The sequence below is a fragment of the Streptomyces sp. NPDC058240 genome, assembly GCF_042882135.1.
Lineage (GTDB): Bacteria > Actinomycetota > Actinomycetes > Streptomycetales > Streptomycetaceae > Streptomyces.
This window is the reverse complement of the sequence record NZ_JBHVWT010000001.1, coordinates 166,594-219,656: the sequence shown is the minus strand read 5'-3', so window position 1 is coordinate 219,656 and position 53,063 is coordinate 166,594. Positions and strand designations below refer to the sequence as shown.

46 protein-coding genes and 1 riboswitch (1 of these 47 running past the window's edge) are annotated in these 53,063 nt (G+C 70.4%); of the genes, 23 read left to right on the top strand and 23 right to left on the bottom strand.

What is annotated here, in order from left to right; all coding sequences use genetic code 11:
- Positions 1 to 125: 125 nt before the first annotated feature.
- The 3 genes from sucB to ACFVX4_RS00975 all read right to left on the bottom strand — a co-directional run bounded on the left by sucB (position 126) and on the right by ACFVX4_RS00975 (position 4,865).
- Positions 126 to 1,529, bottom strand: a complete 1,404-nt coding sequence (gene sucB / locus ACFVX4_RS00985) for a 2-oxoglutarate dehydrogenase, E2 component, dihydrolipoamide succinyltransferase (RefSeq protein WP_389970506.1) — start codon at positions 1,527 to 1,529, stop codon at positions 126 to 128.
- A gap of 62 nt (positions 1,530 to 1,591) precedes the next feature.
- The gene (lpdA, locus tag ACFVX4_RS00980) at positions 1,592 to 2,980 is read right to left on the bottom strand and encodes a dihydrolipoyl dehydrogenase (protein ID WP_266420213.1); all 1,389 of its coding nucleotides are present in this window, start codon (positions 2,978 to 2,980) and stop codon (positions 1,592 to 1,594) included.
- Positions 2,981 to 3,308: 328 nt separating this feature from the next.
- Positions 3,309 to 4,865, bottom strand: coding sequence for a leucyl aminopeptidase (locus ACFVX4_RS00975; RefSeq protein ID WP_389970503.1), 1,557 nt, complete (start codon positions 4,863 to 4,865; stop codon positions 3,309 to 3,311).
- Positions 4,866 to 5,124: 259 nt separating this feature from the next.
- Between ACFVX4_RS00975 and ACFVX4_RS00970 the strand changes: the two genes are divergently transcribed.
- A complete protein-coding gene (locus tag ACFVX4_RS00970; RefSeq protein ID WP_389970500.1) occupies positions 5,125 to 5,955 on the top strand; it encodes an endo alpha-1,4 polygalactosaminidase in 831 nt (276 codons plus the stop codon).
- Here ACFVX4_RS00970 and ACFVX4_RS00965 read toward each other — a convergent pair.
- Positions 5,952 to 6,746, bottom strand: coding sequence for an adenosylcobinamide-GDP ribazoletransferase (locus tag ACFVX4_RS00965; protein WP_389970498.1), 795 nt, complete (start codon positions 6,744 to 6,746; stop codon positions 5,952 to 5,954). The genes ACFVX4_RS00970 and ACFVX4_RS00965 overlap by 4 nt on opposite strands.
- Positions 6,747 to 6,834: 88 nt before the next feature.
- On the opposite strand from ACFVX4_RS00965, the gene ACFVX4_RS00960 reads away from it, so the two are divergent.
- Complete coding sequence (locus ACFVX4_RS00960; protein WP_389970495.1) at positions 6,835 to 7,596, top strand: hypothetical protein; 762 nt, start codon at positions 6,835 to 6,837, stop codon at positions 7,594 to 7,596.
- On the opposite strand, the gene ACFVX4_RS00955 is transcribed toward ACFVX4_RS00960, so the two are convergent.
- The 5 genes from ACFVX4_RS00955 to ACFVX4_RS00935 form a co-directional block, all read right to left on the bottom strand.
- Positions 7,539 to 8,258 (bottom strand): hypothetical protein, encoded by a 720-nt coding sequence (locus ACFVX4_RS00955; protein WP_389970492.1) that lies wholly within the window; start codon positions 8,256 to 8,258, stop codon positions 7,539 to 7,541. The genes ACFVX4_RS00960 and ACFVX4_RS00955 overlap by 58 nt on opposite strands.
- The gene (locus ACFVX4_RS00950; protein WP_389970489.1) at positions 8,255 to 10,060 is read right to left on the bottom strand and encodes a phosphatidylglycerol lysyltransferase domain-containing protein; all 1,806 of its coding nucleotides are present in this window, start codon (positions 10,058 to 10,060) and stop codon (positions 8,255 to 8,257) included. Before ACFVX4_RS00950 ends, ACFVX4_RS00955 begins: the two co-directional genes overlap by 4 nt.
- An 88-nt stretch (positions 10,061 to 10,148) precedes the next feature.
- Complete coding sequence (cobT, locus tag ACFVX4_RS00945; RefSeq protein ID WP_385550941.1) at positions 10,149 to 11,255, bottom strand: nicotinate-nucleotide--dimethylbenzimidazole phosphoribosyltransferase; 1,107 nt, start codon at positions 11,253 to 11,255, stop codon at positions 10,149 to 10,151.
- 95 nt (positions 11,256 to 11,350) lie between these two features.
- Positions 11,351 to 12,190, bottom strand: a complete 840-nt coding sequence (locus ACFVX4_RS00940; protein ID WP_389970486.1) for a class I SAM-dependent methyltransferase — start codon at positions 12,188 to 12,190, stop codon at positions 11,351 to 11,353.
- Between the two features lie 53 nt (positions 12,191 to 12,243).
- The gene (locus ACFVX4_RS00935; protein WP_389970483.1) at positions 12,244 to 13,446 is read right to left on the bottom strand and encodes a bifunctional adenosylcobinamide kinase/adenosylcobinamide-phosphate guanylyltransferase; all 1,203 of its coding nucleotides are present in this window, start codon (positions 13,444 to 13,446) and stop codon (positions 12,244 to 12,246) included.
- A 127-nt stretch (positions 13,447 to 13,573) separates the two neighbouring features.
- On the opposite strand from ACFVX4_RS00935, the gene ACFVX4_RS00930 reads away from it, so the two are divergent.
- Positions 13,574 to 13,783, top strand: a complete 210-nt coding sequence (locus tag ACFVX4_RS00930; RefSeq protein WP_072483289.1) for a hypothetical protein — start codon at positions 13,574 to 13,576, stop codon at positions 13,781 to 13,783.
- A 131-nt stretch (positions 13,784 to 13,914) separates the two neighbouring features.
- On the opposite strand, the gene ACFVX4_RS00925 is transcribed toward ACFVX4_RS00930, so the two are convergent.
- The 3 genes from ACFVX4_RS00925 to ACFVX4_RS00915 all read right to left on the bottom strand — a co-directional run bounded on the left by ACFVX4_RS00925 (position 13,915) and on the right by ACFVX4_RS00915 (position 16,533).
- Positions 13,915 to 14,988, bottom strand: a complete 1,074-nt coding sequence (locus ACFVX4_RS00925; RefSeq protein WP_389970480.1) for a S1C family serine protease — start codon at positions 14,986 to 14,988, stop codon at positions 13,915 to 13,917.
- Between the two features lie 97 nt (positions 14,989 to 15,085).
- A complete protein-coding gene (locus tag ACFVX4_RS00920) occupies positions 15,086 to 15,820 on the bottom strand; it encodes a methyltransferase domain-containing protein (protein WP_329920431.1) in 735 nt (244 codons plus the stop codon).
- Positions 15,821 to 15,933: 113 nt separating this feature from the next.
- Positions 15,934 to 16,533, bottom strand: a complete 600-nt coding sequence (locus tag ACFVX4_RS00915; RefSeq protein ID WP_389970477.1) for a DUF3043 domain-containing protein — start codon at positions 16,531 to 16,533, stop codon at positions 15,934 to 15,936.
- A 297-nt stretch (positions 16,534 to 16,830) separates the two neighbouring features.
- Between ACFVX4_RS00915 and ACFVX4_RS00910 the strand changes: the two genes are divergently transcribed.
- The 5 genes from ACFVX4_RS00910 to ACFVX4_RS00890 all read left to right on the top strand — a co-directional run bounded on the left by ACFVX4_RS00910 (position 16,831) and on the right by ACFVX4_RS00890 (position 23,359).
- On the top strand, positions 16,831 to 17,613 hold the full coding sequence (locus ACFVX4_RS00910) for a PspA/IM30 family protein (protein WP_189540668.1): 783 nt from the start codon (positions 16,831 to 16,833) through the stop codon (positions 17,611 to 17,613).
- Positions 17,614 to 17,622: 9 nt separating this feature from the next.
- Positions 17,623 to 17,901 carry a hypothetical protein gene (locus tag ACFVX4_RS00905; protein ID WP_124718101.1) on the top strand — a complete coding sequence of 93 codons (279 nt, stop codon included), beginning with the start codon at positions 17,623 to 17,625 and terminating at the stop codon, positions 17,899 to 17,901.
- 189 nt (positions 17,902 to 18,090) lie between these two features.
- Positions 18,091 to 19,347 carry a sensor histidine kinase gene (locus ACFVX4_RS00900; RefSeq protein ID WP_389970474.1) on the top strand — a complete coding sequence of 419 codons (1,257 nt, stop codon included), beginning with the start codon at positions 18,091 to 18,093 and terminating at the stop codon, positions 19,345 to 19,347.
- On the top strand, positions 19,344 to 20,039 hold the full coding sequence (locus ACFVX4_RS00895) for a response regulator (protein WP_389970471.1): 696 nt from the start codon (positions 19,344 to 19,346) through the stop codon (positions 20,037 to 20,039). The genes ACFVX4_RS00900 and ACFVX4_RS00895 overlap by 4 nt, the downstream gene beginning before the upstream one ends.
- Before the next feature lie 164 nt (positions 20,040 to 20,203).
- Positions 20,204 to 23,359, top strand: coding sequence for an efflux RND transporter permease subunit (locus ACFVX4_RS00890; protein WP_389970468.1), 3,156 nt, complete (start codon positions 20,204 to 20,206; stop codon positions 23,357 to 23,359).
- Positions 23,360 to 23,459: 100 nt separating this feature from the next.
- On the opposite strand, the gene ACFVX4_RS00885 is transcribed toward ACFVX4_RS00890, so the two are convergent.
- Together ACFVX4_RS00885 and ACFVX4_RS00880 are read right to left on the bottom strand one after the other, a co-directional pair.
- Positions 23,460 to 23,654: a DUF397 domain-containing protein gene (locus tag ACFVX4_RS00885; protein ID WP_385327097.1), complete on the bottom strand. Its 195-nt coding sequence runs from the start codon at positions 23,652 to 23,654 to the stop codon at positions 23,460 to 23,462.
- Entirely contained in the window at positions 23,651 to 24,478 is an 828-nt protein-coding gene (locus ACFVX4_RS00880; RefSeq protein ID WP_389970464.1) for a Scr1 family TA system antitoxin-like transcriptional regulator, read from the bottom strand. Before ACFVX4_RS00880 ends, ACFVX4_RS00885 begins: the two co-directional genes overlap by 4 nt.
- Before the next feature lie 149 nt (positions 24,479 to 24,627).
- On the opposite strand from ACFVX4_RS00880, the gene ACFVX4_RS00875 reads away from it, so the two are divergent.
- Entirely contained in the window at positions 24,628 to 24,936 is a 309-nt protein-coding gene (locus tag ACFVX4_RS00875; RefSeq protein WP_389970461.1) for a hypothetical protein, read from the top strand.
- Positions 24,937 to 24,953: 17 nt separating this feature from the next.
- Here ACFVX4_RS00875 and ACFVX4_RS00870 read toward each other — a convergent pair whose 3' ends face one another.
- The 3 genes from ACFVX4_RS00870 to nadA form a co-directional block, all read right to left on the bottom strand.
- Positions 24,954 to 30,005, bottom strand: coding sequence for a tetratricopeptide repeat protein (locus tag ACFVX4_RS00870; protein ID WP_389970458.1), 5,052 nt, complete (start codon positions 30,003 to 30,005; stop codon positions 24,954 to 24,956).
- Positions 29,995 to 31,404, bottom strand: a complete 1,410-nt coding sequence (locus ACFVX4_RS00865) for a hypothetical protein (RefSeq protein ID WP_389970455.1) — start codon at positions 31,402 to 31,404, stop codon at positions 29,995 to 29,997. The genes ACFVX4_RS00870 and ACFVX4_RS00865 overlap by 11 nt, the downstream gene beginning before the upstream one ends.
- Positions 31,405 to 31,580: 176 nt before the next feature.
- Positions 31,581 to 32,777: a quinolinate synthase NadA gene (gene nadA / locus ACFVX4_RS00860; protein WP_389970452.1), complete on the bottom strand. Its 1,197-nt coding sequence runs from the start codon at positions 32,775 to 32,777 to the stop codon at positions 31,581 to 31,583.
- Positions 32,778 to 33,011: 234 nt separating this feature from the next.
- Between nadA and ACFVX4_RS00855 the strand changes: the two genes are divergently transcribed.
- Positions 33,012 to 33,368 carry an iron-sulfur cluster assembly accessory protein gene (locus ACFVX4_RS00855; RefSeq protein WP_072483280.1) on the top strand — a complete coding sequence of 119 codons (357 nt, stop codon included), beginning with the start codon at positions 33,012 to 33,014 and terminating at the stop codon, positions 33,366 to 33,368.
- A gap of 106 nt (positions 33,369 to 33,474) precedes the next feature.
- Here the strand turns inward: ACFVX4_RS00855 and ACFVX4_RS00850 are convergent, their stop codons facing one another.
- Both ACFVX4_RS00850 and ACFVX4_RS00845 read right to left on the bottom strand, forming a co-directional pair.
- On the bottom strand, positions 33,475 to 34,965 hold the full coding sequence (locus ACFVX4_RS00850) for a hypothetical protein (RefSeq protein ID WP_389970449.1): 1,491 nt from the start codon (positions 34,963 to 34,965) through the stop codon (positions 33,475 to 33,477).
- A gap of 161 nt (positions 34,966 to 35,126) precedes the next feature.
- Positions 35,127 to 35,324, bottom strand: a complete 198-nt coding sequence (locus tag ACFVX4_RS00845) for a hypothetical protein (RefSeq protein ID WP_389970446.1) — start codon at positions 35,322 to 35,324, stop codon at positions 35,127 to 35,129.
- A gap of 160 nt (positions 35,325 to 35,484) precedes the next feature.
- Here ACFVX4_RS00845 and ACFVX4_RS00840 point away from each other — a divergent pair, with 160 nt between their 5' ends.
- Positions 35,485 to 36,459, top strand: coding sequence for a carbohydrate kinase family protein (locus ACFVX4_RS00840; RefSeq protein ID WP_266420288.1), 975 nt, complete (start codon positions 35,485 to 35,487; stop codon positions 36,457 to 36,459).
- Positions 36,460 to 36,473: 14 nt separating this feature from the next.
- On the opposite strand, the gene ACFVX4_RS00835 is transcribed toward ACFVX4_RS00840, so the two are convergent.
- Positions 36,474 to 37,856, bottom strand: a complete 1,383-nt coding sequence (locus ACFVX4_RS00835; RefSeq protein ID WP_389970443.1) for a cysteine desulfurase/sulfurtransferase TusA family protein — start codon at positions 37,854 to 37,856, stop codon at positions 36,474 to 36,476.
- A 272-nt stretch (positions 37,857 to 38,128) separates the two neighbouring features.
- Between ACFVX4_RS00835 and coxB the strand changes: the two genes are divergently transcribed.
- From coxB to ACFVX4_RS00815, 4 genes are all read left to right on the top strand, one after another.
- Positions 38,129 to 39,091, top strand: coding sequence for a cytochrome c oxidase subunit II (coxB, locus tag ACFVX4_RS00830; protein ID WP_389970440.1), 963 nt, complete (start codon positions 38,129 to 38,131; stop codon positions 39,089 to 39,091).
- Positions 39,088 to 40,824 (top strand): cytochrome c oxidase subunit I, encoded by a 1,737-nt coding sequence (gene ctaD / locus ACFVX4_RS00825; protein WP_389970437.1) that lies wholly within the window; start codon positions 39,088 to 39,090, stop codon positions 40,822 to 40,824. Before coxB ends, ctaD begins: the two co-directional genes overlap by 4 nt.
- Positions 40,821 to 41,219, top strand: coding sequence for a cytochrome c oxidase subunit 4 (locus ACFVX4_RS00820; RefSeq protein ID WP_266420299.1), 399 nt, complete (start codon positions 40,821 to 40,823; stop codon positions 41,217 to 41,219). The genes ctaD and ACFVX4_RS00820 overlap by 4 nt, the downstream gene beginning before the upstream one ends.
- Before the next feature lie 118 nt (positions 41,220 to 41,337).
- Positions 41,338 to 42,594, top strand: coding sequence for an Ig-like domain-containing protein (locus ACFVX4_RS00815; protein ID WP_389970434.1), 1,257 nt, complete (start codon positions 41,338 to 41,340; stop codon positions 42,592 to 42,594).
- Between the two features lie 57 nt (positions 42,595 to 42,651).
- On the opposite strand, the gene ACFVX4_RS00810 is transcribed toward ACFVX4_RS00815, so the two are convergent.
- On the bottom strand, positions 42,652 to 43,053 hold the full coding sequence (locus ACFVX4_RS00810; RefSeq protein WP_389970431.1) for a hypothetical protein: 402 nt from the start codon (positions 43,051 to 43,053) through the stop codon (positions 42,652 to 42,654).
- Positions 43,054 to 43,240: 187 nt separating this feature from the next.
- Here ACFVX4_RS00810 and ACFVX4_RS00805 point away from each other — a divergent pair, with 187 nt between their 5' ends.
- The 6 genes from ACFVX4_RS00805 (at position 43,241) to ACFVX4_RS00780 (ending at position 50,344) form a co-directional block, all read left to right on the top strand.
- Entirely contained in the window at positions 43,241 to 43,861 is a 621-nt protein-coding gene (locus ACFVX4_RS00805; protein WP_030933584.1) for a heme-copper oxidase subunit III, read from the top strand.
- Between the two features lie 62 nt (positions 43,862 to 43,923).
- Complete coding sequence (locus ACFVX4_RS00800; RefSeq protein ID WP_389970428.1) at positions 43,924 to 44,733, top strand: c-type cytochrome; 810 nt, start codon at positions 43,924 to 43,926, stop codon at positions 44,731 to 44,733.
- The gene (locus tag ACFVX4_RS00795; protein WP_389970425.1) at positions 44,730 to 45,782 is read left to right on the top strand and encodes a Rieske 2Fe-2S domain-containing protein; all 1,053 of its coding nucleotides are present in this window, start codon (positions 44,730 to 44,732) and stop codon (positions 45,780 to 45,782) included. Before ACFVX4_RS00800 ends, ACFVX4_RS00795 begins: the two co-directional genes overlap by 4 nt.
- Positions 45,779 to 47,404, top strand: a complete 1,626-nt coding sequence (locus tag ACFVX4_RS00790) for a cytochrome bc complex cytochrome b subunit (protein WP_389970422.1) — start codon at positions 45,779 to 45,781, stop codon at positions 47,402 to 47,404. Before ACFVX4_RS00795 ends, ACFVX4_RS00790 begins: the two co-directional genes overlap by 4 nt.
- A 123-nt stretch (positions 47,405 to 47,527) precedes the next feature.
- Entirely contained in the window at positions 47,528 to 48,592 is a 1,065-nt protein-coding gene (trpD, locus tag ACFVX4_RS00785) for an anthranilate phosphoribosyltransferase (RefSeq protein WP_389970419.1), read from the top strand.
- 85 nt (positions 48,593 to 48,677) lie between these two features.
- A riboswitch (SAM riboswitch) is annotated at positions 48,678 to 48,795 on the top strand.
- 172 nt (positions 48,796 to 48,967) lie between these two features.
- Entirely contained in the window at positions 48,968 to 50,344 is a 1,377-nt protein-coding gene (locus ACFVX4_RS00780) for an aminotransferase class V-fold PLP-dependent enzyme (protein ID WP_389970416.1), read from the top strand.
- A gap of 76 nt (positions 50,345 to 50,420) precedes the next feature.
- On the opposite strand, the gene ACFVX4_RS00775 is transcribed toward ACFVX4_RS00780, so the two are convergent.
- Positions 50,421 to 50,702 (bottom strand): Lrp/AsnC family transcriptional regulator, encoded by a 282-nt coding sequence (locus ACFVX4_RS00775; RefSeq protein WP_093543818.1) that lies wholly within the window; start codon positions 50,700 to 50,702, stop codon positions 50,421 to 50,423.
- Complete coding sequence (locus ACFVX4_RS00770) at positions 50,699 to 51,448, bottom strand: rhomboid family intramembrane serine protease (RefSeq protein ID WP_389970413.1); 750 nt, start codon at positions 51,446 to 51,448, stop codon at positions 50,699 to 50,701. The genes ACFVX4_RS00775 and ACFVX4_RS00770 overlap by 4 nt, the downstream gene beginning before the upstream one ends.
- 163 nt (positions 51,449 to 51,611) lie before the next feature.
- Here ACFVX4_RS00770 and ACFVX4_RS00765 point away from each other — a divergent pair, with 163 nt between their 5' ends.
- The gene (locus ACFVX4_RS00765; RefSeq protein WP_014156692.1) at positions 51,612 to 51,854 is read left to right on the top strand and encodes a hypothetical protein; all 243 of its coding nucleotides are present in this window, start codon (positions 51,612 to 51,614) and stop codon (positions 51,852 to 51,854) included.
- Between the two features lie 36 nt (positions 51,855 to 51,890).
- Positions 51,891 to 53,063, top strand: the 5' portion of a protein-coding gene (locus ACFVX4_RS00760) for an NYN domain-containing protein (protein ID WP_389970410.1). 189 nt of this gene lie beyond the right edge of the window; only the first 1,173 of its 1,362 coding nucleotides appear in the window; it begins with the start codon at positions 51,891 to 51,893; the stop codon falls past the right edge of the window.

The following is a 53,063-nucleotide window of genomic DNA, read 5'->3' as shown; positions in this document are numbered from 1 at the left end:
TTGGTTTTTCCGCCCACTCGGGCTCCCGGGGTAAACGGTGGGTGCCGAAAAACCCCAGCACCCCCCTCTCCCGGAATTTTCCCGGAGGGCCCCGCCGCTGGTGAGGCTGGTTACAGCCGCGGTGCTCAGAGGCCGAGCTCGACCTCGAACTCACCGGCCTCCAGGATCGCCTTGACCGAGGTCAGGTAACGGGCGGCGTCCGCGCCGTCCACCAGACGGTGGTCGTAGGAGAGCGAGAGGTACGTCATGTCGCGCACCGCGATCGTCTCGCCGAGGTCCGGGTGGTCGATGACCACCGGGCGGCGGACCGTGGCACCGATGCCCAGGATGGCTGCCTGGTTCGGGGGCACGATGACGGTGTCGAACAGCGCACCGCGCGAGCCGGTGTTGCTGATGGTGAAGGTGGCACCGGACATGTCGTCCGGCGTCAGGCCGCCGCCGCGGGCCTTGCCGGCCAGCTCGGCGGTCTTCTTCGAGATACCGGCGATGTTCAGGTCGCCCGCACCCTTGATGACCGGGGTCATCAGACCCTTCTCGGCGTCCACGGCGATGCCGATGTTCTCCGAGTCGAAGTACGTGATGGTGCCCTCGTCCTCGTTGATCCGGGCGTTGATGACCGGGTGGGCCTTCAGCGCCTGGGCCGCCGCCTTCACGAAGAACGGCATCGGGGACAGCTTGACGCCCTCACGGGCGGCGAACGCGGCCTTCGCCTGGTTGCGCAGCTTCATCAGCTTGGTGATGTCGACCTCGACGACCGAGGTCAGCTGGGCCTGCGAGTGCAGCGCCTTCATCATGTTGTCGCCGATGACCTTGCGCATGCGGGTCATCTTGACCGTCTGACCGCGCAGCGGGGAGGTCTCCAGCTTCGGCGCCTTGGAGGCGGTCGGAGCAGCGGCGGCGGCGGGGGCCGGGGCGGCAGCGGCGGCCTTGGCGGCCTCCGCGGCGGCGACGACGTCCTGCTTGCGGATACGGCCACCGACGCCGGTGCCCTTGACCGCGCCCAGGTCGACGCCGTTCTCGGCGGCGAGCTTGCGGACCAGCGGCGTGACGTACGCGCCGTCGTCACCGGAGGGTGCGGCCGGGGCGACCGGGGCGACCGGGGTGACCGGAGCCGGTGCGGCGACCGGCGCCGGAGCGGCCGGGGCCACCGGGGCCGGAGCGGCGACCGGGGCGGCGGGCGCCACCGGAGCCGGAGCGGCCGGGGCGACCGGGGCCGGGGCGGGAGCGGCCGGGGCCGGGGCAGCGGCAGGCGCCGGAGCGGCCGGAGCCGGGGCAGCGGCCGGAGCGGCACCGGCGGCACCGATGACGGCGAGCTTGGCGCCTACCTCGGCGGTCTCGTCCTCGGCGACGACGATCTCCAGCAGCACACCGGAAACCGGGGCCGGGATCTCGGTGTCGACCTTGTCGGTCGAAACCTCGAGCAACGGCTCGTCGGCCTCGACGCGCTCGCCCTCGGCCTTCAGCCAGCGGGTGACAGTTCCCTCGGTGACGCTCTCGCCGAGCGCCGGAAGGGTTACGGAAACCGACATGGTTTCAGTTGCTCCTTACGAAAGTGCGGAAGTAGGTCGGTCGTCGCGCCCGGTCGACTGGATCAGTCGTGGGAGTGCAGGGGCTTGCCGGCCAGGGCCAGGTGGGCCTCGCCGAGCGCCTCGCTCTGGGTCGGGTGGGCGTGGATGAGCTGCGCGACCTCGGCGGGCAGCGCCTCCCAGTTGTAGATCAGCTGGGCTTCGCCGACCTGCTCGCCCATACGGTCACCGACCATGTGGACGCCGACCACGGCACCGTCCTTGACCTGGACGAGCTTGATCTCGCCCGCGGTCTTGAGGATCTTGCTCTTGCCGTTGCCCGCGAGGTTGTACTTCAGAGCGACGACCTTGTCCGCGCCGTAGAGCTCCTTGGCCTTGGCCTCGGTGATGCCCACGGAGGCGACCTCGGGGTGGCAGTACGTCACCCGCGGGACACCGTCGTAGTCGATCGGAACGGTCTTCAGACCGGCCAGCCGCTCCGCCACCAGGATGCCCTCGGCGAAGCCGACGTGCGCGAGCTGGAGCGTCGGGGCCAGGTCACCCACGGCCGAGATGGTGGGCACGTTGGTCTGCATGTACTCGTCGACGAGGACGTAACCGCGGTCCATCGCGACGCCGGCCTCCTCGTAGCCCAGGCCCTGCGAGACCGGGCCGCGGCCGATGGCGACCAGCAGCACCTCGGCCTCGAAGGTCTTGCCGTCGGCGAGGGTCACGCGGACGCCGTCCTGCGTGTACTCGGCGCTCTGGAAGAACGTACCGAGGTTGAACTTGATGCCGCGCTTGCGGAAGGCGCGCTCAAGAAGCTTCGAGCTGTTCTCGTCCTCGACCGGGACGAGGTGCTTCAGGCCCTCGATGATCGTCACGTCGGTGCCGAAGGACGTCCACGCCGAGGCGAACTCGACGCCGATGACGCCGCCGCCCAGCACGATCGCGGACTTCGGGACGCGGTCCAGCTTCAGCGCGTGGTCCGACGAGATGATGCGGTTGCCGTCGATCTCCAGGCCCGGCAGCGACTTCGGCACGGAGCCGGTCGCGAGCAGTACGTGGCGGCCCTGGACGCGCTGGCCGTTCACATCCACCGAGGTGGGGGAGGAGAGCCGTCCCTCACCCTCGATGTAGGTGACCTTGCGCGAGGCGATGAGACCCTGCAGACCCTTGTACAGGCCCGAGATCACGTCGTCCTTGTACTTGTGGACGGCGTCGATGTCGATGCCCTCGAAGGTGGCCTTGACGCCGAACTGGCCGGCCTCGCGCGCCTGGTCGGCGATCTCACCCGCGTGCAGCAGGGCCTTCGTGGGGATACAGCCGTTGTGCAGGCAGGTGCCGCCGACCTTGCCCTTCTCGATCAGAGCGACGTCCAGGCCCAGCTGCGCTCCGCGCAGGGCCGCGGCGTAACCGCCGCTACCACCGCCGAGGATCACTAGGTCGAAAACGGTGCTGGCGTCGTTCGCCACGTCACGTCCTCCATGCATGTGCGCCGTACGCCGGGCCCCGTCGCTGGGGGATGACCGGCCGGTCGGCTGGTGTTCGGCCGCTTTTGTTATTCGGCCCTGTGGTGGGGGCCCTGTCCTGCCGAGAACCCATCTTCGCACTTGTTGACGGTGAGCGGGACGCGGGGCCCGGGTCTGAGACGGACGATCATCCGTCTCAGGCGGTTACCGCCGCGTAGACCCCTACTGATTTCGTCGAGAGCGAAACCGGCCGGATCCGTGCGGCGATGTCATCGGAGCAACACGTACGGCCCCGGGCCCATGCCCGGGGCCGTACGTCACGGTCGAGGCCTCAGCCGAGGTCTCCGGCGGCGGTGCGCTCGGCCAGCTTCACCAGCGTGCGGACCGCGGAACCGGTGCCGCCCTTCGGTGTGTAGCCGTACGGTGCGCCCTCGTGGAAGGCCGGGCCGGCGATGTCCAGGTGCGCCCAGGCGATGCCCTCGCCCACGAACTCCTGCAGGAACAGACCGGCCACCAGGCCGCCGCCCATCCGCTCGCCCATGTTGGCGATGTCGGCGGTCGGGGAGTCCATGCCCTTGCGCAGGTCGGCGGGGAGCGGCATCGGCCAGGAGGCCTCGCCGACCTCCTCGGCGATCTCGTGGATGGAGGTACGGAAGGCGTCGTCGTTCGCCATGATGCCGAAGGTGCGGTTGCCCAGCGCCAGTACCATCGCGCCGGTCAGGGTCGCCACGTCGACGATCGCGTCCGGGTTCTCCTCGGAGGCGCGGGTCAGCGCGTCGGCGAGGACGAGCCGGCCCTCGGCGTCCGTGTTGAGGACCTCGACGGTCTTGCCGCTGTACATGCGCAGCACGTCACCGGGGCGGGTGGCGTTGCCCGACGGCATGTTCTCGGCGAGTGCCAGCCAGCCGGTGACGTTGACCTGGAGACCGAGGCGGGCGGCCGCGACGACGGTCGCGAACACGGCGGCGGCGCCGCTCATGTCGCACTTCATCGTCTCGTTGTGGCCGGCCGGCTTCAGCGAGATGCCGCCCGAGTCGTAGGTGATGCCCTTGCCGACCAGGGCCAGGGTCTTCTCCGCCTTCGGGTGCGTGTAGGCGAGCTTCACCAGACGCGGGCCGTGGGTCGAGCCCTGGCCGACGCCCAGCAGACCGCCGAAGCCGCCCTTGACGAGCGCCTTCTCGTCCAGGACCTGCACCTTGATGCCGTGCTCCTTGCCCGCGGTGGTGGCCACGGCGGCGAAGGACTCGGGGTACAGGTCGTTCGGCGGGGTGTTGATCAGGTCGCGGGCGCGGTTGATCTCCTCGGCCACCGCGACGGCGCGCTCGGCGGCCGCCTTGAACGCCTTGTCGCGCGGCTTGGTGCCGAGCAGGGCGACCTCGCCGAGCGGGAGCTTCGCGCCGTTGCCGTTCTTCTTGCCCTTGGGGGCGAGCTTGTTCTCGCCGCCCTGGTACGCGGTGAAGGCGTACGCGCCCAGGAGCGCGCCCTCGGCGACCGCCTCGGCGTCCTCGGCGGACGCGAGGGGCAGCGCGAAGCCGGCCTTCTTCGAGCCGGTCAGGGCACGGGCGGCCGAGCCCGCGGCCCGGCGCAGCGCCTCGGTGTCGTACGCCTCGTCCTTCTCCGGGACGGAGCCGAGCCCGACCGCGATGACGACCGGGACCTTGAGGCCGTCGGGCGCGGGGAGCTTGGTCACCTCGCCCTCGGCACCCGCGGCGCCCAGGGCCTTCAGGACGGTGGCGAGCTTTCCGTCGAACGCCTTGTCCACGGCCTCGGCGCCCGGTGCGAGGACCAGGTCCCCAGACTTGGATCCAGCGCCCTTGGCGACGCCGACGACGAGTGCGTCGGCGCGCAGCGTCGCCGCACCGGCAGTGCTGAGAGTGAGAGCAGTCACGGTGGTGAAATCTCGCTTCCGTTGAGTTCGTTGTCGGTCGAGGGGTGGGCCGACCGTGCCCGGCGCATCGTAGACGCCGCCGCAATGCGCCGGGAATGAGCCTACGCGCGCCATTGCTGCGGGATCACGGCGGCGGGCCGTCGGTGGCCCGATGTGGAGCCCCGGCCCCGGTCCCGGGCGTCCGGTCCGGGGCCCGTGAAGCGGGAACCGGTCGTGGACGTAGGGTCGTTGGCGGTGCCGGACCGACAGGGGGAGAACCATGCACGCCCGTGGGGCCGCGCGCGGGACGGGAAGCGGCCGGTCGCTGCCCGTCGCCGTACTGATTCTGCTGACCCTGCTGGCCGGCTGCACGTCGGCGCCGGAACCCTCCGGGAAGGGCCGCTGGCGGCCGGAGCCGGGCATCGGCTGGCAGTGGCAGCTCTCGGGCCGGCTGGACCCGACGGTGGACGTCCCGGTGTACGACATCGACGGCTTCGACCACAAGGCCTCGGCGGTCGACGATCTGCACCGCCGGGGCCGCAAGGTGATCTGCTACCTCTCCACCGGTGCCTGGGAGGACTTCCGCCCGGACGCCGGGAAGTTCCCCGCGTCGGTACGGGGCAAGGGCAACGGCTGGGAGGGGGAGTACTGGCTCGACATCCGCCGCACGGACGTCCTCGAACCGCTGATGGAGCGGCGGATCGAGATGTGCGCGGAGAAGGGCTTCGACGCGGTGGAGCCCGACAACATGGACGGCTACCGCAACCGCACCGGTTTCCCGCTGACCGCCGCCGACCAGGTGCGCTACAACCGGCTCATCGCCCGGATCGCCCACCGCCACGGGCTCGCCGTCGGCCTGAAGAACGACCTCGGGCAGATCCCGGAGCTGGAGCCGGACTTCGACTTCGCGGTCAACGAGCAGTGCGCGCAGTACGAGGAGTGCGGGAAGCTCACCCCGTTCGTGAAGGCGGGCAAGGCCGTCTTCCATGTCGAGTACGAGCTGCCCGTCAGCCGGTTCTGCGCCGGGTCGCGGCGGCTGGGGCTCAGCTCGCTGCTGAAGAAGTACGAACTGGGCGTGTGGCGACAGGAGTGCCCGAAGGCCCGCGCCTAAATGACCGGCGCCTGACCGAACGTCAGGACCACCAGGGCCGTCGTCGCCGCGGTCTCCGCCAGCGCGCCGAAGACATCGCCGGTCACCCCGCCGAAGCGCCGCACGCAGTGCCGCAGCAGGAGCTGGGCGACACCGAGCGCGGCCAGCGCGGCCAGCGCGTGGCGCAGCGCCCCGTAGCCGCCGAGGAGCGCACCGGCCCCCGCGCAGCCCGCGACCACCACGACCCCGACCGCCACCGCGCCCCGGACCGTGACCGTGCCCGCCACCGCCGCGCCCAGCCCCTCCGGGCGGGCCGGCGGCACGCCCCGGCGGGAAGCCAGGGTGAGCGCGAGCCGGGCGGTGACCGCGGCGACGGCCGCCGCCACCGCGCCGTCCGCCCAGCTCCGCCCGTACAGCTGGTGGAGCGCCGCGACCTGGGCCAGCAGCACGAACAGCAGGGTGATCACACCGAATGGCCCAATGTCCGACTGCTTCATGATCCGCAGGGCGTCGTCGGCGGGCTTGCCGCTGCCCAGGCCGTCGGCGGTGTCCGCGAGACCGTCCAGATGCAGACCCCGGGTCAGCACGGCGGGAACGGCGGCCGAGGCGACCGCGGCGAGCAGCGGCCCCGAGCCGAGCAGCAGCAACAGGCCGCCGGGCACCGCCGCGAGCAGGCCCACGACGAGGCCGGCGAGCGGTGCGCACAGCATCCCGGCGCGGGCGGTCTCGCGGTCCCAGCGGGTGACGCGGACGGGGAGCACGGTCAGGGTGCCGAAGGCGAAACGGATGCCGTGGCTGTTCAGGGAGGTCACGGCGCGCAGGCTAATCGGTACGCCCGGCGGATAGATTGCTCGGAACGCAACAGACCATGACAGAAGCGGCTTATCGGGAGTGGGTGGCATGGGTCACTGGTTCGATCAGAACATCGTCGAGCCGGGAAAGCTGCCGCTGCTCCTCGCCCTGGCCGCCTTCGTGCTCACCTTCGCGATCACCCGGGTCATCACCCGGATGATCCGGGCGGGGAAGGGGCCGTTCCGCAACATCACACCCGGCGGAATGCACATCCACCACGTGGTCCCCGGCGTCGTGCTGAGCGTCGTCGGCGGCTTCGGCGCGGTCGCCAGCGGACGGCAGGGCGTCACCGCGGGGATCTGTGCCGTGGTCTTCGGCACGGGCGCGGGGCTGGTACTGGACGAATTCGCCCTGATCCTCCATCTCGACGACGTGTACTGGACCGAGGAGGGCCGCCAGAGCGTGGAGGTGGTGGTCCTCACCGCGGCGCTGGTGCTGCTGGTGCTGGCCGGATTCTCACCGCTCGGCGTGAACGAGCTGAGCAGCGACGAGCAGCAGGGCAGACTCGGCGTGATCCTGACCCTGGTCGTCAACTTCTGTTTCGTGCTGATCGCCCTCTTCAAGGGCAAGGCGCGGCTCGCGGTCGTCGGCACGTTCGTCCCGTTCGTCGCGCTGATCGGGGCGATCCGGCTGGCCCGGCCGACGTCGATGTGGGCGAAGCGCTTCTATCGCAACCGTTACCGGGCCCGCGCCCGGTCGGTGCTGCGCGCCTACCACCACGACGTGCGCTGGGTGGGCCCGCGGCGCAGATTTCAGGATCTGATCGGCGGCGCACCGGACCGGATGCCGCTCCCCGGACGCAAGTCCTGATCCTGGCGCCGGTGCCGGCGGGTCGTGCGGACGCACATCACGAGGATCGCGCCGATCGCCACCAGGTGCTCCTTGCCCGCCAGATTGTTCTTCAGGACCACCTCGACCACCATCGCCGCGATCACCAGCGCCCCGGTGAAGCGGGCCCGGTAGACGTAGCAGACATAGACGGCGAGGCCGACCACCGCCGCGGACGGGCCGGTGTCGACGACCCGGGCGTCCGATACCGGCAGTCCGAACAGCGCGTCCGGGCCGAGCGCGACACCGATCCGCGCGTACAGCGTCCCGGCCAGCGTCGCCACGTACGCGATCAGCAGCGTGCGCCACCGGCCCAGGCAGATCTCGGCGGTCCCGAACACCATCAGGATCTGCACCAGCGCCCCCCAGACCGGCAGATCCAGCGCCGGCACGAACAGCGACAACGGCGTACGCAGCAGGGCCGCCCACAACGGGTCCTCGGCCCGCACCGCCCCGAGGCCGTGCACCACCCCGAAGCCCCACGACCGGTTCTGCGCCACCTGGAGCAGCGCCGTCAGGCAGACCGCGGCGACCGTCATCGGAATCGCCCGCAGCCGTGCGACGGCGAGCATTTCGCGTACGGTCCTCAGTAGCGGACCCCACTCGTGGCGAGCTGCCCCGCACAGCGCGCGCACGGGTCTCATCCATCGGTCCCGAGGTGCGAGCGGTGCAGCCACTTGGGCAGACCGGGCGCCTCCAGGAACCCTTCGGCGCGCCCCGCCGCGACGCCGATGCGCAGCAGGTCCGAGCTCTTCTCGAACAGCATGAAACGTGGCTCCCAGATCGGTCGGTACTTCGCGTTGGCGCGGTACAGCGATTCGATCTGCCACCAGCGCGAGAAGAAACTGAGCATCGAACGCCACAGCCTCAGCACCGGTCCGGCACCGAGTCGCGAACCCCGCTCGAAGACGGACCTGAACATCGCGAAGTTCAGTGAGACCTGGGTGATCCCGATCTCCTCGGCGCGCTGGAGGAGCTCGATGACCATGAACTCCATCAGCCCGTTCTCGGCGTCCCGGTCACGGCGCATCAGGTCCAGCGAGAGGCCGTTCGGCCCCCACGGGACGAAGCTCAGCACGGCGCGCAACTCGCCCCGCGCGCCGCCCTCCCCGGTCGGGGCGTCACGGCATTCGAGCATCACGCACTGCCTGTCGGCCGGATCGCCGAGCCGGCCGAGCGCCATCGAGAAGCCGCGTTCGGTCGCCCCGTCGCGCCAGTCGTCGGCGCGCCGCACCAGTTCGGCCATCTCCTCCTCGGGGATGTCCGCATGGCGGCGGACGGTCACGTCGTACCCGGCGCGCCCGACCCGGTTGTACGCCTGGCGGACGGTCCGCATCGCCCGCCCCTCCAGGGTGAACTCGGCGGTCTCCACGATCGCTTCGTCGCCCAGCTCCAGGGCGTCCAGGCCGTGCCGCGCGTAGACGGTGCCGCCCTCCTCGCTCACCCCCATCACCGCCGGGATCCAGCCGTGCTCGCGGGCCTCGACCAGCCACGGATCGATCGCCCCGGGCCAAGCCTCCGGGTCGCCGATGGGGTCACCGGACGCGAGCGAGACCCCGCCCACCACCCGGTAGGTGACGGCGGCCTTCCCGGTGGGGGACCAGATGACGCTCTTCTCCCGGCGCAGCGAGAAGTAGCCGAGCGAGTCGCGTTCGCCGTGCTTTTCGAGCAGTGCCCGGAGCCGGGCCTCGTCCTCGGGGGTGATCGGGTCGACGGCCCGGCGGGCCCGGAACGCCGCGTACACGACGGCGATCAGCAGCAGCGTGGAGAGCACGTTGATGGTGACGTTGACCCAGCCCGGGGTGGTGATCCCGGGGAAGGCGGCGTCGTTGTCGGCGACCGAGACCAGCCTCAGCGCCCCGTAGCGCCAGCGGTCCAGGAAGGGTGCGCGGTAGCCGTGGGGTGCGGTGTTGGTGAGGGTGACCAGGCCCGCGGCGATCAGCGAGGTGACCAGCAGCCCGCCGACCGCGACGACGGCGGCCAGCTTCGGGTTGGACCGGTCGCCCTTCGCGTAGAACTCGCGCCGCCCGAGGATCAGCGCCAGGACGAAGGCGGCGGTCAGCGCCAGCGAGATCCAGTTCTGCGGATACCGCCGGACCTCCGGGAACCCGATCACCAGGGCGAAGAGCAGCAGCAGCAAGCCGCTCACCACCATGTTCACGATCCAGGCGGCCCGCTTGCGGCGGCGCATGGTGACCGCCAGGAAGAGTGCGACCACCCCGGAGGAGAAGCCCGCGGTGAGCAGATAGGGAGTGAAGTAGTTCTCGGTGTTGTGGCGGCGCAGATCATTGCCGAGAGTGACCCAGACAGCGCTCAGGAAATTGATGAACGACACGACGCGCAGGTACCAGATGGCGAATGCCGCGCTGCGCCGTGACCGGACGGTGCTCGGTGACCGGACGCTGTCCCGCCCGGATTCCTCGGTGGACAATCGGACCTCTCCCATGAAAAGCGATCATATGGTGCATCGCACTGCATGAGGGACTGCGCTGCGGCCGGTGTTCAACGGCCGCAGCGCCGCCGGTCCGTGAGCCTCAGGTCGCGTCGCCGTAGGCGGCGCCTGCCTCGGCTCCCTCGTCGGCGCCGTCCTTCTCCTCGGCGACGGGGTCGCGTTCGGGCAGCTCGGCCGCCAGTGCGGCAGCGGCCCGGACAAGCGGGAGTGCGAGCAATGCCCCGCTTCCTTCCCCCACGATGACGCCGTGGTCCAGCAACGGGTTGAGCGCCATCCGGTCCAGCGCCTTGGCCTGCGCCGGCTCACCGCTCGCCTGACCCGCCAGCCACCAGTCCGGCGCCCGGAAGGCCGCCCGCTGACCCACCAGCGCACAGGCCGCGGAGACCACGCCGTCCAGGATCACCGGCAGCCTGCGCACCGCGCACTGGAGCAGGAACCCGGTCGTCGCCGCCAGATCCGCACCGCCCACCGTGGCCAGCAGCTCCAGCTGATCACCGAGGACCGGCCGGGCCCGCCGCAGCGCGTCCCGGATCGCCGCACACTTGCGCATCCACGCCAGATCGTCGATCCCCGCGCCGCCGCGCCCGGTGACCACCGAGGCGTCGGTACCGCACAGCGCCGCGATCAGCGTGGCCGCGGCTGTCGTCCCGCCCACGCTCAGATCGCCGAGCACCACCAGATCGGTGCCCGAATCGGCCTCCTCGTCGGCGATGGCCATGCCGAGCCGTACCGCCTGCTCGGCCTCCTCGGCCGTCAGCGCGTCCTCGATGTCGATCCGGCCGCTGCCGCGCCGCACCCGATGGCGTACCACCGACTCGGGCAGCAGTTCCGGATCGCAGTCCAGGCCGGCATCGACGATCCGGACCGGTACGGAGAACTGCCGGGCCAGCACCGCGAGCGGCGTCGCGCCGTCCAGCGTGGCCCGCACCAGTTCGTGGGCGGTCCCGGCCGCGCGCCCGGAGACACCCAGCTCGGCCACCCCGTGATCACCGGCGAAGAGCACCACGCGCGGCTGCTCGATCGTCTTGACCGGTACGGACTGCTGCGCGGCCGAGAGCCATTCGCCCAGCTCGTCCAGGCGGCCGAGGGAGCCGACGGGAACGATCATGCGCTCCCGGCGTTCCTCGGCGTCGCGCCGTACGCCGCCGTCGGGGCGTTCGATCAGGTCGGAGAAGTCGTCCAGATTCACGGGGGTCTGCCTCGCGGGTCGATGCGTCGAGTGGGCCGGTGAGCCCGGCGGCGGGCTCACTGCGGAACAGTACCCGCCGCATTTCTGACGCCCGGTCAGTGCGAGGTTCTTCCACCGAACCGCAGCTGCGTCATCGCGGGCGTCAGGGTCCGCAGCCCCGGGAGCAGCGACTGGATCCGGATCAGCTCGCCCATCGCGCCCCGACCCCGCGGCAGCCGCAGCGCGCGCACCTCGGTGATCGCCGGATGCGCACCGCGCAGCTTGGGCCGCTCGCCGGGATTCATGGCCCAGCGCATCGGCGGAATGGTCATCGTGCCCACCTTCGACGTGCCGGCCACCGTGCCCCTGGCGAGCCGACGCGCCATCGTGTCCAGGACCAGGACACCGCCGGACAGCCGTTCTGCGCAGGCCGCCAGGATCTCCCGGACCTCCGCGGGGCGCAGATACATCAGCAGCCCCTGGGCCGTGACGACCACGCCGCGGCCCTGCGGGTCGTCGATCTCGTCCAGCCAGGAGAGATCGGTCGCCGACCGCGACAGCGTGCGCAGCCGGTCCGAGCCGGGCAGCAGCGTCCGGCGCAGCTCGGCGACCTCCGGCAGATCCACGCTCAGCCAGTTCAGCAGGCCGTTGTCGACCCGCCAGAAGCCGGTCTCCAGACCGTCGCCGAGCGCGACCACGGTGGCCCGCGGCCGGTCGGCGAGATACTCCTGTACGGCCAGGTCGAAGCAGCGCGAGCGCAGTCCCTGGGCCTGCGAGTGGAACGGATTCAGCTGCCCGAACCGCTCCTCGAAGGGGTAGTCCAGATCCTTCAGCAGCCGCAGCGCCACCGGATCGTCCAGCACCGGATAGGGCCGGCCCGCCTCGTACGCCCGGTTGTAGAGCGTCCACAGCAGGGTCTCCGGAACCCCGCTCAGCATCGGTTGCACACGTGCCATGCCTGCTCCTCCTGTTCCTTTTCCTTCCGTGCCCATTCCTGCCCTGCCTCCGGTCAGCCGCGCAGGACCAGCGCCTGCCCGGCCACCACCAGCAGCACCTGTTCGCACTCGTCGGCGAACGCTGCGTTCAGCCGGCCCAGCTCGTCCCGGAAGCGCCGCCCGGCAGCGGTCGCGGGCACCACGCCCGAGCCGGTCTCGTTGGTGACGGCGACGACCGTACGACGCGTTCCGCGCACCGCCGCGACCAGCTCGGCGGTCCGCTCCCGCAGGGCGCCCTCGCCGCCGCCCGCCCATGCCGCGTCGTCCCAGGCCGCCACCCGGTCCATCGCGTCGGTCAGCCACAGCGACAGGCAGTCGATCAGCAGCGGAGGACCGTCCGACTCCAGCAGCTCCACCAGCTCACAGGTCTCCTCGGTGCGCCAGGCGGCCGGTCTGCGCTCCCGGTGCAGGCCGATCCGGGCCGCCCACTCGGCGTCCCCCTCCCTGCCGCCACCGGTCGCCACGTACACCACCTCGGGGAACGTCTCCAGGCGCCGCTCGGCCTCCACCGACTTGCCCGACCTGGCCCCGCCCGTCACCAGCGTGCGCCGCGGCACCTCCGGGGCCGTGCGGTACTCGCCCACCACCAGCGTCGTCCCGTCCGGCACGGCCCGCGCGCCGGCCGCCGCGAGCCGCCGGTCCAGCTCGGCGCCGGGCGGCGCGTCATGGTCCAGATGGACGGCCACGACCTCGGTGGCCGGGCCGATCGCCGCCACGGCCCGCAGCCGTGCCACCGCGTCCGGCCGCCCCACCACATCGCCGACCACCATGTCGTACGGCTCCGCGATCCGGTCCGCGAGACCGGCGGGGGCGGCCCCCGGCGGCATGTACAGCAGCCGCGAGCCCTCCGGTCCCGTGACCTCGTACCCCGTCCCCGGAGCGTCCATCGGCACCGCCCGCACCCGGTGCCCGCTGATCAGCGTCAGCACCCGCCCGTCCGGCACCCGTCCCGCCGGGGGCAGCCCCGCGGGCAGTTCCACGGCGGGCCCGTCGTGCGGATGGGTGAGCAGCACCTGCCGTACCCCGGTGAGCGAGTGCCCCGCACGGGCCGCGGCGAACACGGCCCCCGGAGTGAGATCGAGCAGCAGCGCGTCGTCGACCAGCAGCGCGGTCGACGCCCGCGAGCGCGCCCCGCGGGCGGCGGCGCAGGCGGCGCAGGGACATTCGGGCCGCGGCAGCCCGTCGGGGGCTCCGGTGCCGAGCAGAGTCAGTTCCACGCTTCCGATCCTCCCGCGTCCGTGCAATCGGTGCGCGACTTGGGGGCGTCCGGACGGGTGCGGACCCGGTCCCCGCACCGGACTCAGGCACTAGGCTGCGGGCAGCAAAGTGACCCAGGAGGCGGACATGGCGTGGACGTGGCGGTTCGAGAAGTCCGACGGTACGGAGACGGAGCCGGCCCTGCAGCCGGAGGAATTCACCACCCAGGGCGACGCGGAGTCCTGGATCGGTGAGTACTGGAAGGAACTCCTCGACGGCGGGGCGGACCAGGTGACGCTCTTCGACGACTCGACGAAGATCTACGGTCCCATGAGCCTCCAGGCGGACCAGGGCTGATCCCGCGCCCCCTCGCGCGGGGCCCCGCCGCCGTACGGGCATGGAGACAGGCCCGTACGGCGGCGCCTCGCGCGACGCGGGGAGCGTGCGTGTCAGACCCCGCGAGACAGACGGGACTTCTGAAACACGCCCTAGATCTCGCCCAGGGTGACCTTCGCCTTCTTCTCCGCACCGTTGCGCAGATAGGTCACCTCGACCTTCTGGCCCGGTTTGTCCGAGGCCAGCGCCTCCGACAGGGCGGTGATCGTCGGGACCGGCTGACCGTCGATCCCGGTGATGATGTCGCCGGCCCGCAGCCCCGCCTTCTCCGCGGCGCCGTCCTTGGTCACGCTGACCAGTGCCACCCCGACCGGCTGGTAGTTGTCGTCGACGACCGTGCGTCCGGTGATGTTCAGGGCCGCCCGGCCCGAGTCGGTGACCTTGCCGCTCTTAATGATCTGATCGGCGACCGTCTTCACCATCGACACCGGGATCGCGAATCCGATCCCCGGCGCCGCGCTGCCGCCCAGCTCCGGGTCCGTCGCCGCCAGGGTCGGGATGCCGATCACCTCGCTGTCCAGATTGACCAACGCGCCCCCGCTGTTGCCCGGGTTGATCGCGGCCGAGGTCTGCACCATGTTCGCGATCGTCGCGCCGGTGCCGCCGCCCGCGCGGCTCTCGCTGACGGTCCGGCCGAGCGCCGAGACGATGCCCTGGGTGACGCTGGAGGACAGGCCGAGCGGCGAGCCCATCGCCAGGACGATCTGCCCCACCTCGACCTTCTCCGAGTTGCCGAACTTCGCGGGCTTCAGACCGGTCGGCACGCTGTCGAGCCTGATGACGGCCAGATCCTGTTCCGGATAGGTGGCCACCAGCTTGGCGCCCTTCACCTTCTCGCCGGTGGCGACGGTGACCTTGAACGTCTTGTCGTTGCCGACCACATGGGCATTGGTGACGATATGGCCCTTGGTGTCGTAGACGATGCCGGAGCCCAGGCCCTCGGAGGTCTCGATCTGCACCACCGACGGCAGCACGTTCTTGATCACGGTCTGGTAGTCGCTCTGCAGGTCACCGGCGGTCCGGGTGGCGGAGGCCGATCTGCTGGGTTCGGTCGTCGGCGCCTCGGAGGCCGCGTCCGAGCAGCCGCTCACCAGGGCGAGCGCACAGACACCTGCGATCAGGGGCAGCAGCCGGCGGGCACGGCCGCGGGAGTGGGAAGCATCCATGTCCGGATTATCACTTTTGGAGCCGCCCTCGGCCTGTCGGGTTCGGCCGGGCGGGGCGCGCCGCCGGACTGTCCCGGCGACCCGCTCCCGCGTCCGCTCAGCCCCGTACTCCGCACAGATGCAGCAGCGCGGCCACCCGGCGGTAGGGATCCGTCCGCCCGGCACGGTCCTCCGCGGCCAGCACCTGCTCCAGTTCGGCGGCGGCCGGCAGCTCCACGTCGTTGCTCACGTTGTCCGTGAAGACGCGCACCCCGTACCAGGCGTGCAGGGGCGCCGCGATCCCGGCGAGCGTGGACGTCAGGGCGTCCAGCCGGTCGGCCCGCACCGTGAGGCCCAGACGGTTGGTGTACGTGTCCGTGTCGAAGGCGGCCAGCGCCGCGCTCCAGTCCCCGGCGGTCCCGGGGCGCATCGCCAGCGCGTCCGCGTTCCGCACGAGCAGCGACAGCAGTCCGCCCGGGGCCAGCATCCGGGCCAGGCCCGCCAGCATCGCGTCCGGCTCCCGGACGTACATCAGCACGCCGTGACAGAGCACCACGTCGAAACTGCCGGGCAGGAAGTGCACCCCGGTGTCCAGGCCGTTGCCCTCGATCAGCCGGACCCGCTCGCGGATGCCCGCGGGTTCGCCGCCGAGCGCCTCCTTGGCCACCCGCAGCATCTCGGCATCGGACTCCAGTCCGGTCACCGTGTGACCGGCCCTCGCCAGGCGGAGCGCCTGGGTGCCCTGACCCATGCCCACGTCGAGCACGCGCAGCCGCTGCCCGACCGGGAAGCGCGCCGCTATCTGCTCGTCGAGCTGCCGGGCCACCAGCTCCTGGCGGACGGTGTTGCGCAGCCCGCCGAGCCCCTTCAGCCACACCGAGGAGGCTCCGGAGAATCCGGCGACGGGACCGGCATCGTCCGCCCGACCGGCGGACGGACCGCCGGTCGAGCCGGAGACGTGCGTACTCAGGGTCGCTCTCCACGCTTGACCTGCGGCTTCGGCAGCCGGAGGCGACGCATCTGAAGGGTGCGCATCAGGCCGTAGGCGACCGCGCCACGCTTGGGCGTATCGGGGAAGCGCACGTTGAGCTGCTTCTTCAGGCGGAACGCGAGACCGATCGAGTCGATCACGATCAGCACGATCACGATGAGCCAGAGCAGCAGCGAGATGTTCTGGATGTTCTGCACCTGGATCACGCTGAGGATCAGAATGATCACGGCGAGCGGCAGGAAGAACTCCGCGATGCAGAAACGCGAGTCCACGTAGTCGCGGACGAAGCGCCGCACCGGGCCCTTGTCGCGAGCCGGCAGATAGCGCTCGTCGCCACTGGCGAGCGCCTCACGCTGCTTGGCCATGTCCACACGGCGCGCTTCGCGCTGCCGCTTCATGGCCTCCTTGCGGTCGAGCGGCGCGCCACTGGAGGCACGACGGCGCTGCGACTGGGCATCGCTGCGCTTGGGGGTGGGGCGACCTTTGGGGGCCTGCGGGTCGCGGGGCTGCGTGGAGAGGTCCGCCGTCACCTTGCCGGTGGGCGCCTTCTCTTCCTTCGAACGGCTACGGAACACAAGGCCCAAGGGTACGGGTTCGATCGCCCCGACCCCAGGCCGGTCGGGAACGATCCGGCAACGGCCTGCGTCCTCGCCGGTGTACCGGCCTGTCCGGTACGTTCGGCGGCACCGGGTCTCCCTGACCTCCGCCTACTCCTTGGGCCGGAGTGGTGACCTGGTGCAGTCGTCCTTGGGTAGGAGCACATCCGTGCTCGAACAGTGCGGTAATAGAGGCAGGGCCCGTACTGTGGGTTCTGTTGGAGTGCTGGAGCTCAGTCCGTCAGAAGGGGGCGCGCGAAGCCCATGAGCGGTGTCATGAAGCGTATGGGGATGATCTTCCGCGCGAAGGCAAACAAGGCCCTTGACCGGGCCGAGGATCCGCGCGAGACCCTCGATTACTCGTACCAGAAGCAGCTCGAACTGCTTCAGAAGGTACGTCGCGGTGTCGCCGATGTGGCGACCTCGCGCAAGCGGCTGGAGCTGCAGCTGAACCAGCTGCAGGGACAGTCGTCCAAGCTGGAGGACCAGGGCCGCAAGGCACTCGCGCTCGGCCGCGAGGACCTGGCCCGCGAGGCGCTGTCCCGGCGCGCCGCACTCCAGCAGCAGGTCACCGACCTGGAGACGCAGCACACCACGCTGCAGGGCGAGGAGGAGAAGCTCACTCTCGCGGCTCAGCGGCTGCAGGCCAAGGTCGATGCCTTCCGCACGAAGAAGGAGACCATCAAGGCCACCTACACCGCCGCCCAGGCGCAGACCCGGATCGGCGAGGCCTTCTCCGGGATCTCCGAGGAGATGGGCGATGTCGGCCTGGCGATCCAGCGGGCCGAGGACAAGACCCAGCAGCTGCAGGCCCGAGCCGGCGCGATCGACGAGCTGCTCGCCTCCGGAGCCCTGGACGACCCGACCGGTACGGCGAAGGACGACATCGCCGCCGAGCTGGACCGGATCTCCGGTGGTACGGATGTGGAGCTGGAGCTGCAGCGCATGAAGGCCGAGCTGGCCGGCGGCTCCACCCCGCAGCAGGCGATCGAGGGCGGCCCGCAGGATTCCGCCCAGCAGCAGTCGTCGCAGTCCCCGCACAGGTTCGACAAGAGTTGAGGCGGCGTCATGATCGTACGGATCATGGGGGAGGGCCAGGTCGCACTGGCCGACAGCCATCTCGCCGAGCTCGACGGGCTCGACGACGAACTGCTCGCCGAGATGGAGAGCGGTGACGGACCGGGCTTCCGAGCCACCCTCCACGCGCTCCTGGCCAGGGTGCGCGAGCTCGGCACAGCGTTGCCGGACGACTCCCTGGAGCCGTCCGAGCTGATCCTGCCGTCGTCCGACGCGACCCTCGAAGAGGTGCGCGCCATGCTCCGCGACGACGGTCTGATTCCCGGCTGACGCCGGTCGTCTCTCCAGCACCCGCACGAACCCGTGCCCCGTGTCCGGTCCGCCGGACACGGGGCACCGGCGTGCCAGGGCCTTCCGTCCGGATCGTGCAGGGCTCGCGGGGCCCGGTCCACCGTTCCCTGCCTGCTCCGCGCGGGACCCGGTCCGATTCCCGCGCGACACGCCGTAACGTAGCTTGACGTGACCACCCTCGGAACCGGGGTCCTGCGCGTCCGGCACTGGCTGCGCGACCACCCCCTCGCGCTGGACGCCGCCCTGGCCCTGGCCGTGCTGGTGGCGATGATCGTCGGGTCGTTCGTCCACCCGCGCCCGGGGGAGGGGCCCTCCTTCGGAACCCGCCCGCCCGCGGCGAGCGGCGTGCTGCTGATGGTGGCCGGTGCCGTGGCGCTCATCTGGCGGCGGCGCAATCCCCTGGCGGTGCTCGCGGTCACCGCCGGGCTGACCGTCGTCGAGCTGGTGAAGTCCGACCCGCCCGCACCCGTGGTCATGGCCACCGTCATCGCACTGTTCACCGTCGCCGCCCGCACCGACCGGCCCACCACCTGGCGGGTCGGTCTGCTGACCATGGCCGTGCTGACGGCCGCGGCGATGCTCTTCGGCCCGGCACCCTGGTACAGCCAGGAGAACTTCGGCGTCTTCGCCTGGACCGGCATGGCCGGCGCCGCGGGGGACGCCGTCCGCTCCAGGCGCGCCTTCGTCGACGCGATCAGGGAACGGGCCGAACGGGCCGAACGCACCCGCGACGAGGAGGCTCGGCGGCGGGTCGCCGAGGAACGGCTGCGGATCGCCCGCGATCTCCACGATGTCGTCGCCCACCACATCGCCCTGGTCAACGTGCAGGCCGGGGTGGCCGCCCACGTCATGGACAGGCGCCCCGACCAGGCCAAGGAGGCGCTGGCCCACGTCCGGGAGGCCAGCCGCTCCGCGCTCGACGAACTGCGGGCCACCGTCGGGCTGTTGCGCCAGTCCGGCGACCCCGCGGCGCCGACCGAACCTGCCCCCGGGCTCGCCGTCCTCGACGCCCTGGTCGACACCGTCCGCCGGGCCGGGCTCCCCGTCGAGGTGGCCTGCACCGACCGGCGGCCCCCGCTGCCCGCGGCCGTCGACCTGGCCGCGTACCGGGTCATCCAGGAGGCGCTGACCAATGTCCGCAAGCACGCGGGCCCCGGGGCGAAGGCCGAGGTGAGCGTCGTACGGGTCGGGTCCACGGCCGAGATCACGGTGATCGACAACGGCTCCGGCGGGGGCTGCGACGGCGACGGCGGCGGTCACGGCCTGCTCGGGATGCGCGAACGCGTCACCGCGCTCGGCGGCACCCTCACCGCGGGTCCCCGCTACGGCGGCGGATTCCGGGTTCATGCGATCCTGCCCGTCGAGGCCCGCACGGCGGAGTCCGGGAAGCCGGGCGCGGCGGGCCGGACGGGGGAAGACGCATGACGCCGCCCATCAAGGTGCTGCTCGTCGACGACCAGGCGCTGCTGCGCAGCGCGTTCCGGGTGCTGGTCGACTCGGAGGCCGACATGGAGGTGGTCGGCGAGGCGGCGGACGGCGCGCAGGCCGTGGAGCTCGCCCGTTCGACCCGCGCCGACGTGGTGCTGATGGACATCCGGATGCCCGGTACGGACGGACTCACCGCGACCCGCATGATCAGCGCCGATCCGGAACTGGCCGACGTACGGGTCGTCATGCTCACCACCTTCGAGGTGGACGAGTACGTGGTGCAGTCGCTGCGGGCCGGGGCGTCCGGCTTCCTCGGCAAAGGGGCGGAACCGGAGGAACTGCTCAACGCCATCCGGATCGCCGCGGGCGGCGAGGCGCTGCTCTCACCGGCCGCGACCAAGGGCCTGATCGCCACCTTCCTCGCGCAGGGCGGCAGTTCGGAGGGGGACGGGCCGAGCGCCGCGGAGTACTCCGAACGGCTCGCCGCGCTCACCGGTCGCGAGCGGGAGGTGCTCGTCCTGGTCGCCGGGGGCCACTCCAACGACGAGATCGCCGAACGGCTCGTCGTCAGCCCGCTCACCGTCAAGACCCATGTGAACCGGGCGATGGCGAAGCTGGGCGCCAGGGACCGGGCCCAATTGGTGGTAATTGCCTACGAATCCGGCCTGGTGCGCCCCAGGGTGGAGTGACGGGTGGAGATACGGCGTACTCCACCTGCGGTATGCGCGGCATAAGAAAGCGACCTGGGACCGACGCTTTCGCCCTTGCCCGTAGGACATCGTGTAACTGGGCAGGGTCTGTCCCCGAGTGACCCGCCCACCTGCCGCGTAAGCCACAGAAGAGAGACCCACCCATGTCCTGGCTGTCCAGATTCAGCCTCGCGCAACGGGCCCTGATCGGACTGATCTCGATCGTCGCGCTCGTATTCGGAGCGATCGCGATCCCGCAGCTCAAGCAGCAGCTGCTGCCCACCATCGAACTCCCGATGGTGTCGGTAATCGCCCCCTACCAGGGTGCGTCCCCCGATGTGGTCGAGAAGCAGGTCGTCGAGCCGCTCGAGAGTTCCATCAAGGCCGTCGACGGCGTCACCGGCGTCACCTCGACCGCCAGCGAGGGCAGCGCCGTCATCATGGCGTCCTTCGACTTCGGCAGCGAGGGCACCAAGCAGCTCGTCGCCGACATCCAGCAGGCGGTGAACCGCGCCCGCGCCCAGCTGCCCGACGACGTCGACCCGCAGGTCATCGCCGGCTCGACCGACGACATCCCGGCCGTCGTCCTCGCCGTCACCTCCGACAAGGACCAGCAGGCGCTCGCCGACCAGCTGGACCGCACGGTCGTCCCCGCCCTGGAAGACATCAGCGGCGTCGGCCAGGTCTCCGTCGACGGTGTGCAGGACCTCCAGGTCTCCATCACCCCCGACGACAGGAAGCTCGCCGACGCCGGTCTGAACGCCACGACGCTCTCCCAGGCGCTCCAGGCGGGCGGGGCGACCGTCCCCGCCGGATCCTTCTCCGAGTCGGGCAAGAGCCGCACCGTCCAGGTCGGCGGCGCCTTCACCTCCCTGAAGCAGATCAAGGACCTGCGGGTCACCGGTCAGGACCCGGCAACGGGCAAGCCCGGTACGCCGGTCCGCGTCGGTGACGTCGCCACGGTGAAGCAGGAGCCGTCCACCGCGGTCTCCATCACCCGTACGAACGGCAAGCCGAGCCTCGCCGTGATGGCCACGATGGACAAGGACGGCAGCGCCGTCGCCATCTCGGACGCGGTCAAGGACAAGCTCCCCGACCTCCGCAAGGACCTCGGCGCCGGCGCCGAACTGACCGTCGTCTCGGACCAGGGCCCCGCCGTCTCCAAGGCGATCTCCGGTCTGACCACCGAGGGCGCGCTCGGTCTGCTCTTCGCCGTCATCGTGATCCTGGTCTTCCTCGCGTCGCTGCGCTCGACCCTGGTCACCGCGGTCTCCATCCCGCTCTCCGTGGTCCTCGCGCTGATCGTGCTCTGGACCCGTGACCTCTCGCTCAACATGCTCACGCTGGGCGCGCTGACCATCGCGATCGGCCGCGTCGTCGACGACTCGATCGTGGTCCTGGAGAACATCAAGCGTCACCTCGGCTACGGCGAGGAGCGCCAGTCGGCGATCATCACCGCGGTGAAGGAAGTGGCCGGCGCGGTCACCTCCTCGACCCTCACCACGGTCGCCGTCTTCCTGCCGATCGGTCTCGTCGGCGGCATGGTCGGCGAGCTCTTCGGCTCCTTCTCGCTGACCGTCACCGCGGCCCTGCTGGCGTCCCTGCTGGTCTCGCTGACCGTCGTCCCCGTCCTGTCGTACTGGTTCCTGCGCGCCCCGAAGGGCGCCGCGGAGAACCCGGACGAGGCCCGTCGCAAGGCGGAGGAGAAGGAAGCCCGCAGCCGGCTCCAGCTGCTCTACGGCCGGGTGCTGCGCTTCGCGACCCGGCGCCGTATCACCAGCATCGTCATCGCCGTCGCCGTGCTCTTCGGCACCTTCGGCATGGCCCCGCTGCTGAAGACCAACTTCTTCGACCAGGGCGAGCAGGAAGTCCTCTCCATCAAGCAGGAGCTGGCCCCCGGCACCAGCCTGGCGGCCGCCGACGCGGCGTCCAAGAAGGTCGAGAAGGTCCTCGCCGACGACAAGGGCGTCAAGGACTACCAGGTCACCGTCGGCTCGTCCGGCTTCATGGCGGCCTTCGGCGGCGGCACCGGCTCCAACCAGGCCTCGTACCAGGTCACCCTGAAGGACTCGGGCGACTTCGACGCCACGCAGAAGCGCATCGACGCGGCGCTCGGCAAGCTCGACGGCATCGGTGACACCACCATCTCCGCGGGCGACGGCTTCGGCAGCCAGGACCTCAGCGTCGTGGTCAAGGCCGCCGACGCGGACGTGCTGAAGAAGGCGTCCGAAGAGGTACGGGCCGAGGTCGCCGGACTCAAGGACGTCACCGACGTCCAGAGCGACCTCGCGCAGAGCATCCCGCGGATCTCGGTCACGGCCAACGCCAAGGCGGCGGAGGCCGGCTACAACCAGACCACGCTCGGCGCGGCCGTCGCCGGAGCGGTGCGCGGCACCCCGTCCGGCAAGGCGATCATGGACGACACCGAGCGGGACGTCGTCATCAGGTCCGCCCACCCGGCCACCACGATGGCCGAGCTGAAGAACCTCCCCCTCGGCCCGGTGAAGCTCGGACAGATCGCCGACGTCGAACTGGTCCCCGGGCCGGTCTCGATGACCCGGATCGACGGCCAGCGCGCCGCGACCATCACCGCCAAGCCCACCGGTGACAACACCGGTGCGGTCAGCACCGCGCTTCAGACGAAGATCAACGCACTGAAGCTCCCGGACGGCGCCACCGCCACCATCGGCGGTGTCTCCCAGGACCAGGACGACGCGTTCGTGAAGCTGGGCCTGGCCATGCTCGCGGCCATCGCGATCGTCTTCATGCTGCTGGTCGCGACCTTCCGGTCGCTCATCCAGCCGCTGATCCTGCTGGTCTCCATCCCGTTCGCGGCAACCGGCGCGATCGGCCTGCTCGTCATCACCGGCACCCCGATGGGTGTCCCGGCGATGATCGGCATGCTGATGCTGATCGGCATCGTGGTCACCAACGCGATCGTGCTGATCGACCTGATCAACCAGTACCGGACCCAGGGCATGGGCGTCGTCGAAGCGGTCATCGAGGGCGGCCGCCACCGGCTCCGCCCGATCCTGATGACCGCACTCGCGACGATCTTCGCCCTGCTCCCGATGGCACTCGGCGTCACCGGCGAGGGCGGCTTCATCTCGCAGCCGCTCGCGGTGGTCGTGATCGGCGGCCTGGTCACCTCGACGCTGCTGACGCTGCTCCTGGTGCCGACGCTGTACACGATGGTGGAGCTCTTCAAGGAGCGCCGCGCGAAGAAGAAGGCACTCAAGCGCGCCAAGAAGGCCGGCGTGCCGGCCTCGGCCGAGCCGGAGGTGACCTCCTCCGAGGAGCCGGAGCCCGCGAAGGCCTGACCCGCCCGGCATGACGAGGGGCCTGTCCCACACGAGCGTGTGGGACAGGCCCCTTCGGGTTTCCGCTTGCTGCTTGAGCGATGCTGCTGCTTGAGCGCTGCTACTTGAGGGAGGAGACGAACGCGCCCCAGGCCGCGGCCCGGACGACGAGCGCCGGACCGGCGGGGTTCTTGCTGTCGCGTACGGGGACGACGCCGGGGAAGTCGTCGCTGATCTCGACGCATTCGCCCCCATTGGAATTGCTGTAACTGCTGCTGCGCCAGTGGGCGGTGCTCAGCTCGGGGGAGTGGGTCATGGTCGGTAGCCCTCCATCGCGGTCCGGATCAGTTCCGCCGACTCGGCCAGGGGGAGGGAGTTGGCGCGCAGTACCTCGTACTGCCGCCGCCACTTCTTCACCGCGGCCGGATCCTCGTAGAGATGACCGGCCTGAATGCCCTCCTCGTACGCCACCGAAGTGCCGTCGGGCAGGGTCAGCAGAGTCAGCGCGCCACCCAGGAGCGAGTGGAGTCCCGCACCGAACGGCATCACCTGAACTTTACTGTTCGGAGTATCCACCTGCTCCAGCAGCGAAGCCAGTTGCTCACGCATGCAGGCCGGACTGCCCATCTGCCGTCGCAGCACGGCCTCGTCGACGATCGCCCACCGGAACGGCGGATTCTCCGAACGCTGCCGCTCCTGCCGCGACATGCGCGCGGTGACGCGTTCCTCGACCTGTTCGGCGCTCAGGTCCTCCTGGCAACGGAGAAACGTGCGCGCGTACTCCTCGGTCTGCAACAGGCCCGGCAGTGCCTGCGCGCCGTACTGCTCTATCACCTCGGACCGGAACTCGAAGTCCATGTACCGCTGGTACTGGTCGGGGTGGATCTCGCGTCGGGCGAGCTCGTACAGCCCGTGGAAGTGATCATCCGTCCCGAAGGCCATGTCCAGTCGGCTGGGGATGTCCGGCGGCGGCATCAGATCGGCCGTCTCGATCCGGGCCAGCGTGCTCTTGCTGGAGTTCACGATGCCCGCGAGCTGCACGAGCGACAGGCCCGCCCGCTCGCGGTGGCGGCGCTGCTCGGAGCCGAAGTAGTGGCGGGCGGACAGATAAGGGGTGAGCGGCTGGGGCTTGAACGTCACGATGCGTGCCTTTCGTGTGTCCCGTTCCCAAGGCCGGGACAGTGGCGCCCTGTTGGGGCGACGTTCCCCAGGGCGACGATTGCGGCACACACCGTAACCATCCTCTCGTGCGGCGCACCAGAGGGCCTGCACCGGAGGTAGCGACCGACATGATGTTCGACGGACAGGGCCGGGCCCTGCGACTGCTCCCATGGACCAACGAGCGCGGCGGCCCGTGCTGGCTGAGCACGGCGAACCCGGACAGCCGCCTCTCCCGGATGGCCGACGAACTGGAGACCGACATGATCGCCTCGGCCGAGTACGTACTGGAGCAGGCCCGGGAGCTGTTGGCGGAGACCGTGGTGGGGGAGCAGGAGCTACGGTTCGCGGGCACCCGGCTCGCCGAGTCGCTGGGGGACACCCTGCGGATCGCGGAGAGCCGGGGCGGGCGGCTGGAGAGCGGCGGGAACGCCGGCTGACGGCGGGGCGGTGAGCGTCAGGCGGCCCCGCTGAGAGCCTGGACGATCCGGAGCCACGTCCCGCCGTGCGGCTGGGCGTGCCGGACGCTGAGGGCGAGGATCTCCCTCAGCAGCCGGGCACGGGTCTCCTCGGGTGCGTGGGGGAGGAGCGTGGCCAGCTCGTCCGGTTCGACGCCCTCGACGGCTCCGGCGAGCACCATGCCCGCCTGGGCGTGGGTGAGGGAGGACAGCCTGTCGTCGAAGACCTGCCCCTCGATGGCCGCCGCGTGCAGCAGCGCGTTGCCGTCCCCGGCCGCCAACGCCCGTTCCACGTACGCCTGGAGGGCGTCGCGGTCCTCGACGAGGCGGTACGCGGCGTCCAGTCCTTCGGTGCGGGTGACATCGAGGAGGGCGACGCGAGCGAGCGGAGTGGCCTCGGACGGCTGGGCCTGGAGGATGCGGGGGTGGTCCTGGAGGAAGGCCCGTGACTCCGCCCAGGTGGCGCAGTCCACCCACTCCGCCACCTGCTCCGCGAGGATCAGCGGATCGTAGGCGGCGGTCACGCCGTGGGCGAGGACGGCCCCGCGGAGCGCGGCGTGCTGTTGTGCGGTGCGGGCGTCCAGGAGCGCCAGCTCTTCGAGGGCTGTCGTTGTCTCCTCGCTGCTGAGCACTTCCGCGTTCCGGGACCAGACATCGCGTGACTGGGGCCAGTTGGCCGCGAACATCCAGGAACTGACGAGGTCCAGCGTCTCCGGCGACAGGGCGAGCCAGGCCGGTGCGGGGGCGAAGGTCTCTTCTTCCCACGCGGTGCGTACGGCGTCGGTGTCGCTGAAGGCGCGAAGCGCCCGCCGAGCCCGTACGGTCACGGGGTCCGCGCCGCCGCCGTCCGACGCGGCGTCCCCATCGAGAAAGGACACGAGCCCGCGTACGCCGATCAAGGCCTGGGGATCGGGACAGTCCAGCAGGAAGATGCTCCGCTCGACATCGAGACGCCGGGCGGTTGCGGGGTGGGCGGAAGCGAACTCCGCCACGGCCTCGTCGAATTCCCGGATCGCCGACGCGCGGTCGTCGGTGCGGACGAGAGCCTGGGCCAGGTTGGCGAGAGCGGCGACCAGGGCGTTTTCGAAGGCCCCGGGGTCCTCCAGCGCCAGAGTCCGGTAGGCGGCGACCGCTTCCTCTGCCGCGCTCACGGCTCCTTCGGAGTCCTGGTTCCGTCCCAGGTGCTTGCTGAGATTCTGCAGGGCAAGAGCCAGATGAGGGAGGAAGACGCTGCTCGGTTCGTCGACGAGTCCGCGCAGGAGACGGACGCCCTCCCGGGCCGGCACCAGGGCTTCCTTCCGGCTGCCGGTGTCGGCGAGGTTCTGTGCCAGAGTGCCGAGTGAGCCCGCGAGAGCGACGCGGAAGGCGGGCTGACGTTCGGCGGTTTCACGATGGAGAACGACAGCTTCCTCCGCTGCTCGCAGTCCCGCCGTCGGATCTCCCGCCTTGTTCAGGTGAGCGGCCAGGTTGGTGAGTGCCGTGGCCAGCTCCTGCCGGAAGACGGCGGGCTGCTGGGCGGCGAGTACGCGGCGGATGGAGACGGCCTCCCGACCCGCTGAGAGCGCCCCCGAAACATCGCCCAGGGCCGCGCGATGGTTGCCGAGGTTGCTGAGGGCTGTCGCGAACCCGGGGAGAAAGGCGTTCGGATCCTCGGCGGCCAGGTGCCGGTAGACATCGGTCGCTTCCTCGGAGTGGAGCAGGGCTGTCGCAGGCTCACCTGCGGAGACGTGGTGCGTGGCAAGGTCGTTGAGCATCGAGGCCAGGCCAGGGAGGGACGCTGTCGGCCGGTCCGCGGCCAGTTCGCGCTGGATGCGAACAGCCTCCCGCGCGAACAGCACCGCTGCCGCAGGATCTCCCGCGGCGGCCGTCTTGTTGGCCAAGGAGGTCAGGGACCGGGCGAGATCCGGCTGGAAGGCGTCCGGGTGCTGCGAAGCGAGCCCGGCGTGCATGCGCGCCGCCTCCCGCGCCGGAGCGAGCGCGCCCTCGCGGTCCCCGGCGTCGGAGATCCTGTCCGCCAGGTTGTGCAGGGTGCCCGCCAACTGCGCCTGGAAGGCGGCCGGATGGAGCGCAACGAGTTCCCGGCAGATCTCCACGGCCTCCCGCGCGGGCGCGAGGCACCCTGCGAGGTCACCGACGTCCTCGCGGTGCACGGACAGATTGGTCAGGGAGCCGGCCAGGGCGGACCGGAGGACGGTGGGGTGACGTTCGGCCACCCTCCGGTTGACCCGGACCGCTCGCTCCGCGTGAGGAAGGGCTTCCACGTGGCTTCCGATGGACCTGAGGTTGCCGGCCAGAATGGTCAGGGCGGCGGCGAGGCCGACCAGGAACTCGTCGGGGTGTGACGCGGCCAGCTCGGTGTGGATCTCCACGGCCTCCTGCGCGGGTGGCACGGCGGCCCGGCGTTCCCCGACGGCTGCGAGGCTCACCGCCAGGTCGGTCAACGCGGAGGCGAGGCCGGGGCGGAACGCCGCCGGCGTTCGTGCGGCGAGCTGCCGGTAGATGCCGACGGCGTCCCGCGTGAGTGCGAGCGCTCCTTCGTAGTCGCCGATGGCGTGGAGGCGCGGGCCGAGAGTGCCGAGGGCGAGAGCCAGGCCGGGGAGGGACGCGCTTCCTTCCGCGTCGGCAAGGCTCCGTTGGAGCGTGACCGCTTCGCGCGCCGGCGTCAGCGCCCCTTCATGGTCGCCGACGGCGGCGTACCGGTTGGCGACGTTGACGAGCGTGCGTACCACCGCCGTCGTGCAGGACCCGGGAGCGACGTGCTCCAGCGCCTTGTACAGGGTGACGGCCTCCCGCGCGTGGGCCAGCGCACCGTCCAGATCCCCCTCCGCCCCGAGCCGCTCGGAGAAGTACCGCAACGCCTGGGCCAGAAACGGCGCCGCGCTCACCCCGACCCGCTCCACCAGCCCCCGCAGCATCCCGATCCCCGGTGCACCCGTCCGCGCCGCGTGCAGCGCCAGCCCCCGCACCACGTACGGATCGACCGAATCCCAGCCGCCGCCCACCGCTCGCCGCTCGACGTGCGCGATGAGCGCGGCCAACGCCACCTCTCCGGCCTCGGCACCCCCAGGCCCCTCCCGGTCCGCGAGATGGGACACGAACTCGCGGTGGTACAGGCGGTACACCGCCTGCCCGTCCGCGCAGTCCTCGACGATGTAGCGGCCGTAGGCGGACAGCACCCAGTCCACGTCGCTCTCGTCGTACGACACGTCACCGCCGCCCAGCGCTCCGGCGACCTCCTCCCACACGCCCCCGGCGGGCATCCCGCGCCCGACCGTCCACGCCAGCGCGGTCAGCAGATCCCGCGCGGCGGACGGCCGTTCGGTGCCGTCCGCCAGGACCCGTACCGGCCCGGCCCGCAAGTCCTCCTCGAACGCGGCCTCGATGGAGCCCGGCAGACCGGCCGGCCACTGGTCCTCCTCGGCGACACGACCCCCTGCCAGCAGCGAGCCCGTCACCAGCCGCGCGAAGAGGAACCCGCCGCCCACTGTCGTGGCGCGGGCGGCGACCGAGTCGCCCGCCTCCCGCGCCCGGTCCTCCGGGACACCGGCCGCCGCGCACCGGCGGAACACGTACTCACCGATGTCCTCCTGCGTGTGCGGCTCCCGCTCCAGGTCCGTGGTGGTGACGCCCGCGCCGATCAGCCGGGCCAGGGCGTCCGGCAGCGTCTCGTCCTCGCGCCCTTCCTCCGCCAGGCGGCTGCGGAACGCACGGTCGCGGGAGCCGAGCAGGACCGGGGTCGTCCGGCTGAGCGGGAAGACCAGCTCCTCGGCCATGGCGCGGAGGTGCTCGGCGGGTACTTCGTCCAGGCCGTCGAGCACCAGCACCGGCCGCGGGGACAACTCACGGAGCTCGCCCCGGAAGTCGTCCGCGTTGCGGGGTTCCGGCAGTCCGAGTTGCCGGGCCAGCTCCGAGGCCGCCCGGAGAGGGCTCAGGCCTCGCAGATGCACGGAGGCGAGGGAGCGGTCGGGGCGCAGGCCCGGGTCCGGGTCGTCCTCGCGCAGGCCCCCGTGCGCCTCGGTCTCCTTCCGCTGCACGGGATCGGTGAGCGTCGCGATCCGGCCCAGCACGGCCGACTTGCCGCAGCCCGCCGGGCCGGTCACCAGGAAGAGCCCGGCCTCGGCCGCCTCCAGCCATGCGGCGATCCGGCCCAGCACCTCCTTCCGGCCCGTGAAGAACCAGCCCTCCTCGCGGTACCCGACCCCGCGCGCCGCGAGCACCAGGTGCTCCACCAGCCGGGCGGGGGCCCCGGGCACATGGCGTGGGTTCGGGAAGACCGGCCGCCCGGTGCCGAGGGTGGCGGGCACCGGTGTCTGGCCCTCGCCGCGCCATCGCTCACCCAGCGCGGCCAGCAGGTCCGGGCCGCTGACCAACGCGTTGTGGGCGCTCCACGCCGAGCGGTACTCGGGGGTGGCGGGGCCGGCCTTCAGCACCTCCGCCAGCGCGGTGAGCAGAGGGCCGCTGCCGTCCGACGTCTCGTTGCGCCGACAACTCGCCATGATCCCGAACCACTTGACCTGGCCGGGCGGCGTGGATGTGGCCTCCCAACGCCGCAGAGCCTTCTCCAGGCCCCGGCCCACCGCGTCTCCCGCGTGGCAGGTGTCGATGATCACCAGGATCTGGTCCGCTCCCGAGGCCACCGCATGGTTGACCAGCCTCTCGGCCGAGACGCCACGGTCTTCTGCGCATGCCGAGAACGTGGCGTCGTCGTCGAGGTGGAGGTCCGACAGTGCGAGGCGCAGTTCGCCGTCGATCAGCACCCCGTGTCCCGACCAGACGATGATCGCGGGCTTCGCCGCCCCCGTCTCCCGCCAGTTCTTGCTCCACGCGGGCAGGGCCTCGTCGAAGGTCGCCCAGGACGGGTTCCCGCCGCCCACCACCTGCGCCGCGATCCCCAGGCCTTCCAGCAGTCCGGCGATCTCCTCCATCCGGGCCACCGCCCCGGTCAGCCGGGGAAAGCTCCGCTGGTCGGCGTACTCCTCGCACACCACGCACAGCGCCGTCCCCACCGGCTCGCGTCCGTCGTCGCCCGCCACGCCCGTCTCACGCACCATCGCCCGCCCCGCCCTCCAGTACCAGCACCAGCGCGGTCATCACGACATGGCCCGCGCTCCCCGTACTCACCCGCACCCGGTGCGGCCCGGCCGGCAGCCCGGCCAGGCGTGCCGCGTAACGGCCCCCGCCCAGGTTGTTCAGCGTCCGCGCCGGTCCGCCCTCGGCCGCCGCGAAGACGGCCACCCGGTCGTGGCCCCGTATGTCCGGCGGGACCGTGGCCCGCAGCTCGTACACCTCGCCCTCGACGATCGCGTCCGGGGCGTCCACCACCAGCGGGATGTCCGCGGCCCCCGGGCCGCGGTGGACCGGCGGGTCCGGGGTGAGCCAGTTGTAGAGGGCCTGGCGCAGCGCCGTGTTGTTCTGGAGCGAGCCGTGCTTCTCCCAGGGCGTGTACGCGGGCCGCCCCGCCACCCCCACGTGGGCGCTGGAGAGCCTGGGCACGCGGCCGTCGCCGCCCTCGTCGGTCCCGTCGATCGTGAGCAGTCCGGTCAGCTTCTCGCCCTGGACCTCGGCGGTGGTCGGGGTCGGCTGGAGCACCCCGCTGATCGGTACGTACTCCACTCCGTACGCCGCCCCCGTCCCGGACTCCCGCAGCGCCTCGTGGAAGAAGGCGGCGTCCTTGAGCAGGGCCGCGTCGGTCCCGGGCAGGCCGGTCACCTCACGGGCGTATCGCAGCGGCTCGCCCGGCGCGGTGATCAGCGCGGCGTAGTCGGGGACGAGCTGGTGGAGGGACGGAAGGCTGCGGGCGAACGCGGTGAGGCCGACACCGGCCGGGCCCACCCCGTTGACCAGAGAGAGCATGGCGTCCAGGGAGCCCCGGTACGGGGTTCCGAGCGTGATCACGCGGCGCGTCACCTCCGCGCCGCCGCACCGCTCCACGTACTGGCGGGTGACCAGGCCGCCCATCGAGTGGCAGACGAAGACGACCCGGGCCTCCGTCCGCTCCGGCGCCGAGGCTCGCCAGCGGCCGAGCTCCTCGTCCACCCGCCCGGCCAGCCGGTCCGCGTTGTAGCGGCAGGACAGCCGCCAGTCGTAGGCGAAGCCGATCAGGTTGGCGGGGGCGTCCGCCTCGTCGTTCCCGCCCCGGCGGCGGAGCGTGAAGTTGTTCTCCAGCCACTCCAGGAAGCCGTCGTAGCCGTCCACGAGCGTCCCGATGCCCAGCAGCCCGTGCAGGTCGCGCATCGGACCGAGCGGGCGCACACCGTCGCCCGGGTGCTCGTCGCCCAGGTCCGGGGGCAGCGCCAGGCCCGTGACGGACCGGCCGAAGGTACGGATCCCGCGGAGGAGGGCCGGGCCCGAGAGGCCCCAGACCTCGTGCCCGTCCGCGTCCGCCAGCCGACTGCCGAGAATGCCCGGGACGACGACCACCATGTCGTCGACCCGGCTGCGAGACGTCATGTGGCGCCGTACCCCCGTGAATGTGCGCTGCTGCCGTGGATAAAGCAGCGTAATTACGGAGAGGGCTGTTCGAGTGCCATATGGAGGAAAGCGGCCCACTCGGGACGTTCCGTGCCCGTACGCGAGCGGAAGGCCCCGGCACCGAGGTGCCGGGGCCTTCCGGTATGCCGGGGTCCCTACGGCAGCGCCAGCATGCGCTCCAGCGCGAGCTTGGCGTACTTCTCCGTCTCCGGGGCGACCTCGATCCGGTTGACCAGGTTGCCCTCGGCCAGCGACTCCAGCGCCCACACCAGGTGCGGCAGGTCGATGCGGTTCATCGTCGAGCAGAAGCAGACCGTCTTGTCGAGGAAGACGATCTCCTTGTCCTCGGCCGCGAACCGGTTCGCCAGGCGGCGCACCAGGTTCAGCTCGGTGCCGATCGCCCACTTCGAGCCGGCCGGGGCCGCCTCCAGGGCCTTGATGATGTACTCCGTCGAGCCGACGTAGTCCGCCGCCGCCACGACCTCGTGCTTGCACTCGGGGTGCACCAGGACGTTGACGCCCGGTATCCGCTCGCGGACGTCATTGACGGACTCGACCGAGAAGCGGCCGTGCACCGAGCAGTGCCCGCGCCACAGGATCATCTTCGCGTCGCGCAGCTCCTCGGCGGTCAGGCCGCCGTTGGGCTTGTGCGGGTTGTAGAGGACGCAGTCCTCCAGCGACATCCCCATGTCCCGGACCGCGGTGTTCCGGCCCAGGTGCTGGTCGGGCAGGAAGAGGACCTTCTCGCCCTGCTCGAAGGCCCACTCCAGCGCCCGCTTCGCATTGGAAGAGGTGCAGATCGTGCCGCCGTGCCGCCCGGTGAAGGCCTTGATGTCGGCGGAGGAGTTCATGTACGAGACGGGTACGACCTGCTCGGCGACCCCGGCCTCGGTCAGCACGTCCCAGCACTCGGCGACCTGCTCGGCGGTGGCCATGTCGGCCATGGAGCAGCCCGCGGCCAGGTCCGGCAGCACGACCTTCTGGTCGTCGGTGGTCAGGATGTCCGCGGACTCGGCCATGAAGTGCACGCCGCAGAAGACGATGTACTCGGCCTCCGGCCGCGCGGCCGCGTCCCGGGCGAGCTTGAACGAGTCGCCGGTGACATCGGCGAACTGGATGACCTCGTCGCGCTGGTAGTGGTGGCCGAGGACGAACACCTTGTCCCCGAGCTTTGCCTTGGCCGCACGGGCACGCTCCACCAGGTCCGGGTCGGACGGGGATGGCAGGTCGCCGGGGCACTCGACGCCGCGCTCGCTCCTCGGGTCGGCCTCACGGCCGAGCAGGAGCAGGGCGAGGGGCGTCGGCTGGACATCGAGATCCTGGACGGGGTGGGCCGTGGTCACGTCACGCACCCTTTCTTCTCTGCTGAAAGCTTCTGCGAAAGCCTTTTCGTCTAATTGACGCTATCTATCATATCCGGTTCACGTCACTTTGACGATGGCCATAGTGTCGATGTGACGCATCCCCCCGGCCGACCGGTGTGCGAGCATGATTGGAACAGGCAAGCGCTCGGCCCGGAATGAATCCGCGGTCCCGACGGTTGCAACGTCGGCAAGCAGTCTCCGTACAACCCGGGAGAGAAGCAGATGTCCGTATCGGACGAGACCACCACCGTGAGCGACGGCATCCTCCTGTCCGACGCCGCCGCAGCCAAGGTCAAGGGCCTGCTGGAGCAGGAAGGCCGTGACGACCTGGCGCTGCGCGTCGCGGTCCAGCCCGGCGGCTGCTCGGGCCTGCGCTACCAGCTCTTCTTCGACGAGCGTTCGCTCGACGGTGACGTCGTGAAGGACTTCGACGGCGTCAAGGTCGTCACCGACCGGATGAGCGCTCCGTACCTGGGCGGCGCCTCCATCGACTTCGTCGACACCATCGAGAAGCAGGGCTTCACGATCGACAATCCCAACGCCACGGGCTCCTGCGCCTGCGGCGACTCCTTCAACTGAGTCATGAAGGCGGCGCGCACGCCCGAGGGCGTCGCGCGGAACGGCACAACGGCGGCGGCCCCGGAATCCGGGACCGCCGCCGTCGTCGTACCCGAGGGTCCGGCGCTCAGCCGCGGGGCACGTCGGCCCCCGACACCGCGTCGACCACCCTCCGGTCGCCGAGCGGCGCGTCGAGCGTCACCTTCCGGGTCAGCTCCTTGGCGATCATGATGCAGACCTTCTTCCCGGGCTGCTTCGACTCCGCCACCCGCACGGTCACCCGGTCCGGGCCCTCGGTCGCGCTCGCGGTGTACGTACTGCACACCCCGCCCCAGAACGTCACCGACAGGGTCCGCCCGTCGGCGCTGTACGACAGCGACTGCCGGGACTTCTCCGCGTTCCCCGGGGAAGGCGTCGGGGCCGGTACGGGGGCGGTCGTCGAGGGTGCGTTCTTCACCAGGTACGACGGGGCCACGGCGACCTGCGACACCGTGGTGCCCAGGCCGCCGGCGGCCGGCCGCACCGAGAACAGCCAGGACGGTACAAGCGTCTGCTTGCCCGCCACGTACTGCGTCACCAGGCCGAACACCGCCTTCTCGACCGTCACGGTCGTCGTCGGCCGCTCCGCCCCGGTCCGCGCCCCGCAGTGGGCCTTCGGCGTCTTTCGGCCTTCGCCCAGTGGTACGGGGGTGGCGCATCCGCCGATGTCCGCGCGCGCACCCGTGCCGGGCGCCGAACCGTTCAGCTGCTCCAGTGCCTCGGCCGCGCCGATCACCGGATAGCTGTCGCCCTTCTCCAGGCCCTTCAACTGCCCGCTGCCGCCGACCACTTCACCGTCGGGACCCACCTGGATCCCGGTCGACCAGCCGTACGTGGGAAGGCCGTCCACCTTCGGGTCGGCGTTCACCACCCGTACCGAACCCATGAGTTGGCGGGTGTCCAGCGCGGCGTCGTCCTGGCCCGCCGCCTTCAGTACCGGTGTCGCGGCAGCCCTGGCGGCGCTCTCGCTCACCGGGGAGCCGCCGCCGCCCGGAGCCGGCACCTTGCCCGAACAGGTCGCCTTGCCCTGGCAGTTGTCCGTACCGCCGGAGCCGTACCGGGCGAAGCTCCAGGTGCCCGGAGCCTGCTTCTCCACCCGCAGGACCGGGCCCGAACCGTCGCCGTCGGACCCCACCTTCCAGTACGTGTCCGCCGCCTGCGGCGTGCCCGCCAGCCCCAGCGCCTTCGCCAGCCGGGCCACCTCGGCCGCGGAGACGGTCCCCTCCGCGCGCTGCACGGCGGCCGTGCGCGGCCCCTCGGGCAGCTTGCCGGACGCGCGGTAGACCACCCGGCCGCCGTTCGGATCGGGCTCGCCCGGCGCGATGCCCCGCGGGGGGCCTCCGGGACTCTCGGGCGCCGTCGGGGTGCCCGCGTGCCCGCCCAGGGCCAGCGGGGGCGGGGTGCGCCGCCCGTCGCCGTCCGCGCTGCCGCCGGACCTGCCGTCGCCGTCGGCCGCGGTCGCCGCCCAGTACGCGCCACCGCCACCGGCCAGCAGTACGGCTGCCGCCACCGAGGCCACGGCGAGCGGCGAACGCCGCCGGGGGCCGGTCACGTCGTTGTCGGGTCGCTCGGTGCTCACCGGATCGCTCCTTCGCCTGCATTGCCGTCACATGCCGTCGCCCGGCCTGTCGTCCGCCCCCGGATCGGGGACAACGATGGGACGGGGCAGCGGCGCGCACGGTTCCCGCAGGTTTCCCGCGCGGGGCGTCAGGCGCGATCGGTACCGGTCTTCGGCGCCTCTCAGTCGCCGTAGTCGGACATGGCGTCGATCAGCCGGGCGGAGGCGGCGGGCACGGTGACCCCGTGAATCCGGGACGGCGCGACCGGAACGGGGGCAGACTTCGGGTGGGCCACCCAGTGCGGAGCCATCCGCGCGCAGTCACCGCGCAGCTCGGCCAGGCTGATCTCGGACTCGCGCGTGGCGAAGTGGTTCGACATAACCGCACCGTAGGCACCGCAGGCCACAGGAAGAAAGCCCTACTATCGGGTAGTTTTTCCCCCTTCAGGGCGGGTCCGGGGAACCGGTAGCGTGAACTGTCACGCCGCCCCGGGAACACAGTCACCCGTTCCCCCCGATCTCCGCAGGAGCAGTCTCCCCGTGCGAATCGCAGTCACCGGCTCCATCGCCACCGATCACCTCATGACCTTCCCCGGCCGTTTCGCCGACCAGCTGGTCGCGGATCAGCTGCACACGGTCTCGCTCTCCTTCCTGGTCGACAACCTCGACGTGCGCCGGGGCGGTGTCGCCGCCAACATCTGCTTCGGCATGGGCCTGCTGGGCACGGAGCCGATCCTGGTCGGTGCCGCCGGCTCCGACTTCGACGAGTACCGCGCCTGGCTCGACCGCCACGGCGTCGACACCGGGTCGGTCCGGATCTCCGAGGTCCTGCACACCGCCCGCTTCGTCTGCACGACGGATGCCGACCACAACCAGATCGGTTCCTTCTACACCGGTGCGATGAGCGAGGCCCGGCTCATCGAGCTGAAGGCCGTCGCCGACCGGGTCGGCGGCCTCGACCTGGTCTCGATCGGCGCCGACGACCCCGAGGGGATGCTCCGCCACACCGAGGAGTGCCGCTCCCGCGGCATCCCGTTCGCCGCGGACTTCTCGCAGCAGATCGCGCGGATGGACGGCGACGAGATCCGGATCCTCCTGGACGGCGCCACGTACCTCTTCTCCAACGAGTACGAGAAGGGGCTCATCGAGTCCAAGACCGGCTGGACCGACGAGGAGATCCTGGCCAAGGTCGGCCACCGGGTCACCACCCTCGGCGCCCGCGGCGTGCGCATCGAGCGCGCCGGCCAGGAGCCGATCGAGGTCGGCTGCCCGGAGGAGGAGATCAAGGCCGACCCGACCGGCGTCGGCGACGCCTTCCGGGCCGGTTTCCTCTCCGGTCTCGCCTGGGGCGTCGGCCTGGAGCGCGCCGCCCAGGTCGGCTGCATGCTGGCCACCCTGGTCATCGAGACGGTCGGCACCCAGGAGTACACCCTGCGCCGCACCCACTTCATGGACCGCTTCACCAAGGCGTACGGCGACGAGGCCGCCGCCGAGGTCCGCACGCACCTGGGCTGATCCGGCGGACGGGCTCAGACGAGCCGGCGGACCACATACGCCGAGCCGCGGTCCGCCGGCTCCTCGCCCACGTACTCCTGCTCGCGCATGGCACACCAGGCCGGGATGTCCAGGCGTGCCGCCTCGTCGTCGGAGAGCACGGTCACCGTCCCGCCCGGCGGTACCTCCCCGATCACCTTTGCGAGCTCGATCACCGGGATCGGGCACCGCTTCCCGAGCGCGTCGACCACCAGGGACGCGGCCGGGGCGGGGGAGGGGGGCACCGCAGCGGGCGCGCCCAGCCTCTGCCGTACCTCCGCCACCACCCGGGGCAGCACGTCCAGGAAGCGGTCGACGTCCTCCTCGGCGGTGCCGTTCGGCAGCGACACCCGTACGTTCCCCTCCGACAGCACTCCCATGGCCCTGAGCACATGGCTCGGCGTCAGCGTGCTGCTGGTGCAGGACGAGCCGGACGACACGGAGAACCCCGCCCGGTCCAGCTCGTGCAGCAGTGTCTCCCCGTCGACATAGAGACAGGAGAAGGTCACCAGATGCGGCAGCCGCCGCACCGGGTCGCCGACCACCTCCACATCGGGCACCACCTCCGCCACCGTGGCCCTGATGCGGTCCACCAGGGCCCGCAGCCGTACGGACTCGGCCGCGGCCTCGGCCCGCACGGCGCGCAGCGACGCCGCCGCGGCGACGATCGCCGGAATGTTCTCGAAGCCCGCCGCCCGTCCCGACTCCCGCTCGTCGGCCGGTCCTTGAGCGGCGAACCGAACCCCCTTGCGCACCGCCAGCAGCCCGACGCCGGAGGGCCCGCCCCACTTGTGGGCGCTGCCCACCAGCAGCGACCAGCCGTCCGGCACCGGCTCCCGGCCCAGCGACTGCGCGGCGTCCACCAGCAGCGGCACCCCCGCCGCCCGGCAGACCTCCGCGACCCCGGCCACCGGCTGCTCGGTGCCGACCTCGTGATTGGCGGACTGCAGACAGGCCAGCGCGGTGTCCTCGCGCAGCGCGTCCGCGAACGCCGCCGTGCTCACCGCCCCCGACCGGTCCACCGGGACCTCGGAGACCGATCCGCCCTGCGCCTCATGGGCGGCCGCCGAATGGAGCACGGACGAGTGTTCGACCGAGGAGACGACCAGATGGCGGCCGACACGCCGACGTCCCGCGAGGGCCCCGGACATCCCCGAGTGCACCGCCCGGGTCCCCGAAGGGGTGAATGTGAGCTCGTCCGGACGGCATCCGACGGCCTCGGCGGCGGCCTCCCGGGCGGCGTCCAGCAGCAGCCGGGCGCGCCGTCCCTCGCGGTAGAGCCTGGCCGGGTCGGCCCAGCCCTCGTCCAGCGCGGCAAGCAGCGCCTGACGTGCGACGGGGTGCAGGGGAGCGGAGGATGCGGTGTCGAAGTAGGGCACGCGGCCACGCTAGCCCGAGCCGGGCCCGGACCCGGGGACGGGCCGCCCGCGAGAGGTCGGGAGAGGGGGCGTCAGATGGCGCTCGGAGGCCCGTATTCCACCCCTTCGGGGAGTCGGACGGCGCGTTGGGCACCCTCCCCGCGCGACCCCAAATAGCGTCCAGTAGGGTTTGGTCCGCATAAACATCCAAACCCCTGCCCGCGTCAGGGCGGCGACCGACCAGAAAGACGGCCGCGCCGACCGCGCGGGCGAGACTCTCGGGAAGGCGCTACGTGAGTCCCAACGGCTCCGACCGCTCGTCGCGGCGCCCGATGCGGCGGAAGCTGCCGCAGGTGCTGACTGCGGGCCTGATCCTGGCGACCGCCACCGGTTGCACATACAAGGACTTCCCCCGCCTTGGTATGCCTACGCCGGTAACAGAAGAGGCACCACGGATCCTTTCCCTCTGGCAGGGCTCGTGGGCGGCAGCGCTCGCCACGGGCGTGCTGGTCTGGGGCCTGATCCTGTGGAGCGTCATCTTCCACCGGCGCAGCCGCACCAAGGTCGAGGTTCCTCCGCAGACCAGGTACAACATGCCCATCGAGGCGCTGTACACCGTGGTCCCTCTGATCATCGTCTCGGTGTTGTTCTACTTCACCGCGCGCGATGAAACGAAGATCCTTTCGCTCTCCCCGAAGCCCGCCCACACCATCAACGTGGTCGGCTATCAGTGGAGCTGGGGCTTCAACTACATCGAGAACGTGGACGGCTCGACCGCCACGGGCAACGAGATCCCCAAGGAGCTCGACGCCATCCCCAACCGGTTCCAGAAGGACTTCCCCAAGGGTGCGGAAGGCGTCTACGACTTCGGCGTCCCGGGAACGCGGAACCCGCAGAACGGCAACCCGGGTCCGACCCTGTGGCTGCCGAAGGGCGAGAAGGTCCGCTTCGTTCTGACTTCGCGTGACGTCATCCACTCCTTCTGGGTGGTGCCGTTCCTCATGAAGCAGGACGTCTTTCCGGGCCACACCAACGCCTTCGAGGTGACTCCCAACCAGGAGGGCACCTTCATGGGCAAGTGCGCCGAGCTCTGCGGCGCCGACCACTCCCGGATGCTCTTCAACGTCAAGGTCGTCTCCCCGGAGCGCTACCAGGCGCACCTCGAGGAGCTGGCGAAGAAGGGCCAGACGGGCTACGTGCCGGCCGGCATCGAGCAGACTGACCCGGCCAGGAATGCGGAGACGAACAAACTGTGAGCATCCTCAACGAACCTCAGGGTGCCGCGGCAGCAGACGACTCGTACGAGGACGAGCTGCCGGTCCGGCGGAAGCAGCCGGGAAACGTCGTCATCAAGTGGTTGACCACCACTGACCACAAGACGATCGGCACGATGTACCTGGTCACATCGTTCGCGTTCTTCTGCATCGGCGGTCTGATGGCGCTCTTCATGCGCGCCGAACTGGCCCGTCCCGGCACGCAGATCATGTCGAACGAGCAGTTCAACCAGGCGTTCACGATGCACGGCACGATCATGCTGCTGATGTTCGCGACGCCGCTGTTCGCCGGATTCGCGAACTGGATCATGCCGCTGCAGATCGGCGCGCCCGACGTGGCGTTCCCGCGGCTGAACATGTTCGCGTACTGGCTGTACCTCTTCGGTTCGATCATCGCGGTGGCCGGCTTCCTCACCCCGCAGGGTGCGGCGGACTTCGGTTGGTTCGCCTACTCCCCGCTCTCGGACGCGGTCCGGTCGCCGGGTGTCGGCGCCGACATGTGGATCATGGGTCTGGCCTTCTCGGGCTTCGGCACGATCCTCGGTTCGGTCAACTTCATCACCACGATCATCTGCATGCGCGCTCCCGGCATGACGATGTTCCGCATGCCGATCTTCGTCTGGAACGTCCTGCTGACCGGTGTGCTGGTCCTGCTGGCCTTCCCGGTCCTCGCCGCCGCGCTCTTCGCGCTGGAGGCGGACCGTAAATTCGGGGCGCATGTCTTCGACGCGGCCAATGGCGGCGCATTGCTCTGGCAACACCTCTTCTGGTTCTTCGGCCATCCAGAGGTGTACATCATCGCCCTGCCATTCTTCGGAATCATTTCCGAAGTGATTCCGGTGTTCAGCCGGAAGCCGATGTTCGGCTACATCGGCCTGATCAGCGCGACGATCGCCATCGCGGGCCTCTCCGTGACCGTGTGGGCGCACCACATGTACGTCACGGGCGGTGTGCTGCTGCCGTTCTTCTCGTTCATGACCTTCCTCATCGCGGTACCGACCGGTGTGAAGTTCTTCAACTGGATCGGCACGATGTGGAAGGGGTCGTTGTCCTTCGAGACACCGATGCTCTGGGCCGTCGGCTTCCTGATCACCTTCACCTTCGGTGGTCTGACCGGCGTGATCCTGGCATCGCCCCCGATGGACTTCCACGTCTCGGACTCGTACTTCGTCGTCGCGCACTTCCACTACGTCATCTTCGGCACCGTGGTCTTCGCGATGTTCTCCGGATTCCACTTCTGGTGGCCGAAGTTCACCGGCAAGATGCTGGACGAGCGGCTCGGCAAGATCACGTTCTGGACGCTGTTCGTGGGCTTCCACGGCACGTTCCTGGTGCAGCACTGGCTCGGTGCCGAGGGAATGCCGCGTCGTTACGCGGACTACCTCGCCGCGGACGGTTTCACCGCGCTGAACACGATCTCGACGATCTCCTCGTTCCTGCTCGGCCTGTCGATGCTGCCGTTCTTCTACAACGTGTGGAAGACCGCCAAGTACGGCAAGAAGGTCGAGGTCGACGACCCGTGGGGCTACGGCCGTTCGCTGGAGTGGGCGACCTCCTGCCCGCCGCCGCGGCACAACTTCCTCACCCTGCCGCGGATCCGTTCCGAATCCCCGGCGTTCGACCTGCATCACCCGGAGATCTCGGCGCTCGAGCAGCTGGAGCACCACTTCGAGGATGACAAGGCCCTCGCTGGTGGCAAGGAGGCCGGCAAGTGAAGATCCAGGGCAAGATGTTCATCTGGCTGAGCGTCTTCATCCTCGCCATGGCCGTCACGTACGGCGTGTGGTCGAAGGAGCCGGCCGGTACCACCGCACTCGTCCTGGCCTTCGGGCTGAGCGTCATGATCGGCTTCTACCTGGCCTTCACGGCCCGGCGGGTCGACGCCCTGGCGCAGGACAACAAGGAAGCCGACGTCGCGGACGAGGCCGGCGAGGTGGGGTTCTTCTCCCCGCACAGCTGGCAGCCGCTCTCGCTGGCGGTCGGCGGTGCCCTCGCCTTCATGGGAGTCATCTTCGGCTGGTGGCTGCTCTACTTCTCGGCCCCGGTCATCCTGATCGGTCTTTTCGGCTGGGTCTTCGAGTACTACCGCGGTGAGAACCGCACCCAGTGACATCGCGTCACCGCTCCACCTGACGGGGGGCCCGCACTTCTCCACCGAGAGGAGTGCGGGTCCCCCGTTCGCAGTCACACCGCGCGCTGATACGGATGAACCTCCATAGCGTGGGTCCATGAACCACACGCCGCGCATCCGCCCCGTAGTGGGCTGCACCCTGCTGGTCGTGGCCCTGGTCGCAGGAGTGACCGCCTGTGGCGGGTCCGGCGGCCATCCGCTCGCGGAGAAGCCGTACGACGCTGTGGACGAGATCTCCTCCAACGCGTCGGACGGCGACGGGAAGGTCGACCCCGGCAAGCCGCTGGAGGTCACCGTCAACGGCGACGACGGCCGGATCACGGACGTGTCGGCCGTCGACACGACCGGCCGCCACCTCGCGGGCGAACTCGACGCCGACGGGAAGCGGTGGCACTCCACCCTCCCGCTCGCCGCCGGCACCCGGTACACCGTGCGGGTCAGCACGGAGGACGACGACGGCGCTCCGGGCGGCCGTACGCTCTCTTTCGGGACCACCTCCGCCAAGAAGTTCCTGAAGGTCGCCTTCGGCCCCCAGGCGGGCACCTACGGCGTCGGACAGCCCATCACGGCGGAACTCAGCGCTCCGGTCAAGGACAAGGCGTCCAGGGCCAACGTCGAGCGCGCCCTCAGGGTCCGCTCGACACCCGCCGTGACCGGTTCCTGGTACTGGGTCGACGACAAGACCCTGCACTACCGCCCCAAGGACTACTGGCCCGCCAGGGCCACCATCGACGTCACCAGCGGCCTGGCCGGGGTCAAGGTCACCGACGCCCTCTACGGCGCCCCCACGAAGGCGCTGAGGCTCACCACGGGCGACCGCATCGAGGCCGTCACGGACGCCGCGGCGCACTCGATGACGGTCAAGCGCAACGGGAGAGTGATCAACACCATTCCGGTGACGACCGGCAAGCCCGGCTTCTCCACCCGAAACGGCGTCAAGGTCGTGCTGGGCAAGGAGTACAACGTACGTATGCGCGGGGAGACGATCGGCATCGCGGAGGGCTCCTCCGACTCGTACGACCTGCTGGTCTACTACGCGACGCGCGTCACCTGGAGCGGCGAGTACGTGCACGCGGCCCCCTGGTCCACCGGCTCGCAGGGGTACGCGAACGTCAGCCACGGCTGTACGGGCATGAGCACCAGCCAGGCCGAGTGGTTCTACAACACCGTGCGCCAGGGCGACGTCGTCACGGTCGTGGGCAGCCAGGGCGAGACGATGACGCCGTTCGACAACGGCTACGGGGACTGGAACCTGTCCTGGGCCAAATGGCTGAAGGGCAGCGCCCTGCAGAAGAACACCACGCCGGACCGTACGGACACGATCCAGGCGGCGCGACTGCGCCCCGAGGTCTGACCGGACCGGGGAGTGCGCTGCCCCTCAGTGGGACCACGGACGAAACCGCGGCGGGACTCAGGCGTTCACGCAGTCCCTGCTGCGCAGCAGGGCGGCCAGGGCGTCCGCGAACTCGACCGGCTCGACCGGCAGGGTCACCGTGGCGTCCGCCCGGCTCCAGGTGGCCAGCCAGGCGTCCTGCGGGCGCCCGATCAGCAGCAGTACCGGCGGGCAGTGGAAGATCTCGTCCTTGATCTGCCGGCAGACGCCCATGCCGCCCGCGGGCGCCGTCTCGCCGTCCAGCACGCAGACGTCGATGCCGCCGCGGTCCAGCGCCTCCAGCACGGCGGGCAGCGTGGCGCATTCCAGGAATTCCACCGGTGGCACATCGGCCGCGGGCCTGTGCCCGGCTGCCAGCCTCACCTGCTCACGGGTGTTGGCGTCGTCGCTGTAGACCAGGACCGTGGCGGTCGGCTGCATTGTTCCTCCGTGACATCTGTGTCTTCGGGGCTTTCCGGGCATGAACCGATGCGCGGATCGTACTCCGCCCGACGTCCTGTCAGCACCGCCCGGGACAGCGGATCCATGGGCCGTTCGGGGAGGACACACCCGCCTGACACACCGAACGGCACCCCCCGGGGTGAGGGCGGGATAAGCGACCGACATAATGTCGGTCGTGGCGACAGCAACGACAGTAGAAACCGGGCACGCGCACCCGTCGGTCAATCGACCGAACCTCACCAGCGTCGGAACCATCATCTGGTTGAGTTCCGAGCTGATGTTCTTCGCGGCCCTCTTCGCGATGTACTTCACCCTGCGATCGGTGATGGGACCGGACCACTGGAAGGAAATGGCTTCGGCCCTGAACTTCCCGTTCTCGGCGACGAACACCACGATCCTGGTGCTCTCCTCACTCACCTGCCAGCTCGGCGTCTTCGCCGCGGAGCGGGGCGATGTGAAGAAGCTCCGTGCCTGGTTCGTGATCACTTTCGTGATGGGTGCGATCTTCATCGGAGGCCAGGTCTTCGAGTACACCGAGCTGGTGAAGAAGGACGGCCTCTCGCTGTCCTCCGACCCGTACGGCTCGGTGTTCTACCTGACCACCGGCTTCCACGGTCTGCATGTGACAGGCGGTCTCATCGCCTTCCTGCTCGTTCTGGGCAGGACATACGCAGCCAAGAGGTTCACCCACGAACAGGCGACCGCCGCCATCGTCGTGTCCTATTACTGGCACTTCGTCGATGTCGTATGGATCGGCCTCTTCGCCACGATCTACATGATCAAGTAACCGGGCTCGAACCCGAACCACTTCCAGCATCGACGCAGAAGATCCTGACACCGGGGTAATCCGTGAAAAAGCTCTCCGCACGACGACGCCATCCGTTGGCGGCGGTCGTCGTACTACTCCTCGCGCTGGCGGCCACTGGGGGGCTGTACGCCGCGTTTGCGCCCGCGAGTAAGGCGCAGGCCGACGAAACCGCCCAGTCCCTCGCCATCGACGAGGGCAAGAAGCTGTACTCCGTCGGTTGCGCCAGCTGCCACGGAACCGGCGGTCAGGGCACCACCGACGGGCCGAGCCTGGTCGGCGTGGGCTCCGCCGCCGTTGACTTCCAGGTCGGTACGGGCCGTATGCCGGCGCAGCAGCCCGGCGCCCAGGTGCCGAAGAAGAAGGTCATCTACAACCAGGCGCAGATCGATCAGCTCGCGGCGTACGTCGCGTCGCTCGGCGCCGGTCCGATCATTCCGACCAAGAGCCAGGTCAGCCCTGACGGTGCGGACATCGCCAAGGGTGGCGACCTGTTCCGTACCAACTGCGCGCAGTGCCACAACTTCACCGGTGAGGGCGGCGCGCTGACGAACGGCAAGTACGCGCCCAGCCTTGAAGGCGTGGACCCGAAGCACATCTACGAGGCCATGCAGACCGGCCCGCAGAGCATGCCGTCCTTCCCGGACACGACGATGCCCGAGCAGCAGAAGCGGGACATCATCGCGTACATCCAGACCGTCAACAGCGCCCAGTCGGAGAACCCGGGTGGTCTGAAGCTGGGCGGCCTGGGGCCGGTCAGCGAGGGGCTGTTCGCCTGGATCTTCGGGCTCGGCGCACTGATCGCAGTTGCCATTTGGGTCGCGGCCCACACCGCTAAGGCCAAGAAGTCATGAGTAGCCAAGAGATTCCAGAAGAGAACCTGCCCGCTGAGCAGGACACCGCGCACGGCGCGGTAGAGGTCGCGGACGACCCGTTCGCCGACCCGGGGCTGCCGGCCCACAAGCCGCGCATCCAGGACATCGACGAACGGGCCGCGAAGCGCTCCGAGCGCGCCGTCGCGTTCATGTTCACGCTGTCCATGCTGGCGACGATCGGCTTCATCGCCTCGTACGTCATCTTCCCGGTCGACAAGATCGTGTACATCTGGCCCTTCGGCCATGTGAGCGCGCTCAACTTCTCCCTGGGTCTGACCCTGGGCGTGGCCCTCTTCGCGATCGGCGCCGGCGCCGTCCACTGGGCGCGCACCCTGATGTCCGACGTGGAGGTCGCCGACGACCGGCACGCCATCGAGGCCGAGCCCGAGGTCAAGGCGAAGGTCCTGGCGGACTTCGCGGCAGGCGCCGAGGAGTCCGCGTTCGGCCGGCGCAAGCTGATCCGCAACACCATGTTCGGCGCGCTGGCCCTGGTGCCGCTCTCCGGTGTGGTGCTGCTGCGCGACCTCGGTCCGCTGCCGGAGAAGAAGCTCCGCAACACCCTGTGGGCCAAGGGCAAGCAGCTCATCAACATGAACACGATGGAGCCGCTGCGTCCCGAGGACGTCGCCGTCGGTTCGCTGACCTTCGCCATGCCCGAGGGCCTGTCGGAGGACGCGGAGGACTTCCAGAACCAGATCGCCAAGGCCGCGCTGATGATCATCCGTATCCAGCCGGAGAACATCAAGGACAAGCGCGAGCGCGAGTGGGCCCACGAGGGAATCGTGGCCTTCTCCAAGATCTGCACGCACGTCGGCTGCCCGATCAGCCTGTACGAGCAGCAGACGCACCACGTGCTCTGCCCGTGCCACCAGTCCACCTTCGACCTCTCCGACGGCGCCCGCGTCATCTTCGGTCCGGCCGGTCACGCCCTTCCGCAGCTGCGGATCGGTGTGAACAGCGAGGGCAACCTCGAGGCGCTCGGTGACTTCGATGAGCCCGTCGGTCCTGCATTCTGGGAGCGCGGATGAGTACTGCGACCGACACACAGCGCAAGGCGCCCGCCGGTGAGCGGGTGGCCGACTGGGCGGACGGCCGGCTCGGGATCTACTCCCTGGCCAAGTCGAACATGCGCAAGATCTTCCCGGACCACTGGTCCTTCATGCTCGGTGAGATCGCCCTCTACAGCTTCATCATCATCATCCTCACGGGTGTGTACCTGACGCTGTTCTTCCACCCGAGCATGAACGAGGTCGTGTACCACGGCTCGTACGAGCCGATGCAGGGCATCCGGATGTCCGAGGCCTACGCCTCGACGCTGGACATCAGCTTCGACGTCCGCGGTGGTCTGCTGGTCCGGCAGATCCACCACTGGGCCGCGCTGATCTTCCTGGCCGGCATGTTCGTGCACATGATGCGCGTCTTCTTCACGGGCGCGTTCCGCAAGCCGCGTGAGATCAACTGGCTGTTCGGCTTCCTGCTGTTCGTGCTGGGCATGTTCACCGGCTTCACCGGCTACTCGCTCCCGGACGACCTGCTGTCCGGTACGGGTGTCCGCTTCACCCAGGGCGCGATCCTGTCGATGCCGATCGTCGGCACGTACATCTCGATGTTCCTGTTCGGCGGAGAGTTCCCCGGTCACGACTTCGTCGCCCGGTTCTACTCGATCCACATCCTGCTGCTGCCGGGCATCATGCTCGGTCTGCTGGTGGCGCACCTGATCCTGGTCTTCTACCACAAGCACACGCAGTTCGCGGGTCCCGGCCGCACCAACAAGAACGTCGTCGGCATGCCGCTGCTGCCGGTGTACATGGCGAAGGCCGGCGGTTTCTTCTTCCTGGTCTTCGGCATCATCGCCGTCATCGCGGCCATCGCCTCGATCAACCCGATCTGGGCCATCGGCCCGTACCGCCCGGACCAGGTGTCCACCGGCGCCCAGCCCGACTGGTACATGGGCTTCGCCGAGGGTCTGATCCGAGTGATGCCGGGCTGGGAGATCAACCTCTGGGGTCACACGCTCGTCCTGGGTGTGTTCATCCCGCTGATGGCCTTCGGACTGGTGCTCGCGATCATCGCGGTCTACCCGTTCGTCGAGTCCTGGGTCACCGGCGACAAGCGCGAGCACCACATCCTGGACCGCCCGCGCAACGCCCCGACCCGGACGGCCTTCGGTGTCGCCTGGATCACCGAGTACGTCATCGTCTTCATCGGCGGTGGCAACGACCTGTGGGCCACGCACTTCCACCTGTCGCTGAACGCCATCTCCTGGTTCGTCCGGATCTTCATCTTCGTCGGCCCGGTCATCGCGTTCATCGCCACCCGGCGGATCTGCCTCGGCCTCCAGCGCCGCGACAAGGAGAAGGTGCTGCACGGGCGCGAGTCCGGCATCATCAAGCGCCTGCCGCACGGTGAGTTCGTCGAGATCCACGAGCCGCTCGGCCCCGAGCAGCTGCACACGCTCACCGCGCACGAGCAGTACAAGCCGGTCGAGATCGGCCCGACGGTCGACGAGAACGGTGTCGAGCGCAAGGTGCCGGTCCTGCAGAAGCTGCGGGCCCGGCTCAGCAAGGGCTACTTCGGCGAGGACAACCAGATCGCCAAGCCCACCGCCGAGGAGTACAAGGAGATCACCAGCGGCCACGGTCACCACTGATCGCTTGAACTGATCGCCACAGCAGGAGCCCCGTCCATTCGATGGACGGGGCTCTTTGCCGTCCACGGCGCTCGATAGGGTGGAGGCGATCCCTTTTACCGGCTGTGGACCCAGGAGCGGACCATGAACGTTGTGACCCCGATCGGCGGCGACAGCGTGGCGGACCGTTCCTGGCCCGGCATGCTGAACCCCCTGCTGCGCGGTGAGAACCTCACCGCCGACGACACCGCGTGGGCGATGGACCGCATCATGAGCGGTGAGGCGACCGATGTGCAGATCGCCGGGTTCGCGGTGGCGCTGCGGGCCAAGGGCGAGACGATCGACGAGGTGTCCGGCCTGGTACGGGCGATGTACGAGCACGCCCACACCATCCACGTACCCGGTCGTACGGTCGACATCGTCGGCACCGGTGGTGACCTCGCCAAGACGGTCAACATCTCCACCATGTCGGCGATCGTCATCGCCGGCACCGGCGCCAAGGTCGTCAAGCACGGCAACCGCGCCTCCTCGTCGGCGAGCGGTTCCTCCGATGTGCTGGAGAAGCTCGGCGTCAACCTGGACCTCTCCGCGCAGCGGGTCGTCGAGGTCGCCGAGGAGGCGGGCATCACCTTCTGCTTCGCGGTGAAGTTCCACCCCGCCCTGCGCTACGTCTCCAGGGCCCGCAAGGAGCTCGGCGCGCCGACGACGTTCAACATCCTCGGGCCGCTCACCAACCCGGCCCGGGTGCGTTCGCAGGCCGTCGGCGTGGCCGACCTGAAGATGGCGCCCATCGTCGCCGGGGTGCTGGCCGGGCGCGGCAATTCGGCGCTGGTCTTCCGCGGCGACGACGGTCTGGACGAGCTGACGACGACCGCGACCTCGCGGGTCTGGGTGGTCCGGGACGGAGCGGTGCGCGAGGAGGCGTTCGACCCGCGCGACGTCGGTCTGGAACTGGTGCCCGTGCAGGCCCTGCGCGGTGCGGACGCCTCGTACAACGCCGATGTGGCCCGCCGGGTGCTGGGCGGCGAGCGGGGACCGGTGCGCGATGCCGTGCTGCTCAACTCGGCGGCGGCGCTGGTGGCGCTGGACGCGGCGGACGGCACGCTGAACGAGCAGCTCGCGGCCGGGATGGCGAAGGCCGCCGAGTCCATCGACTCCGGGGCGGCGGCACGTGCGCTGGAGCGCTGGGTGGCGGCCAGCAACGCCTGAAACAGGCGCAGATGTGGCGCGGGGCGCAGTCCGGATCCTGGACTGCGCCTTGCGCGTCTTCGTGCGTATGGCAAGATGCTGGTCAGGTCATGAGTGACAGCGACTACGGCCCCGGCCCGCTGTCCGGCAACCCTCCGTCCGTGGCGGGGTGCCCCGGGTGAAGACCAGGCCGTAGGCAGCGAGGTCTGCGGCAAGCGCGGGCCCCTCGGCATCTGTGAATGCCAACCCCCGGGGTCCTGGTCCCTAGGGAGTCTCTTGTGAGCACGCGAATGCGATAGGGCCGTCGGCCCTCCTCCGCACACCCCTCTTTTCTCCGCTGCGCTGCCGCGTTTCCGCCGGCGCATGCAATTCGCCTGCCTCTTACGGGAGTTCGCCATGTCTGTCTTCACCGCTGCCGCCGACCAGTCGCTTTGTGCCCCTCTGCCGGTTCTGGGCAAGGATGTGACGGTTCCGCTGGTCACGGGTGGTGAGGTCACCTACGCCGCTCTCGACTACGCCGCCAGCGCCCCCGCCCTGCAGCGCGTCTGGGACGACGTCGCCGCGTACGCCCCGTACTACGGCAGCGTCCACCGCGGGGCCGGTTACCTCTCGCAGCTCTCCACGGACCTCTTCGAGAACAGCCGCGCGACCGTCGCGGAGTTCCTCGGCTGCCGCGCCGACGACCAGGTGATCTTCACCCGCTCGACCACCGACTCGCTGAACCTGCTGGCCGCGGTCGTCCCGGCCGACTGCCAGGTCTTCGTGTACGAGACCGAGCACCACGCCTCGCTGCTGCCGTGGCGCGACGCCCGGGTGACCTACCTGAACGCCCCGCGCACCCCCTCCCAGGCCGTCGAGACGCTGGAGCGGGCCCTCGCCGACCGCGACCCCTACGGCCCCGCGCTGGTCTGCGTCACCGGCGCCTCCAACGTCACCGGCGAGCTGTGGCCGGTGAAGGAGCTGGCCGCCGCCGCGCACGCGCACGGTGCCCGGATCGTGCTGGACGCCGCGCAGCTCGCCCCGCACCACCCTGTCGACATCGCCGAGCTGGACGTCGACTGGGTCGCCTTCTCCGGACACAAGCTGTACGCGCCCTTCGGCTCGGGCGTCCTCGCCGGCCGGTCCGACTGGCTGCAGCAGGCCGAGCCCTACCTCGCGGGCGGCGGCGCCTCGCGCAAGGTCGCCCGTCGCACCGACGGCGGCGTGGACGTCGAATGGCACTCCACCGCCGCCCGCCACGAGGCCGGTTCCCCCAACGTCATCGGGGTGTACTCCATCGCCTCCGCCTGCAAGGCGCTCACCGAGGCGGGCTTCGACAACCTGGTCGCCCGGGAGCAGCACCTCGTGGGCGCGGTCCGGTCCGGCCTCGCCGAGGTCCCCGAGGTCAAGGTGCTCTCGCTGTTCGGCGACGAGGCCCCGCGGGTCGGCGTCATCTCCTTCGTGGTGGAGGGCTGGAACAGCTCGCACTTCGCCGCCGCGCTCTCCGCCGAGTACGGCATCGGGGTCCGCGACGGACTGTTCTGCGCCCACCCGCTGGTCCGCACCCTGCTGGGCAGCGACCCGCAGGAGGTCGGGGAGTGCGGCGCGCCGGAGGCCGAGCCGGGCGAGCGCTCGCTCAACGCGATCCGGGTGAGCTTCGGCGCCGGTACGCCGGACGAGCACATCGAGCGTTTCGTCCGCGCGGTCAAGGAACTGGTGAGCAAGGGCGCCCAGTGGAAGTACCGCACCGAGGACGGCCGCTGCGTCCCGGACCGGGGTGCGGCGCAGCTCTGACGGGCACACAGCACTTCGGCGGGGGACGGGCAGCCGAGCCCGTCCCCCGCCGAAGTGTCACACCGTGGGGGTGTGCCTACGCGTCGAGGCCGATGGCGAAGGCGGCCTCCAGGTCGTGCTGCGAGTAGGTACGGAACGCCACATGCGTGTCGGTGGCCTCGACGCCGGGGATCTTGCTGATCCGGCCGGGGATGACGTCGGCCAGATCGTCGTGCTTGGCCACCCGGACCATGGCGATCAGGTCGTACGTACCGGTGACCGAGAAGACCTCGCTGACACTGTCCAGCGCGGCGATGGCCTCGGCGATCTCGGGAATCCGGTCCACGCTGGTTTTGATGAGCACGATCGCGGTGATCACGGCTGGCTTTCTCCCTCGGTGGCCGTGGCTGGTGCCTTCACTCTATCCGTACGCCGGTAACGCCCCCAGGCGTAGAGAAAGCCCAGGGCGAAGCCCACCACATGGGCCAGATAGGCCACGCCCGGCCCCCCGCTGCCCGCGCCCTGGACCGCCAGCCACTGCAGGACGAACCAGAAGACCAGCACGATCCAGGCGGGGAAGCGCAGCGGCAGGAAGAAGAGGAACGGGAACAGACTGGTGACCCGGGCCCTGGGGAAGAGGTACAGGAACGCCCCGAGCACCGCCGAGATCGCTCCCGAGGCGCCCACCAGCGTCTGGTCGGACGTGGCATGGGCGGCCGCGTAGGCGACCAGGGCGAGATAGCCGCTGATGACGTAGAAGAAGGTGAACCCGACCCGGCCCATGCGCTCCTCGGTCATCGCCCCGAACACGTACAGGAAGAGCACGTTGCCGAGCAGGTGCAGCCAGCTGCCGTGCACGAAGAGGGCGGTGAGCGGGGCGAGCAGGGCGTGTGCGGAGCCGTCCCACAGCTCGCTCGGGATCACGCCCCACCGTTCGAAGTACCCCGCCTGGGCGGCCAGCAGGGCGTCGGCGGTCCCGGGGACAGGGTTGAAGCCGGACAGCGGGCTGATCACGAAGACCAGGGCGCAGACCGCGATCAGGGCATGGGTCACCAGTGGTCCACCGGTGACCGTCCGTAGCAGTCCGCCGGACAGTCTGCCGGCCACAGCTCGCCGATCGATCATGAACAGAGCATGACGCAACCGGAGGGAACGGGACAGACCGCCTCGCCGTGTCGGGGGGACGCGGTGAGGCCGTAGGGTTACGGCAGGACATCTGCAGTTCGACGGCGCACCGCGAGATCCTTGAAGCAAGGCAGCACGAGGCTCGACGAAAGAGGACGCAACGATGACGACGGTTCCCCAGCCGACCGACGGGACTCGCTGGCGCTGCACGCTCTGCGGAAATCTCACGCGCTTCGACGTGACGCGCTCCTCGAAGGTCGTCGAATATGTCCATCTCGACCTGGCCGGTGAGTCCAGCGTCGAGGAACGCGAGGTGGTCAGTGAGACCATCGAGTCGGTGCGCTGCCGTTGGTGCAACGCGGTGGACCAGATCGAACTGGTGGACAGGCCGGGTGCCGACTCCTGACGGAGCCGCGCCCACAGACATTTGGGGTGACGGATGGTGGAGCAGCCCGATAGCGGCGCCGAGTCGGCCGAGGCGGCCGACGACGCCGTCGAGGCGCTCGACCGCCCGCTGCCCGAAGGCGTACGGCGGCGGGTCGTCGCACTGGTCTCGGACGCGTTCGGCGGCCTGACGGTCACCGAACTCCCGGCCCAGCTACGGCAGTACGCCCGCTTCACCCCGACCCGGCGGGCCAAGTTCGCCGGGAACGCGATGGCGGCCGCCCTGGAGAACGACGCGCTGTTCCGGCAGCGCATCGGTGAGCGGCTCAAGGAGGGGCAGCCCGAGCTGTCCGCCGCCCTGGGGGCCGGTGCGCCGCCTGCCGCCGCCGACCCCGTCGATGTGGCCGCGGCGGCCTATGTGCTGCGCCCGCCGGGCTGGGTGAAGCTGGTCGCCGCCGCCGGCGAGGAGGCCCAGCGCGCGGATGCCGAGCGCGCCGACGAGGAGAGCCGCCGCGAACTGGAGCGGCTGCGCGAGGAGCTCGTCCGGGCCCGCTCGCACACGAAGAGCGAGACGGAGCGGCTGCGCGCCGAGCTGGACGCGGCCCGCAAGGAGGCCGAATCCCTCCAGCGCAAGCTGCGCAGCGCCGTCAACGAGGTCAGGCGCGGCGAGGCCGCGCTGCGCCGCAGCCGCGCCGAGACCGACGCCGTACGGTCCGAGACGGCCGCCCAGGTCTCCGCCGCCGAGAGCGAGAGCCGCCGGCTCAAGGCTCGGCTCGGTGAGGCCGAGGCGTCCGTGGAGGCGGGCCGCCGGGCCGCCAGGGAGGGCCGCTCGGTCGAGGACATGAGGCTGCGGCTGCTGCTGGACACGGTGCTCGACGCGGCGAGCGGGCTCCGGCGCGAACTGGCCCTGCCGCCCTCCTCGATCCGTCCCGCCGACAGTGTCGACGCCGTCGAGCCGGGCCGGATGTCGCCCAAGGACATTGCCGCCAGGGCCCTTTCGGAGACCGACCCGGCCCTGCTCGACCAGCTGCTCGCGCTGCCGCAGGCGCATCTGATCGTCGACGGCTACAACGTCACCAAGACCGGCTATCCGCAGCTGCCGCTGGAGAAGCAGCGGCTGCGGCTGCTGGGCGGCCTCGCGGTGCTCGCGGCACAGACCGGCGCCGAGATGACCTGCGTCTTCGACGGGGCCGAACTGGCGGCCCCGGTGCTGCTCGCACCGCCGCGCGGG

Excerpts from the sequence above, each read along its gene's own strand:
- sucB (WP_389970506.1), bottom strand. The coding sequence starts at position 1,529 with ATGTCGGTTTCCGTAACCCTTCCGGCGCTCGGCGAGAGCGTCACCGAG.
- ACFVX4_RS00970 (WP_389970500.1), top strand. The coding sequence starts at position 5,125 with ATGCACGCCCGTGGGGCCGCGCGCGGGACGGGAAGCGGCCGGTCGCTG.
- ACFVX4_RS00960 (WP_389970495.1), top strand. The coding sequence starts at position 6,835 with ATGGGTCACTGGTTCGATCAGAACATCGTCGAGCCGGGAAAGCTGCCG.
- ACFVX4_RS00955 (WP_389970492.1), bottom strand. The coding sequence starts at position 8,258 with ATGAGACCCGTGCGCGCGCTGTGCGGGGCAGCTCGCCACGAGTGGGGT.
- ACFVX4_RS00950 (WP_389970489.1), bottom strand. The coding sequence starts at position 10,060 with ATGGGAGAGGTCCGATTGTCCACCGAGGAATCCGGGCGGGACAGCGTC.
- ACFVX4_RS00940 (WP_389970486.1), bottom strand. The coding sequence starts at position 12,190 with ATGGCACGTGTGCAACCGATGCTGAGCGGGGTTCCGGAGACCCTGCTG.
- ACFVX4_RS00930 (WP_072483289.1), top strand. The coding sequence starts at position 13,574 with ATGGCGTGGACGTGGCGGTTCGAGAAGTCCGACGGTACGGAGACGGAG.
- ACFVX4_RS00925 (WP_389970480.1), bottom strand. The coding sequence starts at position 14,988 with ATGGATGCTTCCCACTCCCGCGGCCGTGCCCGCCGGCTGCTGCCCCTG.
- ACFVX4_RS00910 (WP_189540668.1), top strand. The coding sequence starts at position 16,831 with ATGAAGCGTATGGGGATGATCTTCCGCGCGAAGGCAAACAAGGCCCTT.
- ACFVX4_RS00905 (WP_124718101.1), top strand. The coding sequence starts at position 17,623 with ATGATCGTACGGATCATGGGGGAGGGCCAGGTCGCACTGGCCGACAGC.
- ACFVX4_RS00895 (WP_389970471.1), top strand. The coding sequence starts at position 19,344 with ATGACGCCGCCCATCAAGGTGCTGCTCGTCGACGACCAGGCGCTGCTG.
- ACFVX4_RS00890 (WP_389970468.1), top strand. The coding sequence starts at position 20,204 with ATGTCCTGGCTGTCCAGATTCAGCCTCGCGCAACGGGCCCTGATCGGA.
- ACFVX4_RS00885 (WP_385327097.1), bottom strand. The coding sequence starts at position 23,654 with ATGACCCACTCCCCCGAGCTGAGCACCGCCCACTGGCGCAGCAGCAGT.
- ACFVX4_RS00875 (WP_389970461.1), top strand. The coding sequence starts at position 24,628 with ATGATGTTCGACGGACAGGGCCGGGCCCTGCGACTGCTCCCATGGACC.
- ACFVX4_RS00870 (WP_389970458.1), bottom strand. The coding sequence starts at position 30,005 with ATGGTGCGTGAGACGGGCGTGGCGGGCGACGACGGACGCGAGCCGGTG.
- ACFVX4_RS00865 (WP_389970455.1), bottom strand. The coding sequence starts at position 31,404 with ATGACGTCTCGCAGCCGGGTCGACGACATGGTGGTCGTCGTCCCGGGC.
- ACFVX4_RS00855 (WP_072483280.1), top strand. The coding sequence starts at position 33,012 with ATGTCCGTATCGGACGAGACCACCACCGTGAGCGACGGCATCCTCCTG.
- ACFVX4_RS00845 (WP_389970446.1), bottom strand. The coding sequence starts at position 35,324 with ATGTCGAACCACTTCGCCACGCGCGAGTCCGAGATCAGCCTGGCCGAG.
- ACFVX4_RS00815 (WP_389970434.1), top strand. The coding sequence starts at position 41,338 with ATGAACCACACGCCGCGCATCCGCCCCGTAGTGGGCTGCACCCTGCTG.
- ACFVX4_RS00810 (WP_389970431.1), bottom strand. The coding sequence starts at position 43,053 with ATGCAGCCGACCGCCACGGTCCTGGTCTACAGCGACGACGCCAACACC.
- ACFVX4_RS00805 (WP_030933584.1), top strand. The coding sequence starts at position 43,241 with ATGTCGGTCGTGGCGACAGCAACGACAGTAGAAACCGGGCACGCGCAC.
- ACFVX4_RS00795 (WP_389970425.1), top strand. The coding sequence starts at position 44,730 with ATGAGTAGCCAAGAGATTCCAGAAGAGAACCTGCCCGCTGAGCAGGAC.
- ACFVX4_RS00790 (WP_389970422.1), top strand. The coding sequence starts at position 45,779 with ATGAGTACTGCGACCGACACACAGCGCAAGGCGCCCGCCGGTGAGCGG.
- trpD (WP_389970419.1), top strand. The coding sequence starts at position 47,528 with ATGAACGTTGTGACCCCGATCGGCGGCGACAGCGTGGCGGACCGTTCC.
- ACFVX4_RS00780 (WP_389970416.1), top strand. The coding sequence starts at position 48,968 with ATGTCTGTCTTCACCGCTGCCGCCGACCAGTCGCTTTGTGCCCCTCTG.
- ACFVX4_RS00770 (WP_389970413.1), bottom strand. The coding sequence starts at position 51,448 with ATGATCGATCGGCGAGCTGTGGCCGGCAGACTGTCCGGCGGACTGCTA.
- ACFVX4_RS00765 (WP_014156692.1), top strand. The coding sequence starts at position 51,612 with ATGACGACGGTTCCCCAGCCGACCGACGGGACTCGCTGGCGCTGCACG.